This window comes from Sulfurimonas sp., from assembly GCF_028714975.1.
Lineage (GTDB): Bacteria > Campylobacterota > Campylobacteria > Campylobacterales > Sulfurimonadaceae > Sulfurimonas.
The window spans coordinates 57,672-115,342 of sequence record NZ_JAQTLH010000007.1; the positions used below are offsets into that span (position 1 = coordinate 57,672).

Below are 57,671 nucleotides of genomic sequence, written 5' to 3' on the forward strand. Positions count from 1 at the left end.
GGCATGAAGTTGTTTTTGATGTAGATGATGAGTGGGTAGAACAAAAAGCAAAAAAGTACCATAAAGATAGAGGCGAAATAGCAAAAGGATATGAAGAGTTCGCCATTGAGATGGCATCGTCATGCAAAAAATTTGAGTTTATGAGTTTTGATTACGGAGAGATGCAAGCCCGCCCCGATTTTTCACTAAGAGTTTATGCAAAACACGAAGTAATTCCATTTTTCGATGAAAACATAAAAAGAGAAGAACTATTTGCAAAGTCGGATATAACCTATGATGTAACATTTGCCCATGTCAAGGACGCATTTCTTGAAGCGGGGGTAGAGTTTATAGAGCTAAAAGCTCAAATGGTAGCTCTTGTAAATATGGGAATCTTGGAACTTTTAGAGATACTAAAAGAAAAAGCGGATGAGAAAATCTACAAACAAGAGTTGGAAAAGGTAAAAATCTTAATCATGCCGAATTTTTTAGGTGAACGGTTTAAGATGGTAAGGTTTAGAAAAGCTTAAGGTCTTGACATGCGTAAAACATGTCAAAAACTTTTTTACAGATTATGAATAATTTTCATAAGCTCTTCAGGTCTGTTTGAGGCTGTTATCGCAGTCTCTTTTGAGATAACTTTTTTACGCAGCAGAGCTAAAAGTTGATCGGTTTGAGTAGTCATATTCGTCTCATTTTGATTTAACTGCATTTGAGAGTAGATTTGGTGAACTTTGTCTTCTCTAATCAAGTTTTGTATAGCAGGATTTGCTATTAGCACTTCTTGAGTTGCGACTATGCCGCCGCCGATTCTGGGCATAAGAGATTGTGAGATAATAGAGATAAGCGAAGATGCAAGTTGTGCTCTAGCTTGAGCCTGTTCTCCGGAGTCAAATACATCGATAATACGGTTGATTGTTGCAGGTGCCGAATTTGTGTGAAGAGTAGCAAAAACAATATGACCGGTCTCCGCAGCCGTAAGTGCAGCTTCGATCGTCTCTTTATCCCTCATCTCCCCGATTAGTATGACATCGGGATCTTGTCTTAGCGCATACTTAAGTGCCGTTGCAAATGTTCTGGTATTGGCACCGACCTCTCTTTGTGAAAAGAGTGATTTTATGTTTGTGTGGACAAACTCAACAGGATCTTCGATTGTAATGATATGTTTATTTGCCGTCATGTTTATCTCATGAAGCATTGAAGCCAGAGTAGTAGATTTACCGCTACCTGTCGGTCCCGTTACAAGGATTAGACCTTTTTCTCTTTTAACGAGTTCTTTGAAAATAGGGTTGTTGTTAAACTTCTCTAATGGTGGTATGTCTATGGGAATCATACGAAATGCACAAGCAACACCGCCGATTGTACGGTAATAGTTTGCACGAAAACGACCGACATTTTCTAACTCAAAAGAGAAGTCAAGTTCGTCTTTTTCTTCAAATATTTTCTTTTGTTTATCTTCAATAAGCGCATAAGCCATCTCTTCTATCTCTTTAGCGGATAAAATAGGAAGATTGAGAGGTTTTAACGATTTATCAATCCTGATTTGCGGCTCACTTCCGGGAACAAGATGCAAATCCGAGGAGTTAAAGTGCAGAACACTTTTTAGCAGTTTTTTAATGTCGATGGGTTTATTTGTCTCTTCACTCATAATACTCTCCTGTTACTCGATTATTTTAGGCACGATAAAGAAATGATCACTAGACATAGGCGCATTTTTAAGAATGCTATCGTTTATTTCTGAATTGCAAAATGCGATATCTTCTCTTAAAAATGTCGCCTCATCGCTCATAGCAAATTTGTCATCGACATTATCCGTGTTTAATTCACTTAAATTATCTACAAAATTAACAATTTGTGAGAGCTGATTTACTATCTCCTCCCGTTTATCGTCTGAAATTTTTAAAAATGACAACTTTTCCAATTTAGTCAATAACGCGTCATCTACTTGCATATGATAATCCTATTATAATAATTTACAAGATTGTAACAAAAAAAATCTATCTATTTGATGAAACTTTAACAAACTATGCGATATTATTTTAAGGTTTTAATAATTATATGTAGAATGAAGGAATATTTTTGAGTTTAAAAGACAATATTACTATGGTAAAAGAGGAGTTAAACTCCGAAGAGAAGTTTTTTGAAAAAGCGGTGATAACCGAAAAATTTATTAAAAAATATAAAAAGGTTATGATAGCTTCAGTGGCTGTGGTTGCTTTTGTTATCGCCGCTAATTTGCTTTATGATGCTAATGAGAAAAGTAAAGTAGCAGCTGCGAACGCTGCGCTTTCTAAACTTCAAGCAGATGCAAACAATGCTACCGCTCTAAATGAATTAAAAGCGTTGAGCCCTAATTTGTATGATGTTTGGGTTTTCTCTCAAGCGGTAGCTAAAAAAGATTTAGAAGCTTTAAAGGGTTTGAAAAACTCAAAAGCATTGATTGTCGGCGATTTGGCTAAGTATGAAGCTGCCCAAAATTCAGCTTCTTTGGAAGAGTATGCTTCAAAGCAGGATGCTATATTTAGAGATTTGGCACTTGTTGAGAGTGCGGTAATGCTTTTTGGCGAAAATAAAATAGATGAAGCTAAAGAGAAGTTATCAAAAGTGTCGAAAGACTCTTCGCTAAATAAGATGGTTTTAGCTCTTATGCATTATGGTATAAAGTAATATTTTGAAAATTTTACTTATTATTTTAATATCGGTTACAGCACTTGTTTTTTCTGCATGTAGTTCCAAAGAGGTATTTAAACCATCTGGGGTTGCAGGTAAATGGGAATCTCACGGAAATAGCGAATTTACAATTAAAAATATCTCACCGGATGCGGCGCTAGTAGAAGAGAAAAAAGTATTTGCAGACGGAAGAGTTTTAGATATCAAGATTCAAGACGGCTATAAATTGTTAGGATATAGTGACGGTTGGGTTATGAGTTCAGATGTTGACGGGAATTTGACACTGCAATACTCTGCTGATACTAAAAATGTTAATAAGTTTAACTTAAAAAGAACGATAGCTACTGCGGCAATTAAAGATGATATATTGGCCGTTTTGTTTTCAAACAATGAGATGGCGCTCTACTCAATAGCAAATAAATCTCCGCTTTTAAAAGAGCAGGGAAATGCACCGATAGTCGTAAATTCTAAAATAGTAAAACCGCATTTTAAAGATGATTTAGTTATTTTTTCAACACTTGACGGGAAAATAGTCATTATAAATTCAAAAACAAAAAAGAAACTAAGAACCGTTATTGTTAGCGGTGAAGAGCATTTTAATAATGTTATATTCTTAAGTCTTATAGACAATAAAATCGTAGCGGCAACAGGACATAAGATACTCTCTTTAGCTCAAAAAGAGATTAGACAGGCCTACGATATAAGAAGTGTTACTACTGATGATAAAAATATATTTGTAGCTACAAAGCAGGGTGAGATAATTTCACTAACGCCTGATTTACAGCAAAATGCAAAATTAAAATTTCCATTTGCTCACTTTTTGGGGATGATAGTCAGCGGTGAAAACCTTTATGCTTTGGAAAAAGAGGGTTATATTATAGAGATTTCAAGAGATTTATCAAAACATAAAGTGTATAAGGTAAATGTAGAGGACGGTTTCGTATTCATTAATGATAAAATATTTTTCGTGGATGATGAATATATCTCGGTAGAGTAATGTCAAACGAGCTAGAAGCTTTTATAGAGTATATCAGCGTTATAAGAGCTCTTAGCAAAAAAAGCGTCGAGGCGTATAGAAGCGACCTTGATGCTCTTGAGAAAACTCTAAACAAACCTCTTATAAAACTAGATTCTGCCTCTCTTTTTGCCGCACTCGGCATATATAAAAATAAAAGAACACTAAATAGAAAACTCTCTTCAGTCAATGCTTTTTTTGATTTTTGCTATAAAAATCAATTTTCGCAGGAAAAATCAAAACTTAAATTTTCAAAAATCCCGAAACTTCTTCCGAAATTTTTATCATACAAAGAGATACAAAACGGGCTTAATCAAATAGATAAAAGTACATCCATAGGTCTTCGCGACTATGCATTGATACTCTTTTTATATGCATCGGGGACTAGAATAAGCGAATGTTTAGCTTTAAGACGAGAAGATATTGAGGGTGAATGGCTTCATATAAGACATGCCAAAGGTGAAAAAGAGCGTATCGTTCCCATAGCAAAAGTTGCAATTAAAGCAGTAGAGAGTTACTTAAATGAGATGAAAAAAAACAATACGTTTGTTTGGTGCAACTACAAAGGCGATAAGCTTAGCCGTATATCAGCCTATAAAATAACGCAAAAGTATTTAGGCGTCTCTCCCCATGTTCTTCGTCATTCTTACGCAACATCGCTTATAACCGGAGGAGCCGATTTGAGGGTTGTTCAAGAGCTGCTAGGTCATGCTTCGCTTCTAACTACTCAAATATATACGCATATACAAAAGCAGGATTTAAAAGAGACGGTTGAAGTTTGTCATCCCATGGCAAAAGAGCAGATATGAACAGAGTCAACAACAGCTTTTTTTCAAGACCGTTTTTGGAATCTCTTTTTTTTGTTCAAAATAAGTGGCATCAGCACGGAGTTTTGGTTCATACTCTTCGCGTTATATATCATATTTTAAAAGCAAAAGAGTTTAGGTTTTTTGCTGCGGGGCTTCTTCACGATATCGGTAAGCCTTTTTGTGCTTTTAAAAAAGATGAAGAGGATATCGAGTTTGAAGAGTATAGTTTTACGGATCATGAAGAGCGGAGTTATGAGATAATTAAAAATTGGTTTTTTATAAGCGAATATACAAAAAATATTGTTCGTTATCATTATCTGATACGAGATATCATAAAGAGCAAAGAAGAGGATTATGCCAGATATGAGAGAAAAAAAAAGATTTGGGACAGTCTAAGCGAAGATTTTAAAAAAGATTTGGAGAAATTTATACAATATGATGATTTGGGTAAAGGGAAAAAAAGAAGATAAATAGAGTACAAATCTAACACAAATGTAACAAAAAGAGTGTAAAATTTACCTTTATTTAAGGTTGCGGGTCATGATGAAAAAAATTATTCCTTTGTTTGTAGTTTTAGTAATAGTAATAGCGATAGTAACACTCTTTGTTTTTTTAGGAGCATCAAAAAAAACGATTGTAGTAAAAGAGGGAAATATAGAGCAGCTCCCTATTGAGATGCAAGTCGGTCTTTATCAAGACAGCGATTGTAAAATGGTTATTGACAACCTAACGGATGCTTCCCAAGTCATTATAAAGAGCGGAAAAAGCTGGTTTTTTCATGATCACGGCGGAATGACAAAGTGGCTTGAAGATAAGGAGTTTAGAGATAGTGCAAAAATTTGGGTTATGAGCAGAGATACAAAGAGATGGATAGACGCAAAAGAGGCTTTTTACTCGCTAAAGGATGAGACGCCTATGGGTTACGGCTTTGGGGCATATGAAAAAACAAGCGACGGATATGTTAATTTCGATACAATGCGTATTAGAATGTTAAGAGGCGAGACTTTGCGTAATCCTCTAATAAGAAAACAGCTTTTAGGAAATTAATTAAGCAAATAATGGAAACGGTAAATATTATAAGCATCATAACTATTGCATTTTTAGGCTCTTTCGGTCACTGTATCGGGATGTGCGGCGGAATTGTTTTAGCATATTCAACCATAAAAATTGAACCAAAGAGCTCTAAAGTTTCACAAACCGTTGCGCATCTGCTCTACTCGTTTGGCAGAGTGTCGACATATTCGATTTTAGGTGCTATTTTTGGGGCACTCGGCGGTGTCGTGACATTTAGCAATAAAGCAAACGGAATAATGCTTATCGTTGCGGGAGTCGCTATGGTTCTTGCCGGGCTCTCTCTTATGGGTAAAATAAAATTTTTGACTCTCATAGAGCACTCATTTTCATCTTCGCCTACATATAAAAATCTATTTAAAAAAGTTCTAAATTCAAAATCAAATTTTAGTTTTTTTATTCTCGGTATGCTTAACGGTCTTTTACCGTGCGGATTTGTCTACTTTTTTGCTATAACTGCCGCAAGTACGGCAAGCCCGCTTTACGGTGCTTTGGTAATGGCGATATTTGGTCTTAGTACAATTCCTGCAATGTTTGGTCTTGGTTTTTTAGCATCTCTTTCAAATGCAACAAGTTTTAGAAATATGATGGTAAGTCTCTCCTCTTTTGCGGTTATTCTTTATGGTTCTTATACGATTTATAACGGCTACGACTATATGGCTAGAGCCGAAAAAACATTAACAGAGTGCCATTCTAACTGATATTACACGCTAGAATGAGCGGAGCCCATTCTAGCGGCAGGGACAAATGTCCCTACAACCCCCTGAAGCTACACAAAGTAAACTTTGTGAGATACCATAAATAAAAACCTGCTATAATAAGTGTAAAAAAAAGGTATCAACTTTGAAAATCTCAATTATTGATAGCATAAAATCGCTTCCGCCGCTCTCTTCAACGATTATACAAATAAATAAAATTTATGCGGATGAAAATTCAACTATAAAAGATATGGCAAAAGTAATAGAACATGACCCTATGATTATTGCAAATATTTTAAAAATTGCCAATTCTCCTCTTTACGGGTTTGGACGAGAGATTAAAAATGTCGCTCAGGCAGTAGCTCTCTTTGGAATGAATATGACCCGCTCTATAGCAGTAGGAAACTCAATCAGAAAACTTTTAAATGTAGATATGCAGCCTTACGGTGTTACATCGGACGAGTTTGCACATATTTCATCGCTTCAAGCAACTTTGACGGTTAATTGGTATAAGAAAATCGATAGAAACAAAGCCGAAAAATTGTATTTAGCGGCATTTTTACAAGAGACGGGAAAGATACTTATAGCCAGTGAAGTTATTCAAAACAACGAAGCGATAAGTTTTGCCAGCGAAGTGGAAAATTCAAACAATTTGGCAATGGTAGAGAAAACCTATTGCGGTGCTACATGCGGAGAAGTTACGGCATTGGTTTTTAAGCATTGGGGATTTGATGATGAGTTTATAGATATGATTAAATATTCAGACAATCCATCTTTTGCTCCGGAATCTGCTAAAGAATATGCTACGGCTTTAAATATCGTAAAAACAATAGTGCCTATTAATAAACCTTTTTCGGAAATGTCTATAAATTTCGGGCTAAAAAGAGCGGCAGATGCCGGCTACAATACTCAGCTATTAGAAGATGCAATCTGCAATATAATGGATGCCTTAAAGGAATGAGTAAAACAGTTACTATAATCGACACATTCGGTTTTTTCTTTCGCAGTTTTTATGCTCTTCCGCAGCACCTTAAAAATAGCGAAGGCTTTCCGACAGGGCTATTGACAGGTTTTACAAATTTTATCTCCACCCTTCAAAAACAGCATGACAGCGACTATATAATTTTTGCTATAGATACCAAAGGGGATAGTTTTAGAAACGAGATAGACCCAAACTATAAAGCGCATAGAACTCCTCCCCCTGAGGAGCTGATTATGCAGCTGCCTATTGCTATCGAGTGGATAGACAAGATGGGTTATAAAACACTCGGTTATGTCGGATATGAGGCTGACGATATGATAGCAACGGTTGTGCATTTTGCTAAGGAGAAGGGCTACAATGTAAGAGTAGTCTCACACGATAAAGATCTTTTTCAGCTCATAGACGACGGCAAGGTTGTTTTAGTGGATGCCATTAAAAAACAGGTTATGGATGAAAATGCTTGTTATGAGAAGTACGGTATTTCGCCAAAGCAGTTTATAGATTATCAAGCTATTATCGGTGATTCGGCAGACAATATCCCCGGTGTCAAAGGTATAGGCAAAGTCGGGGCGCAGAAGCTTTTGGCAGAGTATGGGAGTTTAGACAATATCTATGCAAATATAGACAGTGTAAAGCCCGCAGGTGTGCAAAAAAAATTAATCGAGAGTAAAGATTCGGCATATATGTCAAAAAAACTTGTGACGCTTATGCACGATGTTTTAGATAGTTTTGATTTTGAAGATTATAAAATGGATGTCGAACACCCTTTTTTAAATATCTACGATGAGCTTGTAAAGTATGAGCAAAATGCTATTTTAAGAACTCTGCAGGCTAAAAATATGGTTACTCAAGAGACGCATCAAGAAGCGGTAAAAAAGGCAGAAGTAGAGATACAAAACAGCAAAAAGTTGGATTTTAAAACTACGCTTTTAACAGATGCAAAAGAGTTAAATAGGGTTTTGGGCACTCTAAAGAGAGATACGGTTATAGCTTTTGATACTGAAACGACAGGGCTTGATTATGAGAAGGACTCTCTTGTAGGTTTTAGTTTTTGTTTTAACGATGCGGAGGCTTACTATGTTCCTATCGCTCACTTTTATCTCGGTGTAGGGGAGCAGATAAATGAGAGTGAAGCAAAAAATGCCATTAGAAAAATATTTAATTCACTCGTAGTCGGACATAACATTAAATTTGATTTGCACTTTGTAACCAGATTTTTAGAAGATGACGGTTTGGATATTTTTGCCGACTCTATGATACTTGCCTGGCTTATAAATCCTGAGAGCGCTCTCTCGCTTGACAAACTCTCCGAGAAGCTTTTAAATCACACGATGCTTCATTACAAAGATACTGTAAAAAAGGGTGATACATTTGCAAGTGTCGAGTTAGAAGATGCGTGCAAGTATGCCGCCGAAGATGCTTACATAACGCGCAGGCTATATTTTCTTTTTTTAGAGATGTTAGAGCTTCAAGACGCTGCGCTTCTTATCAAAGAAGCCGCAGATGTGGAATTTCCTTTTATAAAAACACTTCTAAAGATGGAGAAAACGGGCATAGAAGTTGACGGCTCATTTTTAGAGCACTTTCTTGTCGAAGCAAAAGAGAATTTAAATGATTTAACAAAAAAAATATACGCTTTAGCCGGATGCGAATTTAACATCAACTCCACTCAGCAGCTAGGAGTCGTACTTTTTGAAAATCTCGGACTCTCAACCGGTAAAAAAACAAAAACCGGATACTCTACCGATGAGAAAGTTTTAAGTTCGCTAAGAGATGCGCATGAGATTATCCCATACCTTTTGGAGTACCGCGAAGTATATAAACTCTTTTCAACTTATATAGAGCCGCTTTTAAAACTAAGCCGTGAAAATAGACACGGTCGCGTACATACATCTTTTGTACAGACGGGAACGGCAACGGGACGGTTAAGTTCCAAAAACCCGAACTTGCAAAATATCCCTACAAGAACAAAACTCGGCACAAGAATAAGAGAGGCATTTGTTGCTGGCTGTGGTAAAAAACTAATAGGCATAGACTACTCTCAAATCGAGCTTAGACTTCTTGCGCACTTTACGCAGGACAGAGTATTGGTAGATGCATTTAAGCAAGATAAAGATATCCATATGCAGACGGCAATTGCTCTTTTTGGCGAGGAAGAGGCACAAGCGAAGAGAAATGTTGCAAAAACGGTAAATTTTGGACTGCTTTATGGAATGGGACAAAAAAAACTCTCGGAGACTCTAAGTATCAGCACAAAAGAGGCTAAAGAGATAATAGATAAATATTTTAACAGCTTTCCGACAGTCAGAGCCTATTTTCGCTCTATAGTGGATTTTTCAAAAGAGGCTGGATATGTTGAAACACTGCTTAAGCGCCGCAGATATTTTGATTATGAGAGCGCTTCGCCGATGTTTAAGGCTGCATATGAGAGAGAGTCGGTAAATAGCGTATTTCAAGGAAGTGCAAGTGACCTTATAAAGCTAAGTATGAATAAAATAGATAAAGTGATAGAGGACGAAAAATTAAATGCTAAAATGCTTCTACAGATTCACGATGAGTTGATATTTGAAGTGGATGAGGATGAAGCGGAAGCTTTAGGAGAGAGATTTAAGGAGATTATGCAGAGCATTATGAAGTTAAATGTTCCACTAAAAGCCAGTTTAAATATCGGAAATAATTGGAGCGAGTTGAAGTAACTCTGTTCAAAAAAGATTTTGTGCCTTATGGCTTTTATGCTAGAGAAAGTTTACTATCTTTAGTCGCTAGATATTTTTATTGGAATTTTTATATATGAATATGATTTTGTTATCCATTTTCTTTTTTATCTTTGCAGTTGTTACGATGAAGTATAAAGAGAAACATCCAAAGAGAATTTTTTTAGATGCAACTCTATTTTTTCTATATGGACTCTTTACCATAATCTATTTTGTAGCTAGCTACTTTACGGGTGCGGGGATAAATGAGACTATTATTGCTGCTTTAAATTTGGGGCTTGGAGAAGCCGGATTTGGCGAGTATCTATTGCTTATTTTGGGTGCATTTTTAGCTTTTGTCACTCTCTTTGTATCGGCTTTTTTTTATCACCGTCACTTAAGCAGTGTAGTTGCCGTAAAGCCGCAAAAAATAAAAGCTTTTTTGCATAACGGATTTTTGATTTTAGCTTTTTTAACACATCCTGCTTTGAATGATTTTAAAAATCTTTTTTTAACTATGACTATGGAACAGGCGAATGATTTTTATGAGTATTATAAAGTTCCAAATGATTCAAATGACAGCGCATATAAAAAAAATATAATCTTTTTATATGCAGAGAGTGTTGAGAGAACATACTTTGATACAAATATTTTTCCGGATCTTATGCCAAATCTTAGCAAACTTATGAGAGAGAAAAGCGGTACTGAATTTACAAATATTGTTCAAACTAGCGGAACAAACTACACTATAGCAGGCACCACTGCTACACAATGTGCAATTCCGCTATTTACAACTTCAGGCGGTAACTCCATGGAGGGGATAGATAAATTTTATCCAAAGGCTGTGTGTATCGGAGATGTTCTAAAAAAAGAGAACTATTATCTAAGTATGTTGCAGGGCAGCAGTGTTAAATTTTCGGGTATTGATAAATTTTACAAAACTCACGGTTTTGATAGTGTAGTCGGAAGAGATGAGCTGCTAAAAAAAGTTAAAAACAAAAGATATATAAACGGCTGGGGTTTGTATGATGATACGCTTCTTGACATAGCATATAAAGAGTTTGAAAATTTATCATCGTCTAAAGATAAGTTTGCTCTATTTATGCACACGTTAGATACACATCATCCAAACGGACATCTATCCAACTCTTGTTCAAAAGATTTATATATGGATGGTTCCAATGAAATCTTAAATACCGTAAAATGTGCGGATATCCTGATATCAAATTTTATAAAAAAAGTTAAAAACTCAAAATATGCAGAGAATACGATTATCGTAGTTACATCCGACCATTTGGCTATGAGGAACACGGCGTCAGATGAGCTTGGCAAATCACAAAACAGAAGAAACTTTTTTGTTGTCTTTGATCCAAGCAGCAGTGAGTATAAGTCGGTAGATAAAATAGGAACTCCTTTTGATGTTGCATCGACGGTTCTATCTTTTCTAAACATAAATACGGATTTGGGACTAGGCAGAAATCTAAGAGAAAAAGAGTCTATTTACAACTCATTTGATGATTTTGGCAAGAGGTTAAATCAGTGGAGAAATGATATATTGAGCTTTTGGAAATTTCCAAAAATGTCGGAGAGTTTTAAACCGAATTTTAAAAAAATGTTTGTGAGTGTCGGAGAAAACCACTATACGCTTCCTGTTTTATTTAAGATTTTAGAAAACAATGTAGAGCCTTATTTTCAATTTAATTATGCTTGGAAACTCTATGAGCAGTTAGAACATTTTAATAAAGACGACAGATTTTTATGGATTGACGAGTGTAAGCTTTTGAACTATATTTTTGATGGCAATGCATCGGATAAATATTGCGCAGTCGAGGGTGTAGTCGGCTCCAAATTTAGAATCCAAGGACTTGATTTACCAAGAGATTACAAGATAGAGAGTCTCGGTAACGGCTTGAGTAAAGATTATGATATCCAAAAGATAATTGAAAATATCAATATGGTAAAAAACAACGGAGTAAGATACACTGCTTCGATAAACGATACCATAGTATTTAAAAAAGAGGGTTATCCAAGCTTTTTAAAAAATTTGCAGGGAATCTCATATCCCGATAAAGTCGGAAGATGGACGGATGCGCAATTGCATCCTAGTGCGCTGCTGACATTTGTAGATCCGCTTCCTAAAAAATTCAAACTAGAGCTAGTTTGCGGAGCATACGGCGAAAATGTAGGAAATATCGTAAAAGTGAGTGTAGGAGATAGCGTAAGAGAGTTTACGCCCCAGCACAATGACCCTAGAAAATATCTGCTTTCATTTGAAAATACAAATAACGCCAACACGATAGAGATAGTACCGCCAAAACCGTTTGTCTTAAAAGAAAAGTTAGAGGGAAGCGATGAAAGAGAATTCGGACTCTCTTTAGTAAGTTTAAAAATAATCAATCTTGAGGATAAATAGTTTAATATAATGCAACTATTTTATAATATATTTAACGCTCTTGCATAAACCTTATGCAAGAGCAAAAGCGCTTATTGTCCTTGTCCGCCGCCAAACCTTTTATTGCCGCATTGTGTAGCGCTATTGCGCATTTGTGAACCGGTTGCGCATCTTGCGTTAGGTCTTTTTTTACGCTTAGCCGCTGCAAACTCTCTTTTTTCTTGAGGAGTTAATTTCTCCATTTTAGATTGCATCTCTTTTTGAAAAGCAGCTCGTTCTTCAACAGGGACTTTTCCTCTCATTGCCTGCATCTCTTTTATGCTCATATCGCTATAATCCGCTCCCATAACACTCAAACTCAAAAGAGCAAATAAAGTAACTTTTTTCATTTTTTATTCCTTTTGCTTAGATAGTAATAGTATGACATATTTTTTTATTGTTGCATAATCAAATTTAATAAGTTGTATAATTATGTTAAAAAGAAAGTGCTATATGCTAAGACAGTATAAAGAAGCCATAGAGAAGAGTAACATAATCTCCAAAACAGATATCAACGGGGTGATTACTTTCGTTAATGATGAGTTTTGCACGATTAGCGGATACAGAAATGATGAGCTTATCGGTAAAAAGCATAGTATTGTCAAGCATCCTGATGTAGGCAAAGAGAAGTTTAAACTTCTTTGGGAGACCATAACAAACAAAGAGATATATAAAGATACCGTTAAAAATTTAGCTAAAGACGGTTCGACTTTTTATGTAAACTCTACGATAATACCGATTCTTGATAAAAATGATAACATAGTTGAGTTTATCGCAATCAGATATGATGTGACAAAAGAGGTGCTTCTAAGAGAGGAGCTTTTAAAAAAAGAGTCGGAGTATGAAGAGCTTAACAGAAACCTTGAGAAGAGGGTGGCAGAGCAGACAAAAGAGTTAAAAGAGTTGAACCAAACCTTAGAGAAAAGGGTAAGAGACGAGATAGCAAAAAATGAGGAGAAGCAGCGGGTTATGTTTTGGCAATCCCGTCATGCAAGTCTGGGTCAAATGATTGCAAATATTGCGCATCAATGGAGACAACCTCTAACTGAGCTTACTTTGGCACTCTTTAACATAAAAAAAGCCGCTCAAAACGAAAAAGTTGATGATATCTCAAAATTTTATGACGAGAGTAAAAATATCATAAAAAATATGTCCCAAACTATTGATGATTTTACAAACTTTTTTTCTCCCGATAAAGAGAAGTACTATTTTAATGTCAGCGATAGTATACTTGAATCCATAGTGCTTTTAGAGAGCGTTATAAATGATGAGATGATAACACTTAAGACAAATTTTGAGGATATGAAAGTTCTTGGGATTACAAATGAGCTTACTCAAGTGATGATAAACCTTATAAACAACTCAAAAGATGCTTTTATACAAAATAGTATTCTTCTGCGGGAGATAAGTATAACCACTAAGCAAGAGGGTGGTTTTGCAGTTATAGAGGTGCAGGATAATGCCGGCGGAATCACAAAAGAGAATATCGAGAAAATCTTTGAGCCGTACTTTACTACAAAACATAAAAGCCGTGGAACTGGACTTGGACTCTTTATGTCGAAGATGATTTGTGAGCAGGGTTTAAATGGTACTCTTGATGTGAAAAGTAAAAAAAAGACGACAACATTTAGTATAAAAATTCCATTGGATAAAAATGAAAAATAGAGCCTTAAGAGAGCTTAAAATACTCCTTGTAGAAGATGAAGAGAATCTTGCCAGACTTTTAAAAGAGGCTATCGGAGATAATTTTCACAGTTTTACGGTTGCCAAAGACGGTATGGAAGGGATAGAGCTGTTTAAAAAAAACAAACCCGATATTGTCATAACGGATATAATGATGCCTCGCTTATCCGGTCTTGATATGGCAAAAGAGCTAAAAAAGACCAATCCTGATACGCCTATCATCATACTTAGCGCTTTTAGCGAAAAAGAGAAACTCTTTAGCGCCATTGATATAGGTATAAATAAATATTTTTTAAAACCCTTTGATACGGATGAACTTTTAGACTATATCAGGAGCATTACACCGAAGTTAGCCAATAAGTTTATAAAACTCAATGACGGTTTTGTGTTTAACAAAACTACAAATTCCTTATATAAAAGCGACAAATATGTCCCTCTTTCAAAAAATGAGACAAAATTTTTATCTCTTTTGCTAAATACCAAAGAGAGAATCATAGACGACAATCTCATAAAAGAGAGTTTGTGGAGCGAAGAAGTCAGTGATGAGAGAGTTAGAACTTTTATAAGACGTTTTCGTGCAAAAACATCGAAAAAATTGATAAAAAATGTAAAAGGAGTCGGTTACCAACTCGCTTTTAACGAAAATTAGTTCTATGGATTTTTGGCTTGTAGTGAGGGTCTTCTCCCTCTATCGTCCATAGTTTTTTAGATAGGTAGCTCACTGCATTAAAAAAGCTCTCATCTACATATTGCCAAAAGTCTAATGTCTGAAACTCTTTTTTAAGCAACTCTGCTTCATACTCAAAACTCTGCATCTTATCTAACTTCGGCAATGCTAAAGAGCTGTTTGTCTCAAGATTTGCCAAAACCCATAGAGATAAAAAATCCTCTGAGTAGTTGCATAAAATCTCTTTTGCATACTCCTCAAAATCTCTATATCCGCTTAGTTCAAAAAGCTCTATGATAAGCGATACGACTTTATGAAGATGAACAAAAGGAACCATTGAAAATAGTTGTCGCCCAACTGATGTTCCGTCGGAGTGCAAAGCTCCGAGAAAAATTCTAGCTCCTCCGTCCGTATCTCCGAAGTTGTTTGTTTTTAGCCCGATAAGACCGATATCCGTGTGTCTATGTCTTCCGCACCCTTTGGCACAGCCTGAAAAACCGACTTGTATGCGGTGCTCATTTATCTTATCTAAGGGCAGATAAGAAGTTTCATCTTTTATGCTCCAAACGGCGTAAGGGCATAGATTTCCGGCACATGTCACAATCGTATTGCTGATTGCAGGTGATTTGAGCGTAGTATATGCTTCTTTTAAACCGATTATGTAGATATTTTGGTCAATCCCGAAACGAATCTCGGCACCGTTTTTTGTAGCAAATGAAGCTATATTTTTGATTTCATCACTTTTTAATCTTGAAAAATCTGTTTGGTAACAAAAGCCGTAAGTTTCGTTTTTTAGTTTATGAAACTCACTAAACTTTGCTTTTTCTAGGACAATTTCTCCGCTGCTTTGGAAATCTTTCTTATACTCTTTTTGTATATGAGCTTTTAAGCCCTCCATCCCGATATCTTCTATCATATGGAAAATACGGGTTTTGGCACGGGAAAAACGAGAACCGTGAAGATAAAATGCTTCAACAAATGCTTTGAAAAAATCAAATACTTCATCCTCTTTTAAAAAGATATCGGCACTAACTGCCACTTCGGTATTTTTTCCGCCCATATAAACATTAAAACCGAATACACCATCTTTTTTAGAGAGTGCAAAATAGATGTCGTTTGCAAAAAACGAGGATATATTTGCACGATTTCCTGAAATACCTATGGATACACGACGAGGCAGCATACCTACATATCTAGGATTTTTGATGATATAGTTATGCATCTGCATTACGATAGGGTAGGTCTCAATTTGAGAATATTCGCCGCATCCGTCATAAACATCGGTTACGATATTTCTAACATTATCTCCAAAACTTTGCCATGTAGAGACGCCAAGAGCGTTTATTCGTTTATGGATATCTAAAACATCGTCGGCTTCAATGCCGTGTAGTTGTATGCCGGCTCTTGCCGTTAAAATAATAGTTAAGTTATACTCATCTACGATGTCGGCTATTTTTTGGAAATGCTGAACACTAATCCTACCGCCCGGTATGCGTAAGCGAATTGTAAATTCATCTTCCAAAAATTCAACATTGAAAATCCCAAAATCTTGAAGATAGTATCTATCGCCTTCGCCGAGATTTTCAAAATCAATATTCTCAAAATCTTTATAATAATCAATCGGTTTTAGTTGAGCTTTGTATCGCTCTCTTTTGTTTAATTTATTTTCCATAACTATATTTTAGCTAATAATTAAAATAATTTGTATTGACATATATCATCTATGGACAATTTCAATATCATTGAGTAAAAGTGATTTGTCGAATTTATTTTTTGAGGTTTCTAAATTTGCTATATTAGATCCCGTATCTCTAAATTCTTGTACATAATACGGTTTTTTATAGCCTCTGTTTATTAAATCCGTAATAATTTCGTTCATATCTTTTTCATTTAGCAAATCTGCGTGAAGCGTAGTTCTTACCTCAAAATCTATATTGCTATTTATAAGTAAATCAAGAGTTTTAGAAAATTCATTCCATTTGTTTGAGTGTGTAATCTGCGTAAATTTTGCTTTTGGGGCTTTGTAGTCAAGTGCTATATAATCTAAAAGATTTAAATCAAGGAGTTCTTTTATTTGTTTGAAGTTTGTGCCGTTTGTGTCAAGTTTGATTTTAAAACCGAGTTTTTTTATCTCTTGGCAAAATAGCGTAAGTTCGTGTGAAGTTGCTTCTCCGCCTGAAAGTACGACGGCTTCAAGTAGATTTACTCTGGTTTTTAGAAAATTGAGGATATCGTTATAGCTGTATTTGCCGTCTTTGGCAAAAACTATATTTTTGTTGTAGCAGTAGTCGCAACGCATATTGCACCCGCTAAACCACACTATGCACGCTAGGTGGTTAGGGTAGTCTAAGTGGGTGAATGATGTTAAATCATATATTACTTTAGCATTCAGTGAATTGTTTTCGCTGTCTATGCTCACCGGTTTTCCCTACATTAAAACTCTCAACAGGTCTATGATAACCCATAACTCTTGTGTAAACAATACACTTTTGTCTTTTCTCTTTTAGCATAGTTAAAGCTTCATTTTTACTCATGGTTTCCTCCTTTACTAAGATTTAATATCAATTTCGTTTAACAGCTCTTCATCACACTTAGGACAAAACTCGTGTTCGCCTGCGATGTATCCGTGTTTTGGACATACCGAGAAGAGCGGAGTCACCGTAATGTAAGGAAGTCTAAAGTTCGTAATTACATTTTTAACTAATTTTCTACATGCTTCGGTTGAACTTATCTTCTCTTGCATATATAGGTGAAGAACCGTTCCTCCAGTATATTTGCACTGCAGATCATCTTGAAGCGATAGAGCCTCAAACGGGTCGTTTGTTAAATCAACCGGTATTTGAGAAGAGTTTGTATAGTAGATGTTGTCACCCATACCCGCTTGAAGAATAGAATCACCGTAGCGTTTCTTGTCTTCTTTAGCAAATCTATAAGTTGTTCCCTCTGCAGGTGTAGCTTCTAGGTTGTATAAATTGCCCGTCTCTTCTTGGAACTCTACCATTCTATTTCTGATATAGTTTAAGATTTCAATCGCAAACTCTTCCCCTTTTTTATCACTAATATCATAACTATCGCTTGTAAAGTTACGAATCATCTCATTGATACCGTTTACGCCGATAGTCGAGAAGTGGTTTTTAAATCCCGGTAAATAGCGTTTTGTATATGGATAGAGTCCCCTCTCGTACATCTCTTGGATAAATACGCGTTTTTTCTCTAAAGTAGATTTAGCATGCGCCATTAGTTGATCAAGTCTTGCATAAAGAGCTTCTATGTTGCCTTTATATAAAAATCCGAGCCTTGCCATGTTGATAGTTACAACACCGATAGAACCTGTCATCTCAGCGGAACCGAATAGCCCGCCGCCTCGTTTTAACAGTTCTCTAAGATCTAGTTGAAGTCTGCAGCACATACTTCTAACATGCCCCGGTTTATAAGCCTCTTCATTTGGTACCAATTTACCGTCTGCATCTCGTTTAAACTGAGAGCCGATAAAGTTTTGAAAGTATGAAGAGCCGATTTTTGCCGTATTTTCAAATAAAATGTCGGTATTTTCTCCGTACCAATCAAAATCTTCTGTAATGTTTACGGTAGGGATAGGGAATGTAAACGGCTGACCCGTTAAATCACCCTCCGTCATAATCTCATAATAAGCTTTGTTTATTTGGTTCATCTCCGGTTGGAAGTGCTTATAAGTCATCTCTTCCAGCGAGTTTACGCCTCTGTGTTTAGCTTCTTCTAGCAACTCTTCATCATTGAGATTTTTGAAAATATGGTTCTGTTTAGATGTAGGAATCTGTTCAGCCAAGTCAGTCGGTACAGTCCAGTCAATTGTAATGTTCGTAAATGGAGATTGACCCCATCTTGCAGGTACATTGAGATTGTAAACAAAACTTCTAATCGCTTTTTTGATGTCGTAAAACGATAATTTGTCTTTAAATGCATAAGGAGCCAAATAGGTATCAAATGAACTGAATGCTTGAGCGCCTGCCCACTCGCTTTGGAGAATTCCTAAGAAGTTTGCCATCTGTCCTAATGCTTCACGGAAGTGTCTAGGTGCATCCGATTCTACTCTGCCTCTGACACCGTTAAAACCTTCATCTAGCAAAGCTCTAAGAGACCAACCTGCACAATAACCTGTAAGACAATCTAAATCGTGGATATGGTAGTCGCCGTTGCGGTGAGCGTAGCCCTCTTCTTTAGAGTAAACTTTGTCCAGCCAGTAATTTGCTATAACTTTACCTGCCGTGTTGTTCACAAGTCCTGCATTTGAGTAACCCGTGTTAGAGTTGGCTTTGATGCGCCAGTCGGTTCCGAGGATATACTCTTCTATGGTTTGGGTTGAATTAATGTATGTAGTATCTTCGTCAAGTCCGCCGTCTCTTTGCATTTTATGCGTGTGGCGATAGAGCATAAAGCTCTTTAGAATATCAAAGTATTTAGCGTTGTAGAGCTCTTTTTCAATCGTATCTTGAATATCCTCAACGGCAACAACTCTTTTGTTTTTTAATTTTTCAAGAACATTAAAAAATATTGAACTATCATAGGTGACATGTTGAGATTTAAATGCTTTTTTGATAGCATCTTCAATTTTAAAAGATAAGAACTCTTTATATGTTCCATCTCTCTTTAAAATATTTTCAACCATGTTAGTCCCCTTGTAAAAATTCAGTGCGTAGTGTATAGAAGAAGAAGTTAAAAAATGATAATAAAAAGTGTCACAGTTGCGTCACTAAATGCTCTGTTTATCGCTGTGGTGTATAATGGCGCAAATATAAAAAATATGAGGTTTTTATATGTACAAATATTTAATCACATCAAAAGAATTTTATACAAACGATAGTGAGTTGTTTTGCAAAATTTTAACAAATCAGCTAAAAAAACATCAACCCAAATATGCCCTTTATAGGGATAAATCAAACCAAAATTATCATAATCAAGCTGCTGTTTTCGTAGAAGTATGCGCTGAATTTGAACATATAAAAAGTTTTATACACCAAGATATAAATTTGGCAAAAGAGTTAAATGCAACGGGGGTTCACCTCACATCAAAGCAGTTTAAAGAGATAACAAAAGCAAAAGAGGCGGGTCTTGAAGTGATTGTAAGTACGCATACTCACGAAGAGGTGTTACTTGCGCAAAAAATGGGCGCCGATGCCGTCACATACAGTCCGATTTTTGCCTCACCGGATAAAGGCGAGCCAAGGGGAGTTGATGATTTAAAAGAGCTTTTGGAGATGTATGAGATAAATGTTTTTGCTCTTGGCGGAATCGTTACGCAAGAACATGTAGATATGATAAAGCAGACAAAAGCTTACGGCTTTGCTTCTATAAGATATTTTATTAACTGATGTTACGCACTAAAAGTGTGTAAAACTACATACTCTCCCGCATATGCGGGTAGCTTCAGGGGGTTGCAAGGGACACAAGTGTCCCTGCCACAAAGAGGGGCTCGCGTGCCCTCACTTTTGGGTATTGCTCCTATTTGTGCGTAACATCAGTAATCTGTCCTGCTAAATATCCGCTGGCAAACGACCATTGTAGATTGTATCCTCCGCATGGACCGTCAAGGTTCATAATCTCTCCGCAAAAGTATAAGCCCTCTATGATTTTGCTCTGCATGGTTTTTGGCTCTATCTCTTTTAAATCAACTCCGCCGCGGGTAATCATTGCCATTTTAAACCCATCGTGTCCGATGACCGTGAGCGGTGTCCAAGCAAGAAGTCCTATAAGTTTTGCTCTGTCTGCTCCTGAGATTTTTTTATAGGTTGTTTGCGGGTCGATTTGGGCTAAGAGACATAACTCATTTGATAATGCCAATGGGAGCAGGGTTGTTACGAGTTCAGACATATTGATATGCGGATTTTTTGCAAACTCATCTTTTAGATGTTTTGTGATCTGTTCCTCATTCATACCTTTAGTGAGATTGAGAAGCAGAGGAACTTCACCGTATTCGTCTAACAGCGGAGTTATCTCTCTGGCTGCGTCAAGCACGATAGGACCTCTGATGCCGCTTTTTGTAAAAATCAAATCTCCCTCTGCTCTAAGTTTGCTATGTTTTTTAATGTTAATGCGAAGTTCGACTTTTGCAATCGTATCGGCACGGCAATTTTCAACCCACTTCTCTTTGGTGTGAAGCGGCATCATGGCAGGGTGAAGCTCGGTTATTTTGTGCCCCAGCTCTTTTGCCATTTCATGTCCGTCTCCCTCGGCTCCAAGAGTAGGATATCCAAGCCCGCCTGTTGCCACTATGACATTATGGGCATAAAATATATTGTCGTTAGTCTGTACGCCTGTTACTCTGTTTTGTGTATGTAAAATTTTTTGAACTTTTTGTGATGTTAAAACTTCTATGCCTAACCTTTGCATCTCTTTTTCAAAGGCAGATATAATCGTTTGTGAAGAGTGCGAAGTCGGAAAGACTCTAAAGCCGTCTGGTGCGTGAGTTTGGACACCGATTTCTTTTAAAAACTCCATCAACGCTTTATGGTCAAATACTCTAAGCGCATCTTGCATAAAACGACCGTTACGACCGAATTTAGCCATAAAATCTTCATTTTTCAGGGTGTTCGTGAGGTTGCACCGTCCGCCGCCGGTAGCTTTGAGTTTTGCACCGATTTGTGGCAGTTTTTCTAAAAGCAGGACTTTTTTTCCGCCTTTAGCAGAGGTAACGGCTGCCATCATTCCGGCAGCTCCGGCACCGATAATTATGATATCGTAACTTTTTGTCAACTTGAGACCTGATTTTTTAAAAGTATACTAAAAAAATTTCATATTTGATGATATTTCGATATTATTGTCTATATTGAAATACAGGGATTGTTATGAAATTTGATAAAATTATTAAAAGCACATTTTGTTTGGTTGCGTTGTGCGGTTCGCTGTATGGGGCTTCACATGGAACTCATTGGGGTTATACGGGTCATGACGGTGCGGAGAATTGGGGTAATTTGGCACCTGAATACAGCACATGCAAAGACGGTAAAAACCAATCGCCGATTAATATCTCAAAAGGTGTAACGATTACTACCAGCAAACTTGAAGATATAAATTTTACTTATAAATCAAGCACATCGGATATTGTAAACAACGGTCATACCATACAAGTAAATGTAAAAGAGGGAAGCAGCATAAAGGTTGACGGAATAGAGTTTCATTTGAAGCAGCTTCACTTTCATACGCCTAGTGAAAATCAGATAGACGGGAAAAGCTTTCCGCTGGAAGCACATTTTGTGCATGTATCAAAAAAAGGCGAAATAGCTGTTGTGGCGCTTATGTTTGAGAATGGAAAAGAGAACCAGACGATAAAAGAGATTTGGAGCAGAATGCCTAAAACCGCGGATGAGAAAGAGTGCTACTGCTCATCTACCGATGTCTTAAATACGCTTTTACCGAAAAATAGAGCATATTACAGATTTACTGGTTCTTTGACCACTCCGCCTTGCAGCGAGGGTGTAAGATGGTTTGTGCTTAAACATTATGCGACTATATCGGAAGCTCAAACGAAAGAATTTTTAGAAGTTATGCATCACGAAAACAACAGACCGATTCAAGATATCAATGCTAGAAAAGTTTTATTAAACTCTCCTCTCTCTTTTTAACTTACGCACTGAAACGAACTAGTCCGTTTCAGTGGCAGGGACAGATGTTCCTTGCAACCCCCTAAAGCTACGAAAAACAAGTTTTCGAGATTTACAATGTATTTTTACTCTTTTTTTAGAATCGGCGTTTACAATTTGTTAAACATAATAGAGCCGAGTCTTACCATATTTGACCCGCACTCGATGGCAAGTTCAAAATCTCCGCTCATTCCCATAGAACAGATTGTCGCACCCTCTAGCTGTTTGTAGATATTGTATGTAGTCTCAAAACTCTTTCTAATAATAGTTTCATCGCCCGTGTGTGCGCCGATACTCATAACACCCTTTAGATGGATATTTGGGCACTCTTTTTGTATTTGTTTGTAAATATCAACTGCCGCTTCGGGCATAACGCCGTGTTTAGACTCCTCTTTTGCGGAGTTTATCTGAAGCAGAGCTTCAAGCATCATATCTCTTGCCTCTAGTTTTTTTTGCAACTCATGTGCCAACTCTAAAGAGTCTAACGCATGAAAAAGAGCAGGGTTTATGTCTAGTAAGTTGTTGATTTTGTTTTTTTGCAGATTTCCCACAAAATGCCACTCGAGGGGCAGCTCTTCAAGGGTGCTGCTTTTTGCCTTTAAATCTTGAACTTTGTTTTCCCCAAAAGCTCTTTGACCTATCTCGTAGAGCGCTTTTATTTCATCCGCAGTAGAATATTTGCTGATAGCAACTATTTTAACGATATGCTTTTCATCAAATCTGACTCTGGCAAATTCAACTCTTCTTATAACATCATCAATGTATAGTTTATACTCTTCTTTGTTCATTTTTTATCCTATAAGTCTGTTAATATCGTTATAAAGCCCAAGCCCCATAAGTGAAAAAAGTATCACCCAGCCTGCTATAGTTAATTTTACCATAATCTCTTCATTTACTTCTCTTTTGAAAATCAGCTCATATAGGTTAAACATGATATGTCCGCCGTCGAGCGCAGGGATAGGGAGCAGGTTTAAAACACCGAGATTTACGGAGATGAGAGCCGCAAAAAAGAACACGCTCATCCATCCTGCTTCACTTGCATCAGAGGTTAATTTAACGATAGATATAACTCCGCCGAGTTCGTTGGCGGGAACCTCTCCGACTATTAGCTTTTTAAGCCCCGTAAATATCATCGTAGAGGCAAAAATCGTCTGATTTGTTGCATAAGAGAGCGTTTCACTAATGCCTAGCTCAAGCTTGTGAGTTACTCCTGCACTCCCGATTCCAATCATCTTTTTTTCAATGACTTCATTAAACATATTTGTCGTTTGGGTGATTTTTGGAGATAGTACTATATGCTGAATAAATCCTGCTCTCTCAACCTCAATACTAAGCGAGCCGTCCGATGCTTCAATGATTTTTGCCATCTCTTCCCATGTTTTTATATCAATGGAGTTAATAGAACGGATAGTGTCGTTTGTCTCTAAACCTGCGGCAAATGCGGGAGAGTCTTTTACTACTTTACCGATAACTGGAGAGAGGACGCTCGGTCCGCCAAGAGCAATCGCAAAATAGAGAAAAAATGCTAAAACAAAGTTTGCAAGCGGACCTGCTATAAGGATAAATATCTTTTGCAGCGGTGTTTTTACATTGTAACTGTCGTTGTCATAGCTTTTTTTTGTCGGGTCGCTATCGTCTTGTCCTTTCATCTTGACATAGCCGCCAAGCGGAATGAGAGCGAGCCGCCACTCATTGCCCCATCTCTGAAATGAGGCTATTTTTCGCCCGAATCCTATACTAAAAACTTCTACTTTGACTCCCACTCTTCGAGCTGCCAGATAGTGCCCTAATTCATGAAAAAATATAAGTGCCGATAGGACAAAAAGAGAGACCATAAAACTCATTGATTATTGCCTTTTAAAATTGCGGCTCTAAAGCCGTAAAGATACTCAAAACCTGAGTAGAGTGTAAGAACAACCGCAAACCATAAAAGTGTGCTTCCAAGCGGCCAGTGCATAAGCAAAAATCCGATTGCAATCATCTGAACTACGGTTTTTACCTTTCCTGCCAATGAAGCTTTTATGTCTAAGCCCTCACTCACTGCAACGGTACGAATTCCGGTAATAAAGAGCTCGCGAATGATGATGATGTAGATAGCCCATGCACTTGCTTCGCCAATCATCATAAGTCCTAAAAATGCGGCAATTATGAGCATTTTGTCAGCCAATGGGTCGATAATGGAGCCAAGCATTGTCATCTGGTTCCACTCTCTTGCAATATAGCCGTCAAAAAAGTCCGTAACACTCGCTAAAACAAAGAGAAGCGAAGCTGCATAGTAGTTCCAAGTTATATGGTAACCTGAGTCGGTAAAAAAATCAGGATTTAAGATTATCCAAAACATAATCGGAGCTAAAAGAATACGCGAAAACGCTAAGATATTGGGAATATTTAACAAAAACAGCCTTGTTTTTTTCGCGTATTTTAACCTTTTGGCTCTTAATATAGGCTTGACATTATATTTGCTACTTAGATACTATAAAAATTAAAGTTTTTAAAGTCAAGAGATAAAATGGATTTACATAAAATAGAAGAGAAATTATCGTCATATACTTTATTTATCAAAGAGGTTGCGGTAATTGTGCATAACGGGACTTTTTTTGCTATTGTCTATCCTGATTTTAATGCCCTAAAAGAGGCAAAAATAATCAATATAGAAGAGGAAATCAGATGGTATGCCATCGAGCTTTACAATATGCAAGCCGAGGAGTCTTTGAAGATAAAAGGCTATAAAATCTTAACTGTGCCTTTGCCAAAAACAGTATTGGGCGATGTCGATTTAGAGGCATTAAAAGAGCTGATTTCATCAGATAAAGAGAGTGATTTTATAGGAGAAGTTGAACCTGATGATGAAGTGTACGGCACTTTAAAAGCATATATATCGACTCTGACAAAGAGTAAAATTTTTCCCTCTTCACATTTGGAGCTTGACCTTGGACTGGATTCGCTTAACTATGTCGAACTCTTTGTTTTTATAGAGCAGAGTTTCGGAGTCAAAATTGATGAAGCAACATTTTCAAATATAATGAGCGTAAAATCACTCTATGAGTATGTAAAAAACAGTAGAGTAAAAGTCACTCCTGCTATGCCGAATTGGGGAGAGATATTGCAAGAGTCTATTGATGAAAAACTGATCTATTCGCCGATTGTAATGTCTATCTATAAAACTGTTCTGTTTCCGCTTTTTAGGCTCTATTTTCGTCTTGAAGCGGTGGGAGTGGAAAATATTCCCACATATCCGTGCATAATCGCGCCGTCTCATCAAAGTATGCTTGACGGTTTTTTGATAGAGTCGATACTGCCGTATAAGATTTTAAAAAAGAGTTTCTTTTTGGCATATAAGCAGGTGTTTGGCACCACACTTTTAGCGCCTATATCAAAGCACGGTCAGACTATTTTGATAGATGCAAACTACAATCTCAAACATACTATGCAGCAGTGCGCATTGCCGCTAAGAGAAGGAAATAATCTCGTTATTTTTCCTGAGGGGGCAAGAACTCGTGATAGAAAACTGCTTGAGTTTCGACCTTTTTTTGCGATGCTCTCTAAAACTTTCAATATCCCGATTCTCCCTGTGGTGATTGACGGCAGTTTTGAAGCGCTCCAAGCCGGTAAAATAGTTCCAAGACCCAAAAAAATAAGAGTTACATTTCTAACCCCGATAGCACCTGAGGGACTTAGCAGCGATGAGATAACTCAAATGACAAAAAAAGAAATCCAATCTCACTTTAGAGCATTTTGAACATCTTTTGCCGTCTTCTTCTCATCCACAAAATAGAGCAAGATTGCTCCTAGTATAAATAAAATAGCAACAGAAGCAATTGAAGCACGGGAGTTTTGAGTAAAAAGCGCGACAGATGCTACCAACAACGGCCCTAAAATAGCCGCAAATTTACCCAAAAAGTTGTAAAAACCAAAAAACTCTGCAGCGTGCTCATTTGGAATCATCCTTGAGTAGTATGAACGGCTGAGTGCCTGAATACCCCCTTGAACAAGCGCAATCATAACCGCAAGTATATAAAACTCATATACTTTGTGCATTACCGCCGCCCAAAGAGTGATAAAAAGATATATGCCGATGGCTAGAAAAATCGCCTTCTTCGTATCCCATGACTGTGCTAGTTTTGCAAAAAGAAGCGTTGCGGGGAAACCTACAAACTGAACGATTAAGAGGGCAAAAATCAGATTTTTAGAGTCAAACCCAAGAGCCATCCCATAATCAACCGCCATTCGTATAATCGTATCAACCCCGTCAATGTAGAGCCAGTAAGCCGCTAAAAATAGAAGCACCCCTTTTAACTCTTTTGTCTTGCCAAAGGTATTTCTTAGCCTAAGATAACCATCTTTTATAAGCGATGATGTTACTCTGTTTTTTGTCTTCTTCTCTTTTACAAACAAAAAGAGCGGAAGTGAGAAAATCGCCCACCACAGAGCTACGCTGATAAAAGATAGTTTGATAGCCTCTGCCTCGCTCTCAAGCCCAAAGAGCGAAAATTTTTCTAACATAAATAGATTAAAACCAAAGAGTATGCCGCCTCCGAGATAGCCAAACGCAAAACCAAGCCCTGAGATATAATCAACATTTTTCCCGTTTGATATTGATGGAAGCAGAGCGTCGTAAAAGGTGTCTGCACCCATAAAGCCGATATTGCCGAGTATGTATATAAAAGCCGCCAATTGCCAATCTCCTTGAGAGACAAGGGAAAGAGACGCACTCATCAATATACCAAGATAGGCAAAGAGAAAGAGAAATTTTTTTTTGAGTGAACTGCTATCTGCCATAGCGCCTAGTAGCGGAGCGATGAGAACGATAATAAAACTTGAAATAGAGTTTGCAAAACCTAGATGTGCCGTGCTTAGTGTTACTTCAACATCCGTACTATAGTAAGATTTGAAAAAGATGGGAAAAAACCCCGCCATAACGGTGGTTGCATAAGCTGAATTTGCCCAATCATAAAGCGCCCATGAGTAAATAGTTCTTTTATCGGTTTGCATTGATACCTCTTTTTATACCATCGTATTAATTTTACCACAAAAGCGTACATCGGTTAAAATAAATGATAGAATAGTGCATGAAATTTTTGAAACTTTTAAACCAAATCGGCCTTATCGCAGCTCATAGAGGGGCTCGTTCAATCTCTCCCGAGAATACTCTTACGGCTTTAAAAAAGAGTATCGGGAAGTGCGATTTTATCGAGATAGATGTGCAGTTTAGCCGTGAGGGTGTTGCCGTAGTTATGCATGATGATACATTGGAGAGAACAACGAATGTTGCTAAAATCGACTCTTTCGTATCCAAAAAGCCGTATAAAGTTTGCGATTTTACGATTGATGAGCTTCTCGCACTCGATTACGGAAGTTGGTTTTACAAAGATGAAAATCATAAAGAGCCGCTGCTTACTCTTCGTGATGCGTTAGAGTTTATAAAAGAGAATGACATTTTTCTAAATATTGAGATTAAAGATATGCATGGCATTTTTAGTGATGAAGAGGTAGTCGATACAGTTGTTAAAGAGATAAAAAATAGTGATGCAAGCGAGTCTGTTTTGCTCTCGTCGTTTAGACACGAATATCTAAAAATCATTAAGGAAAAAGCACCGAATATTTTAACAGCAGCTTTGGTTGAGGGCAAACATCCACATAGACTGCTTGAGTATCTAAGAGAGCTTAAAGTAAACGGATATAATCTTAATAACGAGTTGGTTGAGAGGCAGACTGTAGAGATGTTAAGAGAAGCGGGATTTTTTGTAGGCGTATATACGGTTAATGATTCTGCGCGGGCAAAAGAGCTTTTTAGCATGGGCGTAAACTCTATCTTTAGCGATAGTTTGAATAAAAAATTAGAAGTGAATAGTTTATGAATTACGAAAAATTTGAAAAAGCTCTTGAAATTTTAAACATAGCTTCACGGCTTACGCAGGCAGGACTAAAAGAAAAGTATCTGAAACTATCAAAAATTTATCATCCAGATATGCCTAACGGCGATGCTCAGAAATTTAAAGAGATAAACGAGGCATATAAACTTGTAAGCGAATATATGCAAAATTTTAGATTTAAACTCGATAAAGATGAGTTTTATGAGCAAAGACCGTTTTTAAAAGAATCAAAAGATTGGTTTTATGATTTTTAAGGAGTAAAGTATGATTATCGGAATCCCAAAAGAGGTAAAGATTGATGAATTTCGTGTCGGCGTAACGCCTCAAAATGTTGCGTTGCTTATCAAAGATGGGCATGAAGTGCTTGTTCAAAACGGGGCGGGAGTCGGAAGCGGTTTTAGTGATGCAGACTACATAAGCGTAGGTGCAAGAGTAGCGCTTGATGCCAAAGATGTTTATGATAAAGCTGCTTTAATAATAAAAGTTAAAGAGCCGCAACCGTCGGAGTATGGTTTTTTAAACGAGAAGCACACGCTCTTTTGTTATCTGCATCTTGCACCGTTAAAAGAGCTAACTTCTGTTTTGGCAGAAAAAAAAGTTTGTGCAATTGCTTATGAGACGGTTTCGCTAAATAATGAACTTCCGCTCTTAAAACCTATGAGCGAGATAGCGGGTAAAATGGCACCGATAGTCGCAGCACACTATCTTAGCCGTTATCAGGGCGGTGAGGGTATTTTAATAAGCGGTGCAGACGGGGTCAAACCTGCAAAAGTTTTAATCATAGGCGCTGGTAATGCAGGTCTTAACGCTGCAAATATGGCAATCGGTATGGGTGCGGATGTAACAGTAATGAACCGTACAATGCCGAAATTAAAACAGCTGCAAAAGTTACCAAATGTAAAAACAGTGCTTTACTCTCCTCAAATAATTTTAGAAATAATAAACGAGTTTGATATTGTCATAAGTACGGTGTTGATTCACGGAGGAGCATCGGCACCGAAGTTGATAACTCTTGAGGTATTAAAAGTGATGAGAGAGGGAGCGGTTTTTGTTGATATCGCCATAGATCAAGGCGGAACGGCGGAGAGTTCAAAACCGACAACGCATACAAATCCTATTTTTATCCAAGAGGGCGTATTGCACTACTGCGTGGCAAATATGCCCGGAGCATATCCAAAAACTTCATCCGTTGCGCTTTCTAATGCTACAATCTCTTATGCTAAAAAATTGGCAAATGAAGGGACTCTCAATGCAATAAAAAATGACGCATCGTTAGCTCTTGGAGTAAATGTTTACAATGGAGTCGTGACAAACCAATCCGTTGCTCAGACTCACAATTTAGAGTTTATAAGTATAGAGTTGTGCTTGGAGGGCAAATAGCGATGAGTTCAAATAGCGCAATGGTAGATTACCTTGTAGATGTCGGTGCACTTTACTCAAGCGATATTATAAAAGCTTTTAGAAATGTAGACAGAGCCGATTTTGTGGCAAATCCAAATGCTTCAGATGTTTATGAAGATCATCCTCTTGGCATCGGGCATGGTCAAACAATCTCTCAACCCAGAACGGTAGCTATGATGATGGAGATGTTGTCACCGAAAAAGGGACAAAGGATTTTAGATATAGGAAGCGGTTCGGGATGGACTACGGCGCTTTTAGCTTATATTGCCGGAGAAAACGGCTCTGTTGTCGGAGTTGAGAGAGTCGGCGAGCTTGTAGGGTTTGGAAGCGGTAACCTTAAAAAATATAAGTTTAAAAATGCTAAGATTATTGAGGCAGGAGATGAACTAGGTATCAAAGGCGAAATATTTGATCGCATTTTGGTTTCAGCCGCGGCGGATGAGTTTCCTTACAAACTGGTAAAACAGTTAAATGTCGGCGGAAAAATCGTTATCCCTGTTGGAAATTCAGTTTATGAAATGACAAAAAAAGATAGTGGTGAACTAGATGGAGTTGAACATTATGGATTTTCATTTGTTCCGTTGATTTATTAATAACCTATTAAGTTCTGACACGAAAGTGTCAAGCTTTTCTAAAGAAACTTTGTTTTATGAAATAAAATTAAGGAGTAAAAGATGTCACAAACAGCATGGTTGAGTAAAAAACTCTCAAGCGGAAAGATTTTGTGTGAGGCGTGTGCGCATGCCTGCAAGCTTGAGGAGGGCGAGTACGGTATATGCGGTGTAAGAAAGGTTGAGGGCGGTGAGTTAAAACTGCTTGTATACGGGCTTGCTGCCGCGGTAAATATTGATCCGATAGAGAAAAAACCTATGTTTAATTTTCTGCCTGCAAGCAGAGCTTTTTCTTTTGGAACAGTCGGGTGTAACTTCTCTTGCAAGTTTTGTCAAAACTTCGATATATCGCAATATCCAAAAGAGCATGCCCATAGAATTGTCGGTCGTGAACTTTTGCCCCAAAAAATAGTCGAACTTGCCATTGAGAACGGATGCGAATCAATCGCATACACTTACAACGAGCCGATAGTTTTTTTTGAGTACACTTACGACACGGCAAAAATAGCGCATGAAAAAGGGCTGAAAAATATCTATGTCACAAGCGGTTATGAAACACGCAAAGCGATAGATTTGCTCGCACCATATATAGACGGAATGAATATAGATATCAAAGGTTTTACGGATGAGTTTTACAAAGAGATTTGCGGTGCCAGACTAAAACCCGTACTTGAAGCCGTGAAATATGCTCACGAGAGAGGGATTTGGGTAGAGATAACGACTCTCTTGATTCCGGGTAAAAATGATTCCGACGAAGAGATTAGAGGGATTGCAAAATTTATAGCCGCCGTTGATACATCTATGCCTTGGCACTTATCGGCTTTTCATCCGATGTACAAGATGCTTGATGTTCCCCGCACTCCCGAATCAACACTTCTTAGAGCTTATAAGATAGGAGTGGAAGAGGGGCTTAAATATGTTTATATCGGCAATGTCGACAATGAAGATTATGAATCTACATACTGTCCGAATTGTAAAAAAAGAGTGATTGACAGAAGCGGAAACATAGGTCAGTATGTGACAAACGAGCTAGATGAAAACGGCACATGTCCGTACTGCGGCTATAAACTTGAAGGGGTATGGCATTAGAAAAGTTTATTAATTTTTTTTTAAGTATTTAAGTAGTACGATATTTTCATATTAAACAAAGGAGTTTATTATGTTACTTGCTACGTATGATCCATTCAAAGAATTAAGAGAGTTGGAAAAGAAGGTGTTTAGTGGTTTTCCGGCTTTAAATCAAGAGGGTGCATTGTTAGGGTTTACGCCTGTCGTAAATACTAGAGAGGGTGAGTTTGCTTATCATATAGAGGCTGATTTGCCCGGTGTGAAAAAAGAGGATATCTCTGTTGAAACAAAAGATAATGTTTTAACAATATCCGGAGAGAGAAAGCATAAAAATGAAGTAAAAAAAGATGACTACTACAAACTTGAGAGCAGTTATGGGAAGTTTCTAAGAAGTTTCACTCTGCCAAAAGGTGTTGACGCCGAAAATATTAAAGCTTCATGTGAAAACGGAGTATTGGAAGTTACTATTCCAAAATTAACTAAAGATGAAGAGAAGAAAAAAATAAAGGTTAAATAGCGTTACGAAGATGTGGCGGCTCACACCACATCTTCGCTGACTTTCTACTGTTTTTAAAACATATTTACTATACCGTAATCAAGCATCTCTTCAAACTGTTTTGGTGTTAGAACCGCTTTTACTTTCTCTATACAATCCAAATGTATTTTAGTAAGTTCCGCTTTTAGTTTTGCAATCTCGTCAATTTTAGGATAAAGATCTTTCGCTTTGGCGCTTTCATGCTTAAAAGAGATTTTTTCAACGACTTCAAGTTCGAGTTTTTTAACTACAAGAGCTTTTTCTACCGCACTTGCCATTAACTCTTTTTTGATTTTTAGTATCGCTTCTATCTGTTCGTTAGATAATCCAAGATTTGAACTTGACGGGTCATAAAGTGTCATCCCCACAAGATAAGGAAGGTTTTTGGGTATTAAAAAATAGTCTTTTGGAAAATTTTCTTTTGTCGTAAATGCACCGGCAGGACCTGCAATTTTTTCCATTTTTACGACATCCTCTACGGGAGGAGGCAGGTTTGGTTTTGCGATTGCAGAAGTGCTTAGCAGAAGAGTGGAAGCTGTAATAGTAAAGAGAGCGGTCATTAGTTTCATTTTAGTTTCCTTTAATTTGGTATAAGTAAATATTATACATATGTATATTCAACGGGAAGTTAATCTCTCAAGCTCTATGGCTTTTTTTACACATGAATCTAATGATGTCGTTTCAGAAACAATAGGAGTTATATAAGGCGGAAAATATTTCTCCGTTGTATGTCCTATTGAAATTGCTTTGTAGCTCTCATCCCAGATAGCATTTTTTAAAAAACACTCTATCGTTGAGGGCGAAGAGAAGATTATCGTAGAATTTTTCGGAAGTTTAATCTTTCTTTTACTGTTTATACATACCGTATCGTATACTATGGCTTCATGGCAAACAATATCGTTTGAATTTAATACATTCACCAAATCCGAAACAACTTTTGAGCCTCTTATATATAAAACTTTTTTATTTTTTAAAAGAGGAATCAACTCATAAGCAAACTCGTTTCCGTGTTTCTCTTTGCCGACAAATTTTATCTTTCCTTTTAAATTGCTTGCTACTTTAGCAGTCTGCGGAGCTATAACATAGAGAGGTTTTGTTTTCCAAGACTTATTGTAAGAGTTGAGCGAAGTTACTGCATTTTTAGATGTAAAAATCAAAGCATCATATGAAGAAAAATCCAAATCAACTTTTATAGGCTCTATCTTGATAACCGGTATATTTTTAGCCCACTTGACTTTTTTATCGTTTAGTATATAGATATTTAAGTTGCTGTTTTTTATATTTTGCATAAAAGAGTCAATATGTCTTTTTATTTTTGATAAAAGAGAATCTCGGCTGTTTAAAACTAAAGATTTATTTTCATCTACAAAAAAATTGATATTTTGCTTACTAAGCAGGTAGGTTATTTTTATGAGCTCTTCAAATATGTGCTCATTTGAGTAGTTTCTGTCAAGTATAAACGAGTTGCTGCCTTTATCGTATTCATAATAGATAAGGTTTAAGGGTTCAATAAGTTTCTCTATTTTTTTCATGGAGAAGATATTAGCATTATCTTAGTAAATATTTTTCAAAAAAATTTAAAAAATATTTATTCTACATTATTGAAATGTTGTTCCGCCGTCAATAACGATAGTTTGACCTGTCAGCCAAGATGACTCATTGCCGCATAAAAATAGACATGCACCGGTCAAATCAGTAGCTTCACCCATACGAGAGAGCGGAGAGCGTTTTACTACTTCGCTTTTTACCTCTTCATAGTTTGGAAATGCTCTTAGTGCGTCCGTGTCAATCGGTCCGCCGCTTACTGCATTTACTCTTATGTTTTTCTCGCCAAGCTCAGCGGCAGCGTAACGAACCATAGCTTCAACTGCAGCTTTGTTTGTTCCGTGTCCCGCATAGTTTGGAGTGTAAACAAGATTGCCCGTTGAGCTCATGCTTATAATGCTTCCGCCGCCTGTTTTCTCCATTCTCTTAGCCGACTCTTGCGCACCTACGACAAATGCATCAACGGTTGCAGTATAGATGTTGTTTAGACCTTTTGGTTTAAGTCTCATAAATGGACCAAATCCGCCTACAACGGCACGACCTGAGATAATTGCGTTTGATATAAAAAAGTCCAGTCTATCAAAATCTTTATCAAACTCAACAAATACATCTTTGTATGTTTCGGGCTCCAATATATTTAATCCGTAAGCGCGAGCTTTTACACCGTATTTTGCTTCCACATCTGCAATAATTTCGTTTGCCGTATCCGCATTTGTTGCGTAAGTAAACGCAATATTACACCCTTTTTGTGCAAAAGCATAAACGATAGCTCTGCCGATTCCGCGAGTTCCGCCGCTTACAAATAGAGTTTTACCGGTCATTTATAATCCTTAATTTCGTAATTTTTCATAATAGTTTCAAGTTTTTTCATATTTTCTACACTTGGAGGAACAAGTGGAAGCCTGTATTCCAGCGTATCGATTAACCCTGCTATATACATTGCAGCTTTTATCATGATAGGATTTGACTCTAAAAATAGAGCTTTGTTGATTGGAAAGAGCATATCGTTTAGTGCCTTTGCACCTGCAAAATCACCGCTTAGCGCTTTGTCTACAAGAGCGCTTTTAAGATCGGGAAGAAGGTTTGATGTAACGGATGTAATGCCTGCACCGCCGTTTGCAAGTATAGGGTAGTCGATTGCATCATCACCGCTGAACACCTTAAGTTCAGGTCTGCGGGAGAGCAGCTCGATAGTTCTCTCAAGACTTCCCGTTGCCTCTTTGATGCCGTAGATGTTTTTTACATCGTCAAATAGTCTGATAACGGTATCGGCACTAATGTCTACGACCGTGCGTCCAGGAACATTGTAAAGCATAAACGGCATTTGGGGAACCGATTCGGCTATTGCTTTGTAGTGTTGGTAAAGTCCCTCTTGAGACGGTTTTACATAGTATGGAGCAACCGAAAATATTGCGTCGACTCCGCATTTTTGTGCAGTTTTTGCAGCTTCTATCGCCTCTGCGGTTGAGTTGCTTCCCGCACCTGCTAAAACTTTAGTATTTGTGCCGCGACACACTTCTACTGCTATCTCTATACATCTTCTATCTTCATCATAAGTAAGCATAGCGCTCTCTCCCGTCGTTCCGACAGGACATACGGCATTAATGCCGCCTTTAATTTGTCTTCTGATTAGTTTAGCATAACTCTCTTCATCCAATTTTCCGTTTTTAAACGGGGTAATGAGTGCGGTTGTCGAACCGGTTACGATATTCATCTATATAGCCTTGTTAAATTAATATGCGATTATAGCAAAAAAGTATTAAAAGGGAGGAGTTTGGCATTGTGTTTGGTAGAAATATCGTGGCACTCACCCCTTTTAAAAGAAGATAGGAGTGAGCTATATAGTGTTTTATTGAGATTAGCGACCGCGACCTCCACCGGGTCCCATTCCACCACCGGGTCCAACGCCCATGCCTCTAGCCGGCGGCTCATCCGGTAGCGTAATGCCCTTTGCCTTTGCCCGTTCTTTCATAAGTTCGTGATGTTCCTTGCGGATTTTCTCTCGCTCTTCGAGAGTTTTAGCAGCACGCATTTTATCAAGGTGTTCTATACGCTCTTGTTGCGTCATAATCTGACTGCCGTATATCTGCTCTTGCTCTTGTGTGGTTTTTTGAGATTGATTTTGATCTGCTGCCGACAATAATCCTGTGGAGAAAAATAAGACAGTAGATAAGACAGACACTGCTAAGGGATATTTTTTCATCGTAAACTCCTCATCTAATATTGATTATTCAAGTTGCGATAGTCGTTATGGCAACTCGCTTTTTAAATACGGCTAACCATTTGTTAGTGCAAGATTTTACATCTATTAACCTTAAATAAATTAAAGAAAAAAAAGGTAAAGTTATTTACCTTTTTTTAAGATGAGTGTTGTTGATTTGTCAAAGTTGAAGTATTTTTTTGCAACTTCTTGAACTTTTTCTTGCGTGATTTTTTCTATACTCTCTTCATGAGTTAAAAGCGGTGTTAAATCTCCGCGAACTAGGTAACTTCCAAAAAGTTCTGCAACGGAAGTCGAACTCTCCAGTGAGTAGATAAAGTCCGATTTAGTGTTGATTTTAACTTTCTCAATCTCCTCTTTCGTAACTTTTTCATTTTTGATAATTTCGATCTGTTTTATAAGCTCTGCTTCGACATCCTCTGCTTTTACACCGGGGTTACATGATGCCAAAAATATAAAAAGGCTCGGGTCGATATTTTCCATATTGTAAGCATAAACATTGTTTACGAGATGTTTTTTGTCCATTAACTCTTTGTAGAGTCTTGAACTTTTTCCTGAAAACAGAATCTGCGATATGGCACTAAGAGTTACTTGGTCTTCATGTTTAAAATTTGGAATATGAAAAGTAATAGCAATCATTTCTACTTCGCTATCTTTATTGATTGTCACTCTTTTTGCGCCGTTTTGTTCAGGTTCTACAAACTTAAATTCAGGAATTTTAGTCCTGTTTTTGATATGAGAAAACTCTTTTGCGGCTTTTTTGAAAACATCTTTAGGGTCAACATCGCCTGTTACCATCAAAATAGCGTTGTTTGGCTGATAGTATGTTTTATGAAATTTTTTTATATCTTCTATCGTCCAAGTTTGGATGTCGTTCATAAACCCTATCGGTGTCCAGTGGTAAGGGTGATACACATAAGCATTGTTAAACATCGCAAAGTATAGATATCCAAGCGGAGAGTTTTCCGTTCTCCATCTTCTCTCTTCGGCTACGACATCTCTTTCTGGTTGAAACTCTTTATCTTTTAGATTTAGATTTTGCATAAGTTCGGCATAGAGTTCTAGTGATTTGCCAAGATTTTGCGTGCTTGATTTGATGTAGTAGTGCGTGTAGTCAAAACTGGTTGAAGCGTTATTTACTCCGCCGATACTTTTTACCTCTTTGTCAAATTCGCCTGCATTTAAGTTTTTTGTAGATTTGAAGTTCATATGCTCCAACATGTGAGCGATTCCGGTTTTACCCATAACTTCATTTCTGCTTCCGACTTTGTAAAATATATCCGTACTTATGACATTTGTACTGTTTTTAAGAGGAATTACGACAATTTGCAGCCCATTTTCTAGAGTTTTTGTTTCATACTTCGGTAGTGACGATGCCATTAAAGTTCCTAAAATTAGTGTAAGAGCTAAGAAAATTTTCACTTTCTGTCGCTTCCTATTGCCTCTGTGATATTTGCATATCCGTCGGCTTTTATAAGTTCTGTAAGTTCTGTATTTATATCTTTTATCATGTCAAATCCATGAAATATAAGCCCGCTGTAAATCTCTACAAGCGAAGCTCCGGCTTTTATGCGTCTGTAAGCCTCTTTAGCAGAGTCTATACCGCCGACTGAGATAAGTGTAGTTTTTCCGTAAAGCTCTTTTGCGATTGCTTCAAATATCTCAAAACTCTTCTCTTTTAAAACGGCTCCGCTAAGTCCGCCGATGCTTTGCGGGTTTTTTACAAGTGAGTAATCAATCGTGGTGTTTGTAGCAATAATGCCGTCTGCTCCCTTTTCAACAGCCAAAGTCGTTAGCGCTACTGCATCTTCTTTGCTCATATCGGGTGCGATTTTAAGTAAAATAGGCTTGTTTGTTATCTCTTTAGCTTCGCTAAAAAGTCTTGTGATAAACTCTTCGTTTTGCAAATCTCTAAGTCCAGGAGTGTTTGGAGATGAGATGTTGATTACCAAATAATCACCCAAATCATGCAACGCTTTTATAAGAGTCGTGTAGTCGTTTATCGCTTCGGCATCAGAGGTGGTTTTATTTTTGCCGATGTTTATACCGATAGGGGTAGTAAAAGGAAATCTCTCTTTCAATCTTTTTTGAACGCTTAAAAGTCCGTCATTATTAAAACCCATAGCATTTTGGATACTCTCTTCTTCCACATGTCTAAACATTCTAGGTTTTGGATTTCCTGCTTGCGGTCTTGGAGTGACGGTTCCTATCTCAGTAAAACCAAATCCCAAAATTTGTATGCCGCGAATCATAGTTGCATTTTTATCAAACCCTGCACCAAGACCTATCGGGTTTAAAAAGGTACGACCGAAAAGCTCTTGCTTTAAAATATCGTTTGTTACAAAGTGCGATTTTAAAAACGGATTGAAAAGTATCGGGCAGATATTAGGCACTCTAAGTGCCGTTTCGGCAACTTGATGAGCAACTTCAGGGTCTAGTTTATACAGCCAAGGTTTTAGGGTTTGATAATTTATCATTATAGTTGTCTCTTTAGCTTAAAATTTTGTGATTATACTAAAAAAAAGGTAAAGGGCAGTTGATAGTAAAAATCAATTTGCTTGTAAAAATTGATAAAAAAGTATAGAATTAAGGAGATAAAAAATATTAGGAGATACAAATGAGCAGAGTTTTAGTGCCGCTGGCAAACGGATTTGAAGAGATTGAAGCTATTAATATTATTGATGTTTTAAGAAGAGGAGATATTGAAGTTTTGGTTGCTTCTTTGGATGAAAACAGTGCCGTAAAAGGTGCGCACGGCGTTAGCGTTTTATGCGATATGCAGATAAACGACATAGTAGTAGATAAGCTTGATATGATAGTTCTGCCGGGCGGCTGGGGTGGAACATTAGCGCTTCGTGATGATGAAACGGTGCAAAATATACTAAAAGAGATGGATAAAAAAGGCAAAAACATAGGGGCAATTTGTGCAGCACCTCTTGTACTTCACAGTGCGGGCGTGTTAAAGCATAACTACACATGTTACCCGACGATTGAAGAGCAGATAAGAGAGGATGGATTTGATGAAACAAAAATGGTTGTAGAAGACGGCAATATTATAACATCCCGCGGTCCCGCAACCGCCATCTGTTTTGCACTTCAAATAGTTAAAAAACTAAAAGGCAAAGAGAAATACCTTAGCGTAAAAGCCAGTCTTTTAGCGGATTTTTGCGAGTAAGATGCTAAATATGCAGAGATCTCTGTATATTTTTTAATTTTCTCTTTCAAAAACCAAATTTTTCAGACTTCTCTCTTCGTCCGTGCTTGCAAACTCTTTTAAATTTTCAAGCCGTTTTACAAATTTAAACTCCGGTGCGAACTCGTTCATTAGGTTGATTATAAAATTTGAGTCTAGTTCGGTTGAGTTAAGAGAAGCTAAAACTATGCACTCATCAGAAGCGATTTCAGGTAGTTTTTTTATGATTTTTTCATAATCTTTTACGGCTTCAAAGCTACCTCTTTGGGAGGTTGGAGGGTCTATAATGATCAGGTCGTAAGGTCCGTTTTGCTTTATGCGTGAGAATGATTTAAGTATGTTGTACGGTAAAAAACTTATACCTCTTGGCTCAATGGCGTTTAGATGATGGTTCGCTTTTCCGGTTGAGAGTGCACTTTTGCTCATATCGATATTTGAGACGCTTAGAGCACCGCCGAGTTTTGCCGCAACGCTAAATGCGCATGTGTAGGAGAAGAGGTTTAAAACGGTTTTGTTTTTTGAGTTTTCTCTTACAAACGCTCTGCCGTTTTTCATATCGGGAAAATAGAGACTGTTTTGGTTTGAGAGTAGATTTAGCTTAAATTTCATACCGTTTTCTATTGCAAATAGATTTTCTCCAAGTTCCCCGACTATGATTTCGCTTGGAGAGCCTTTTATGTATCTTCTTTGAATAACTACCGTTTTATGTCTTGAGTTAGCCGCAAACTCTTTTAACATCTCTATCAGTTGGCTCTCCGACTCCTCTTGCATATATAGAGCCACGCTTAAAATCTCATCTATGGAGTCTACCGTTAAATGTTTCCAGCCGTCATAAAGTCCGCCGCGACCGTGAAAAAGTCTTTTAAATTCGTCTGTTAAATCTTTTGAGTTCTCTAAAAGCAGAGCTCTTAATTGTTCGATTGTCATTGTATGCCTAATAATTTTTGTATAATTTTAACTATTTATGGGGTAAAAGGCAAAGTTTGAATAAAAAAGTTGTAATTATAGGCGGCGGATACGGCGGATTGCGTGCCGTAGAATTTTTGGCAAAGTATGCAGATATAGAGATAACGCTTATAGATAAAAATCCCTATCACTATCTTCAAACGGAGGCATACGGCTATATAGCGGGCAGATTTGATATGAGTGATGTAGTAATTGACTTAGAAGATTGGTGCAGAGGTTTTGGAAACAATGTTCATTTTGTGTACGACAAAGCTAAAAATGTCGATTTTGAAGCAAAGTTTGTACAGACTTCTAAAGAGTCAATCGCTTATGACTACTTGGTGATTGCAACGGGTGCCAAAACAAACTTTTTTTCATTTATCGAGGGTTTGAGAGAGCATAGTTTTGGTGTTAAAAACTTGCATAGAGCGCATAATTTTAGAGTAGAGTTTCAAAACCTGATATATAAAAAACTGCAAAACGAAGACAATAACGAAGATATAAATCTTGCTATCGGCGGGGCAGGGCTAAGCGGTGTCGAAGTAGCAGCAGAGATGGCAAACATAATTCATACTTATAGTAAAACAATAGGGCAAAGAGCAAAAAATATAAAGATTTATCTCATTGACGCGAGTAAAACCATACTTCCGGGAATGAGCGGATTTTTGATAAATAATACTCAAAAAAGGCTGCAATCACTTGGCGTAAATATTCTTGCGGATACTTTTATAGACAAAATGGATAATGAGTATATCTACTTTAAAAACTCTCAAAAGTTAAAATACCATTTTATGATTTTTACGGGCGGGATAAAAGCGTCAGATTTGAATGTTAATTTGAATATTGAGAAAAATAGAATCTCTCAGTTCATACCAAACAAAGAGTTAAATATAGGCGGTATGAAGAATGTTTTTGCCATAGGTGATTGCGTAGAGATGAGGGATATAAAAGGAAACATTCTCCCGCCGACCGCTCAGAGTGCAGAGAGAAGCGCTGAGTATGTAGCAAAGGCGATTCGTAAAAGGATAGATAAAAAAGAGACAGAACCGTTTGATGCATCGGTTCTTGGCGTGTTTATAGCACTCGGCGGAAGATACTGTACCGGAGAACTTTTTGGGGTTATAAAAGTAAAAGGTTATGCGGCTTATCTGTTAAAAAAAGCTATAACGCATATGTACTATCTCGGGCTTCATCTCCGCATAAATACAGGATATAAAAATAGGGGAAAAAAACTTTAGAGTTTATCCTCCTAAATTTTATGTCTCTATATAATCCAAATCCTCATGAAATGTTTCGCGGGTAAAATAAAGAGCGATTAGTGCAATCGAAAATGTCACAACTCCGACCGTAGCTGCCGAACCCAAAACTCCCATGCTCTCTTTTAGAAACATAAAGCTTGAGGTGATGGGAACTACCGAACCGCGAACAAAATTTGGAATCGTTGTTGCCACCGTTGCACGGATATTTGTTCCAAACTGCTCTGCCGCCATAGTAATAAAGAGCGCCCAATAACCGCAAAATACCCCCAGAAAAAATACCGTACTGTAAAAAGATGCGGCATTTGCTCCGGATAAGCTGAAGTAGTAAATGACGCTTGCCAATGAAAAGAGCATAAAAATCGCGTAGGCTCGTTTGCGGCTTTTCATCTGCTGAGAGAGATAACCGCTTGCTAAATCACCGATAGATAGTCCAATATAACAGTACATTAGTGATTGTCCCGCACTTACTTCTCCGTCAATAGAGAGCGCTTTTGCAAATTCGGGTGAAAACATTACCAAAACCCCTACAACATACCATAACGGCATACCGATAACGATTGCTTTTATATATTTGTTAAAAAGCTTTTTGTGGGTGAATAGACCGAAAAAATGTCCTCTTTTGACATCATCGCTTAAATGATGTTCAAACATTGCCGATTCTCTGACTCGAAATCTTAAAATCAACAGTGAAAAACCGAGTAAACCACCGATAATGTAGGCATTACGCCATGCAAAGTGTTCCGCTATGATATTTGCCGCGACAACTCCAAGCACCCCAAATGCCGCAATGCTCATTACTCCGTATCCGCGCAGCTCTTTTGGGAGAATTTCGGCAACCAGTGTTACACCGGCTCCCAGCTCACCTGCTAAACCGATACCTGCTATAAAACGAAGAAGTGCGTACTGTTCGACATTGCTTACGAACGCATTGAGAAAATTTGCAATCGAATAGAGGATAATCGAGGCAAAGAGTACGGATAAACGCCCTTTTTTATCTCCTAAAATCCCCCATAATATTCCTCCGATTAACATCCCTCCCATTTGAGCGTTGAGGATGATTGATCCCCATGAAGTTATTTCTTCTTTATTTAGTCCGAGTTCGCTCAAACTCTCGACTCGCACTACTCCAAATAGAATCAGATCGTAAATATCTACAAAATATCCCATTGCAATGACTATAATAGGAAGTGTCAATACTTGACGCCATACTGACATCGTCATTACTCTGCCTTTGAGCGTTTTATACTGTAAAACGCGTAAATTAACATTCCAATCACCGACCATCCGATAAATCGTAGCCATGTCTCAAACGGCAATCCTGCCATCATAAAAATAATCAAGATGAAATTAAGCGGCATAAGGATTTTAAACGCAGGAACTTTAAATACAGGCTGAATTATATTTTGGCGACGCAATACGATAATTGCTACCGCTACCATCAAATAGGCAAATAGTGTCCCGATGTTTACAAGCTCCGCAAGCGTTTTGAGAGGAACAAGCCCTGCCATAATACTTAAGAGTACACCGCCTATAATAGTTGCTTTGTAAGGAGTGTTAAATTTCGGATGAACTTCACTTATGCTTTTTGGTAAAAGCCCATCACGCGCAAGGGCAAAGAGAATTCTAGTAAATCCAAGTCCCATAACCAACATTACGGTTGTGATTGTTATAACCGCTCCCAAGGCAATGATATTAGCAGCAAACGGTTCGTTTACTTTATAAAGCGCAAATGCCAGCGCATCTGGAACATTGAGTTCTTGGTAGGGAACAATCGCTGTAAGAGTAAAGCTCACAAGGATAAAAAAGACGACACTTAGTGCTAATGAAAGGATTAGCCCTAGCGGAATATTACGAGTAGGATTTTTTGTCTCTTCTGCTACCGTGCTAATTGCATCAAAGCCCAGATAAGCAAAAATAATCAGTGCGGCACCGTGCCAAACCCCTTCCCAACCAAAAGGGAAGAAGTTCGATAAGTTGTTAAAATCAACATGCGGCAAACCGACAACGACAAAGGTAATCAAAACAGCAAGCTTGATTAACACAATAGCCGTATTGACTCGGGCACTCTCTTTAATCCCAATCGCAAGGAGAGCAAAAATCGCTAGAATAATTCCAAAAGCGCTGATATCGATATATGTTCCTGCGCTAGGATTATACGCACCGCTAAGAGCCAATGGAATCTCAACTCCCATACTGTTTTCTAAAAAACGGCGTAAATATCCCGACCATCCCGTGGCTACCGCGGCAGTAGCTACACCATACTCTAGTAACAGATTCCACCCGACAAACCATGCAAACACTTCTCCCAAAGAGGCAAATGTAAAACTATATGCACTTCCGGCTACAGGATAAGCAGAACTCAGCTCTGCATAAATCAGGGCAGTAATGCCGATCATAACGGCACCGAGTAAAAATGATAAAACGATAGCAGGTCCTGCCATAGTTGCCGCTGCTTGACCGGTGATGACAAATATTCCTGCGCCTATAACCGCACCGACACCGATAAATGTCACATCCATTAACCCTAAGCTACGTTGAAACTCTCCATTAACGCCGGTCATATCTTTTTTTTGAAAAATATCTCTCATTGCCTCTCCTTTACTATCTGTTAAATTTCCGAAAAAAGATTATATCTTCTCCCAGAGCGTGCCTTGTGCGGTATCCATTATGTTTATGCCGTAAGTTAAAATCTCATCGCGGATTGCATCGGAAGTTGCGAAATCTTTTGCCTTTTTCGCCTCGCTTCTTTGAAGTATGAGCGAGTTGATTTTTGCTTTTGTCTCTTCATCTACGCCTTGCTGAAAATATTCATAAGGATTTTTAACGCCAAATCCCAATACTTTTTCTATATAAGCCAGATTTGAGAGAGTCTCTTTTTTAAACTCTTTGGCTTTTGCGTCACTATCAAGTTTTTCGTTTGCAACTGAAATCATCTCATCTATGAGCGCTAAAGAAGCCGAAATATTTAAGTCATCGCTTAGAGTTTTTAAAAGTTCGTCTCCAAAAGCCGTTTTTTGATTTTCATGCGTTAAACCAAAGAGTCGTTTTTTTAGTCTGTAGATTTTATCCAGTCTCTTTTTGGAGTTCAGTAAATCCTCTTCATTGAAGTTGAAGTTGGCTCGATAGTGAGTGCCAAGAAGATAAAATCTTAAAACTTCTCCGTCGTAAACCTTAAGAGCATCGCGCAGAAAAAAGCTGTTTCCCAAGCTCTTGCTCATCTTCTCGCCATCAATATTTACAAAACCGTTGTGTATCCAGTAGTTAGCCAAAGTATGGTTTGTAGCACATCTTGTTTGTGCTGCTTCGTTTTCATGGTGCGGAAAGAGCAAATCAGCTCCGCCGCCGTGAATATCTACTGCAAATCTCGCCTCTTTTTTTGCCAAGTGTTTCTCTATCATTGCAGAACACTCTATATGCCATCCTGGGCGACCTTTGCCAAATGGCGAATCAAACGAGACGCTCTCGTCGTGAACGCTTTTCCAAAGTGCAAAATCGGCACTGTTTTTTTTCTCTGACGAACTCTCGACTCTTTGAAGTTTTTCGTTTTCGTCTTGAACTCTATGTGATAGTTTCAGATAGTCGCTATCGCTTGAAGTATCGAAGTAAATATCTCCGCTATCTGTTTTGTAAGCGTGGCTGCTATCAAGAAGCTTTTGTATAAGTTCAAACATAGCTTCAAGTGATTCTGTCGCTTTTGGCTCAATGTTTGGACGAGCAACCCCGAGTTTAGCCATCTCAAAGTGGTAAGCATCAGTATAAAAATCCGTTATCTCTTTTATGCTTTTGTTTGCTTCTGCGGCTTTTTTGATGATTTTATCGTCTATGTCCGTGATGTTTCGTGCATAAGTTACTTCGTATCCGTTAGCACTCAAAACTCTTGCGAGCAGGTCAAAAACCAAAGCGCTTTTTGCGTGACCCAAATGCGCATCGTCGTAAACCGTAGGACCGCAGACATAGAGGCTAACTTTTCCCTCTTCTTGCGAGACAAACTCTCTTTTTGCTTTTTGTACCGAATCATAAATATGCACTGATAAAATCCTTAAAAATTAGTAATAAAATTGTAAATAAAATAGAGCCGACAACAAGATAGATACTTTTTTTAGAGCGAAGTATATCAAAAAAGTTTTTTACGCCAAATGCTCTTATAGTTAGAAAAAATCCGACAAATCCGCCTAGCGTTCCGGCAAGAGCGAGTCCCGTTGCACCCATAGGTATAATTAAAATTAGTGAGAAGATTATGTTTGAACCAAGAGATGCGGTGGCTATTTTTGCGGCTCTTAGCTGTTGCTCTTTTGCGTAGAGCCAAAGCAGAAAAAGTTTTTGCAGACCAAACGGCAGAAGTCCTATCATATACATCTGTAAAACTACCGTTGTTTTTTGGGTATCTGACTCGGTAAACGCGCCTCTTTCAAAAAGCCCCCAAACTATCTCATGCGCTAAAACATATCCGCCGATTGTGCTTATGGTGAGTAAAAATGCCAAAAACCAAAAAGCTTTTTTAAGATAAGCCATAGCTTTTTCTTCATCTTGGTTTTTAATATATCTTGCGATACTAGGAAAAAGAGCAATTGAAGTTGCAATGGCAAAGATTGCCAGAGGGAGTTGAAATATACGGTTTGAGTAGTAAAGATAACTAATGGAGCCTGCGCTCAAAAATGAGGCAAGCCAAGTATCTAAAAATGCACTAACTTGTGAAGTAGAGTTTCCCCACATAGCGGGAAAAAACTGTTTTTTAAATTTATCTGTTTCGTTTGCTATCTTTTTTGATTTTATTTTTAAGTATCTAAAACCGCCGTAAACAAGCTTTAAAAGCCCTAATTTTTGTATTGCGATGATGTGGACGCCAAGCTGCATAGCTCCGCCTGCTACAACGCCAAAACTAAGGTAGTAGACTATTTCACATTGAGTTTTATCTTGTGAGAGATATAGTGCCAGTATAAGTGAAACATTTAGCAAGGCAGTGGAAAATGCCGTTGTTGCAAAGTGTCGTTTGTATTGCAAAATTGAGCCGAGAAATGTTACTGCAAATATAAACGGCAGATACCAAAAGTTTATGGCAACAAAGGGAGAAGCTAGTTCGACGATTTCATCACTAAAACCAAATGCCATAACCTGTGTGGCAATGTCCGGTAAAATAGTCACAAGCAGGGACAAAATGACAATTATTGATATAAAAATTATAAAAATATGGGCTAAAAAAACGGCTCTATGTTTTGATTTTGCGTAAGCGGGAATGAAAACTTGAGTAAAAGCACCCTCGGCAAAGATACGGCGAAAGAGATTCGGAAGTTTAAATGCTATAAAAAAAATGTCGCTATAAATGTTCGCACCGAGTGCGGAAGCAGTCATTAAATCTCTTAAAAAACCTAAAACTCTTGAGAATAAAATTCCAAAACTGTTGGTGAATATTGCTTTAAACATAGGCTTCTTTTTGCGGATATGTATTGTCTTTACGAAATTTTAACAAATATTTGATTAAAATGTAGGGCTGAATTTTTTAAAATTTAATACAGGATGCAAAACAATGGGGTTATTTGATTCAAATAGCAAAAAAGAACAAGTACCGAAAAAAATTCGTCCTACAGTCGTCAAGACACAAAATGTTGCTAAAGAGATAGCCGATATAGCAAGAAAAAATAATGTAAACCCAAATACCTTAGATTTTGATATATTAGAAATTTTGACATACACAAGAATAAACAGAGATAAAAGTGAAACTGATTGGGAAGAGGTAAGTGCAGCTGAAGTACATCAACTAGATGACGCGTCGGCAATACTGAATCAAAATTTTCAAATAAAACAGGTATATGAAGTTGAAATATATACGAAAGAAAATAAAGATGTATTTAAAAATTTTCATGCAGCCATCGGAGCAAATGCTACAAAATGTAAAGTATATTTGAGTATAAAAGCAGGTTCGGAGGCTGTCGGAAACCCGAGATTTGAGGAAGATTTTTTAAACTATATAAATAAAAGCAAGATTAGAGCCGGAATCTTGGTAAATATCTTTGATGAAATGGTTAAAGAAGTTGTTTCAAAGGTTTCTGCACTCGCAAAAGTTGACGGAAATATAAAATATGATAACAATCAAACAATACTTATAGCAGACGCATATGAACCGACTCCCACTATAAACGATGAGTTTATAATTCACTACAATAAAAATAGTAGTTCAACAAGCGGTAGTGATCGTGTCGATTACTCTAAGAGAGGTTTTATAAATAGTGTTTTAGAGGGTGATATCTTAATGGAATATATAAAACCCAAAAAGGGTAAACCCGGTAGAAATTGTCGCGGCGAATTCTTAGAACCGTTAGAGCCGCAAATAAAAAATATACCGAATTTTAGCGTTGATGATACGATAGAGATTGTTGATAACAAAGACAATATCGCATATCGTGCAAAAACGAACGGTTATATAAGCTTGGAAGCAAATGTTTATAAAATAAAATCAGAGATGGATGTCGGAGAGGTAACTTTTAAAAGTACGGGTTCTATCTCAACCGGATTAAATTCGGATGTTTCTTTGAGTGTGAAAGAGAATGATTATCAAAAAGATGCAATCGGAACAGGCATGGAGGTTGAAGTCAGCGAAATAGAAATAAAAGGAAGTGTTGGACCAAATGCTAAAATAAGCGCCAAAAAAGCCACGGTAGAAGGGCAAACTCATAAAACTTCTCAAATAAGAGCAAATGATTTGACCATAAATGTACATAAAGGTTTAGCAATTGGGGATAACATCAAGATAACAAGACTTGAGCTTGGAGTTGTTGAGGGAAAAAAAGTAGAAATTGCTCAAGCGCTAGGCGGAAATATAAGAGCTAAAGATATAGAGATAGGATTATGTGCTTCACATGTAAAAGCTACGGCTTCAAGATTGATTGAAATTAAAAAGCTTCAAGGAAGTGAAAATATTTTTACGATTGATCCGCTAGTACAAAAAGATAAAAAAGAGGGGCTTAATGAAAATCAAAATGAGATCAATGAGCTTCGAGTTAGTGTTACAGAGATAAAAAAAGAGATAGATAGATATAAAAAATTAGTTCAAGATAATCAGACTGCTTTTAATGAAGTAAAACAGAGATTGATACATTATAAAAAAAACGGTATACAGATGCCTTCATCTTTTGTTGCTAAATACAAGCAATTTTACAAAACACAAGAGCATTTAGAAAACATAACAAATGAGTATAATGTCAAAAATGATAAACTTCTTCTTTTAACAACTAAGACAGCATCTTTTCAAGATAATATCGTGGATGCAAGAATTATAAATAGAGATAAATGGATTGGGCATAATGAAATTATTTTTAAGTTAATTAAGCCGCCGATTCAGCTTGTATACAAGCCAAGAGAAGGGTCGCCTGACAAAATGTTTGCTGTTGTAGAGGTAGAAGAGGGAGTATTTGAAATTCAGGCGGTGCGTGATTGATAGTAGGTTTAAGAGGAATGATTTTATACAAAGAGCCGTCTTTTGTGCATGTGGATGTAAGCGGCGTAGTTTACGAAGTTTTTATATCTCTTCAGAGTTTTTCTGCTCTAGGAAGCGATGAGGTTAAACTTTTTACATCCCATGTAATAAGAGAAGATGCTCAGCTGCTTTACGGTTTTTTACAGATGAGCGAAAAAAAACTCTTTGAGAGGCTTATAAAGATAAACGGCGTAGGTCCAAAAGTAGCAATGGCAATATGCTCGACATATACGCCTGCTCAATTTGGAGTCGTAATAAATAACAAAGATATAAACGGCGTAAAAAAAGTTCCGGGAATCGGTCCTAAAAATGCAGGAAGAATTTTAGTTGAGTTAAGCGGTTTTGACGTCGAGCTTGTTTCATCGCAAAATGAACCGTTAAATCAAGCTTTTAACCAAGCTAGCGAAGCGTTAGAATCATTAGGATTTAAAAAAGAGAAGATATTAAAAGTATTAAGCGAATGTAACTCTAACGACACCTCTTCGCTCGTAAAAGAAGCTCTTAGGCTTTTAAAAACAATTTAAGTAAGGAAATTATATTGAAATTAACTATTTTATTCGGCGGAGCTAGTTTTGAACACGAAATTAGCATAGTGAGTGCTATTACTCTTAAACAGAAGTTATCCGGTTTTGAGCCTAGTTTTATTTTTTGTGATCAAGATCATACATTTTATCTAATAGAGCCTTCAAAAATGAAAGCAGTAACCTTTTCAAAAGGCGAGCATAAAAAAATGCCTAAGCTCTCTCTCACACATGGAGCTTTCGTGCAAAAAGGGCTGTTTAGTTCCGTAGAACACGGCGGAGTATTTTTAAATCTTATCCACGGAGCAGACGGAGAAGACGGTACTATTGCCGCGCTTTTGGATTTTTTCTCTATCAAATATATAGGTCCTAGAATCGACGCCAGCGTGTTTTCATATGACAAAAGATACACAAAATGGCTTTGTGATGCAAGAGGCATAAAAAGTCTAAAATATGAAGAGTTAAGCTTAAAAGAGCATAACAATATAAAAACTCCATATCCTGTTATCGTAAAACCTTCAAGACTCGGAAGTTCTATCGGAGTCAGCATTGTAAAAGAAGAGGGCGAACTTGATTATGCACTCGATAGTGCGTTTGAATTTGACAGCAGCGTTATAGTAGAACCGTTTATTCAAGGTGTCAAAGAGTATAATTTGGCAGGTTTTAGCGCAGATGGAAAATTCTACTTCTCTATCGTAGAAGAGCCTCACAAAGAGGAGTTTTTAGATTTTGAAAAAAAATATATGGACTTTTCAAGAAGCGAGCAGGTTTTAAAAGCAGAAGTGAGTAAAGAGCTAGAAACTAAACTAAGAGCAAATTTTGAAAAAGTTTATAAAGATTTATTTGAAGGCGCACTTATAAGATGTGATTTCTTTGTAATTGATGGCGAAGTTTATCTTAATGAGATAAATCCTATTCCGGGATCTATGGCTAACTACCTTTTTGAAGATTTCAAAGGCTCCATAGAGTTACTCTCAAATTCACTTCCCCATGCAAAAAGAGCAAGAGTAAATTATGACTATATCCATTCAATATCTAAAGCAAAAGGTAAATAATGGCTATAAAGTCGATCCAATACAATCAACATACTTTAGATATAAGCTACGAGATTTTAAATCCGCAAGCTAAAGTTGATTTGATAATTTTGCATGGATGGGGTAGCAATAAAAATTTGATGAAACAATTTTTTTCGCCTTATATGGATAGTTTTCGTCATATTTACATAGATTTACCGGGGTTTGGAAGCTCAACTTGCAATCTGGCACTTACCACGAAAGACTACGCAAGAGTAGTAGAACTTCTTATGATTCATCTCAATGCCTCTAAAGATATAATACTAGGGCACTCCTTTGGCGGAAAGATTGCACTTCTGCTTGAGCCTGAGGTGCTTGTTTTGGTTGCAAGTGCAGGGATTTATGTTCCTAAGCCCTTTAAAGTAAGAGCTAAAATAGCACTTTTTAAATTTTTAAAAATATTTGGGTTGGCTAAATTTAGAGAGTTTTTTGTAGCAAATGATGCAAAAAAATTGAGCGAACCGATGTATCAAACTTTTAAAAATGTCGTAGATGAGGATTTTTCTAAAGAATTTTCTCATTACAAAGGAAAAGCTCTTTTATGTTGGGGAAAAGAGGATACGGCAACGCCTCTAAGCAGTGCGCAAAAGATAAATAAGCTTATCAAAGATTCTAAACTTATAGTCTATGAGGGCGACCACTACTTTTTTATGAAAAATGCCGAAGATATATCGGATAATATAGAAAAAACATTTTTAAAAACATTGGAGCATAAGTAATGCCAAATTATGAAATAGTTATAGCATTTATCACGAATCTACTTTTTGTGGCTGTTTTGGGTTGGTATCTTATCACAAATCTTCAATGGTATGATTATAAAATCTCTCGTGTGATTCTTAAACATCATAAACCGCACTGGCATCTTGTCTACTTTTTGATTCCGTTTGTTGCCTACTACACGACAGGTAAATTTTTTAGCATATTTTTCTTTTTTGCGGTTTTGCCTGCGATGTTTTTTTGGTATAAAAATCTCGATAAGAAGCTGGTTTTGACATGGAGAGTAAAGAGATTTTTGATTCTTCTAATTTCTTTGGTATTTTTTCAAGATGTTCTTTGCACCCTAAAGTCGGCGTGTGAAACATACGGCGTTTTTATGCCTTTGGCACTTGCTTATGCAGGAAGTTTGGCAATTGAGAAGTTTTTGTTTCTTTCGTTTAAAAAAGAGGCGAAAAATAAGCTTAGAAGTATGGACAAACTGCAAATTATAGCAATTACGGGGAGTTACGGTAAAACAAGCATTAAAAACTTTGTTGCAGAGATATTAAGTAAAAAGTATAGAGTCTATGCGACTCCCAGAAGCGTAAATACCATCGGCGGAATTATTAGAGATGTAAACGAATCTTTGCCGAGCGATACCCAGATTTATGTTTGTGAAGCGGGAGCTAGAGAGAGCGGAGATATTTATGAGATAACAACATTCTTGGAACCTCAAACGGTTGTAGTGGGAAAAGTAGGACTTGCACATATTGAGTACTTTAAGAGTCTGCAAAATATTATCGCAACAAAACTAGAAATTATGCAATCCCCTAGACTGGAGCGCGCTTTTATCCATACATCCGTTACAAATGAGCCGCATCCAAAAGTCACATTTTTCGGCGATGAGATAGAAAATGTCGATGCACGGTTAGACGGAACCGATTTTGAGTTAAACATAGAGGGAAATACTCTCTCACTGCGTACGAATGTTTTAGGCTCTTTTCAAACTATGAATATCTCCGTTGCCGCTCAAATAGCAAAAAAATTTGGCCTAAGCGATGAAGAGATACAAAGTGCGGTGAGCAAACTAACTCCAGTTGAGCATAGACTTCAAATGATAAAAGCCGGCGGAAAACTCATCCTTGATGACGGTTATAACGGAAATATAGACGGTATGCTTGAAGCCGTACGACTCTGTTCTTTGCATAACGGCAGAAAAGTTATAGTAACGCCGGGGTTGGTTGAGAGCAGTTATGAGCTGAATTTAAAACTAATTGATGCGATAAATAGCGTTTTTGATACTGTTATCGTTACCGGTGCGCTAAATGCAGAGCTGTTTGATAAAAATCTAAAAGTGAAAAATAAAATTATGTTAGGCGATAAATCAAAAATGCAAGAGGCACTTGTAGAGCATACAAGAGCAGGAGATATCATACTATTTGCAAACGACGCTCCGAATTTTATATAAAAGGCGCATAAAGAGAGGAAAAGTCGATGAAAGATATTTTATATGCCCCGTGGCGAGATGAGTATATAGCAGGCAAAGAGGTTGAGGGTTGCGTCTTTTGTCATATTAGCGCCAATGAGCAAGAAGATGAAGAGCTTCATGTTTTATATAGAGACGAACACTGTTTTATAGTAATGAACCGCTATCCGTACACTCCGGGACATTTTATGATTATTCCTCATCTTCATACCGATAAACTAGAAGATTTGCCGAGTCAAACTTGGCTTCATATAAGTGCACTGGCTCAAAATGGCGTAAGGCTTTTAAAAGAGGGTTTTGGCGCTCACGGAGTAAATATCGGGATGAATTTAGGAAAAGCTGGCGGGGCAGGGATAGCCGAGCATATTCATATGCATCTAGTTCCACGATGGGAGAGAGATACAAATTTTATTACTGCGATTGCGCAAAATAGAGTTTATTCGACTGACTTTGAAAGAATTTATAAAAAAATTAAAAATTTGATTCCGAAGTATATGTAAGTTTATTTTCTTGATTTTCGATGTTGTGTGGATGGGGTAAAGGGATTCGAACCCCTGAATGACTGGACCAAAACCAGTTGCCTTACCGCTTGGCTATACCCCAATAGGTGTAAAAAAGTGCAGTAAATATTTTGTTATATCTGTTTTGTAAAACGGGTGGAATTATAGATATAATCGCCTTATATTAGCCTTAATTGGAGAACTATTTAAATAGGCTTGTAATGACGGTCATCTTCAAAATTTTTTTCTTAAAATATAAAAAAAAGATGTATTATTGCGTTTAATTTATAATAAAAGAGGATTTTCATGGGAAGCTTAACGATCAATAAACAGAAGTTAAAACGATTTACAATAGCTACTAAACCTATTATGGAAGAGTATCTTGCAAAAATTGATGTAGATTTAAGCGACTATACTTTTGCAGCAAATTATATATGGCTTGCTAACAGCAGCGGATTTTATGCAATTATAAATAAATGTTTTTGCCTCTTTATTATGACCGGCGGTGAACTTACTATGCTGCTGCCTCCAATCGGAAAGAAAAAACACATAACGGATGCAATAGTAAAATGTTTTGAAGTTATGAATGAGAACAATAGCTCCCCTTACTACTCACGAATCGACTATGTGCAAGGCTCCATGCTTGAAGAGTTTTTACAAAATACCGATGAAGCCGAGAGTATGTTTGAGATGCTTGAATCATATGTCGTTGAAAAAAAATTGGTTGATTATGTTTATGAAGTAAATGCTCTGATTGAACTTCGCGGAAATAGCTACCATACAAAAAGAACAGAGATAAATAAATTTGTAAAGTCATATCCTGATTATGTAGTTGAACAGCTAGACAGTGTAAAGCACAAAGATGAGATTATACATCTTTTTGACAAGTGGGTATCCGACAGGGTTAAGTATATGCCAAAAGAGGAAGCCGAAGTGTTTTTAGAGGGTATTCATCAAGAAAGACATGCTATAAAACAGATGTTAAAACATTATGGAGAACTCTCTCTTAAAGGTCTTGTTATATATATAAACGGTGAGCTTAAAGGTTTTACCGTAGGAGAGCGTATCAGCCAAGATACGGCAACGGTTATTATAGAAAAAACAGATTTTGAAATTTTTGGATGTGCTCAGTTTATTTTTAGAGAGTTTTCAAAAATGCTTAAAGAGCATTACGGCGTAACATATATAAATGTCGGTGATGATATGGGATTTGAGAATCTTCGCAAAGTAAAAATGTCTTATCGTCCGTTTAAGCTTGTACCTAAATATACGATTTATCAAAAATGATAATTCGCAAAGCAGAGCAAAAAGATGCTGCTTCGCTCTATGCATTAGAACAAAAGCTTTTTTCGGCAGAGAATTTTCCTTTATCAAGAGGCTCTTTTGCATATCATATACGAAACAACATGCTTTATGTAGCAGAAATTGACAACAATATCGCAGGCTATGTTTTGGTGTTGATTAAACGCGCTAATGCTAAACTATACTCTATCGGAGTCGGTGAGCCTTACCGCGGCAGAAAAATTGCGAAAAAGCTTTTGGAGTTAGTATCTAGGGAGTTAGTATTTTTAGGTTTTAAGCGTTTGCTTCTTGAAGTACGCATAGATAATAGCGCGGCGATATCTTTGTATAAAAAACTAGGTTTTAATATTGTTAAAAACCTTAAAGCTTTTTATCTTGACGGATGTGATGCCTATCTTATGGAATTGGATATTGCTCAATTTAAAGTAAATCTTTAGATCCAGCCTTTCTTTTTAAAAATCAAGATAGGCGTAACTGAAGATAGCACCATCAAGGCAATTGAAAAGAGGTAACCATACTCCCAGTGAAGTTCAGGCAGTATATCAAAGTTCATACCGTAAATGCTTGCAATAAGAGTCGGCGGTAAAAATATCACATTTACAATGGTAAATATTTTTATAACTTTATTTTGTTCAATATTTAAAACACCGATAAATATATTTTGTAAATAATCCAATCTTTCAAAATTAAAATTTGTATACTCAATCAAAGATTTTATATCTTTAATCATAATAGGTATTATATTTTTATCATCACTGTATTTATTGGACTTTAAAAGCGTAGTTAAAATTCTCTGTTTATCTGTTAAGTTCTCTCTGATTTTCATATTTAAATCTTCAAATGAAGAGATTCTTTCCAATATCTCCTCATCATCATTAGCATAATCGGTAAAGACATGCTTTCTGATTTTTGCTATCTCTTTTGATAGATTTTCAATAATATCGGCATCCGCATCGATTCTAATATCAATAATTTCGCAAAATACAGAGTATCCGTTTTTAAACTCTTTCGGTGAATTTAATAATTTTCTTATGAAAGTATTGAAACTTTCTAAATTTTTATATCTGATTGAAATAAGAAGATCATCTTGCAATATAAAAGAAACAGTTTCATTAAAAGCAGCTGCACTATCGGCATTAATAAGGAAGTAACTATTAATCTCGATTCTATTATCTTCTTCCCAATATCTAGAACTTAGCTCAATCTCTTCGCTCTCTTGTTTTGTCGGGAATTTTATATTAAATATTGATTCAACTGTTTTTATCTCTTCAATTGAGGGAGAAATCATATCAATCCAAATAATATTAGTCGTATCATTCTCTTTTTCTAAGATAGAAAAATTTTCAATGACTTCTAATTTTATACCTTTTTTTATAAAAGCATTTACCATAAGTATCCCTCCTCAATTAAAATATCAGACAAAAAAACTTTTTTTATTTTTGCTATAATAATTTTTGTGATTATAGCTAAATAAAAATTTTAAGTAGAACAAAGATATAGGGATAATAAAGAAATTTATATAAGTTGGAAAAATATTTTGCAAAGAAACCTTAAATGAAACACCATTTTCGTGCACTGGATCTCTTTCGACTCTCTCTGCCGGATCAACAATTACATGAGAGTTTGCCGCACGCCAAAGATATCCGTAGATTTTCAACACTTACATCCGATGAACTATATCACTATTTTAAAAGTCGTGAAAACGGTTTAACGGATAGTGAAGTACATTCTCGTATTAAACGTTATGGTTTAAATATTATTGCCGATAAACAAAAAAAGCATCTGATACTAATTTTTTTATCAAAATTCAAAGACCCCTTAACATTGATGCTTCTTGTACTGGCGGCGATTAATGTTTTTTATATCGAAGATTTCCGTTCAGCTTCCGTCATAGGCGGTATGACTTTAATTAGTGTTATCTTGTCATTTACACAGGAGATTCGCTCCGGAAAAGCTGCCGAGAAGCTTAATGCTATTGTTTCATCAAGCGTTACGGTCAGGCGTTTTAAACAGAGTGATGATTTGTTCGAAATTCCTCTTTCAATGCTTGTCCCCGGTGATATTATCCATTTGGGAGCCGGTGATATTGTTCCTGCCGATATAAGAATTCTTGTTTCTAAAGATTTGTTTGTTAATCAATCAACACTGACAGGGGAAGCCTTGCCTGTAGAGAAGTTCCCAGAAAGTCATGAACAGGCAACCGACACACTTTTTGATCTTGCCAATATATGTTACATGGGAAGTAATATTGAGAGTGGTACTGCAATCGGCATTGTCCTCCAAACCGGTAAAGAGACGTATGTCGGGTCAATAGCAAGTAGCTTGCAGCGTACACCCGATCCGACTACATTTGATATAGGAATTCAGAAATTTACATGGATGATGATGACCTTTATGCTTATCATGGCCCCGCTTGTAATCGTGGTAAATGGGTTGCTAAAACATAATTGGGCAGAAGCTTTTTTGTTTGGATTATCCGTGGCTGTAGGTCTTGCACCTGAGATGCTGCCTATGATAGTTACAGTTAATCTTGCAAAAGGGGCATTGAACCTTTCACGAAAAAAAGTAATAGTCAAAAACCTCCATGCGATTCAAAACTTTGGTGCAATGGATGTTTTATGTACAGATAAAACAGGCACACTGACACAAGATACAATTATTTTAGAACGCCATATCGATATTGCAGGCAATGACAATGCTCATGTTATTGAACTGGCTTATTTAAATAGCCATTACCAAACAGGATTAAAAAATCTTCTTGATACGGCCGTATTGAAATATGCTCAATATGAACACCTTCCTATGAGCCTTTATACCTCCAAAATTGATGAAATACCCTTTGATTTTATCCGTAAACGGATGTCGGTGATCGTTGAAAAAAATGATGTGTCAAAAGCACATTTGATGATTACAAAAGGGGCTGTCGAAGAGATATTACCGTTGTGTACGGCTGCAGATCATGATGGAAGCATCGTTGGGCTTGATGAGAGTATGAAAAAGCTTGCTTTTCAAACCGTACAACGATTAAATGAAGACGGATTTAGGGTCATAGCAGTCGCTTCCAAGGAGGTTTCTCCGGTTCAAACAATCTATTCATCATCAGATGAATCTGCTTTGATTTTAAACGGCTTTATCGCCTTTCTTGATCCTCCAAAAGAGAGTGCAAAAGGAGCTCTTGAAGCGCTGGCTCTCTACGGTGTAACGGTCAAAGTTTTGACGGGAGACAACGATATAGTAACTCGAAAAATATGTCACGATGTTGGCTTAGCGGTAAGTGGTATTTATAAAGGATCACAGATTGATGCCATGAGTGATGATGCACTTAAACTTGCAGTGGAAGAAGCCAATCTGTTTGTCAAGCTTTCACCGGATAATAAAGCACGTATAGTCCATGCATTAAACCAAAATGGACATACAACCGGATTTTTAGGAGACGGTATCAATGATGCTCCTGCCTTACGGATGGCAGATGTCGGTCTCTCTGTCGATACGGCTACGGACATCGCTAAAGAGAGTGCGGATATGATACTTTTGGAAAAAAGTCTTTTGGTTTTACAAGAGGGGGTAGTAAGCGGCAGGGAGGTGTTTGGCAATATTGTAAAATACATTAAGATGGGAGCAAGTTCAAATTTTGGAAATATGTTTAGTGTCTTGGGG

The 57,671-nt window shown here is 37.1% G+C and carries 57 protein-coding genes and 1 tRNA gene (2 of these 58 cut by a window edge); 32 read left to right on the top strand and 26 right to left on the bottom strand.

Translation table 11 applies throughout. The annotated features are described in order from the left end of the window. Positions 1 to 509: the 3' portion of an SAM-dependent methyltransferase gene (locus tag PHQ93_RS07490; protein ID WP_299942859.1), read on the top strand. 481 nt of this gene lie to the left of the window's left edge; the window shows 509 of its 990 coding nt (coding positions 482-990); the start codon falls outside the window, past its left edge; it ends in the stop codon at positions 507 to 509. Between the two features lie 35 nt (positions 510 to 544). Here PHQ93_RS07490 and PHQ93_RS07495 read toward each other — a convergent pair whose 3' ends face one another. Both PHQ93_RS07495 and gatC read right to left on the bottom strand, forming a co-directional pair. Then, positions 545 to 1,627, bottom strand: a complete 1,083-nt coding sequence (locus PHQ93_RS07495) for a type IV pilus twitching motility protein PilT (protein ID WP_299942734.1) — start codon at positions 1,625 to 1,627, stop codon at positions 545 to 547. A gap of 12 nt (positions 1,628 to 1,639) precedes the next feature. Beyond that, on the bottom strand, positions 1,640 to 1,930 hold the full coding sequence (gene gatC / locus PHQ93_RS07500) for an Asp-tRNA(Asn)/Glu-tRNA(Gln) amidotransferase subunit GatC (RefSeq protein ID WP_299942736.1): 291 nt from the start codon (positions 1,928 to 1,930) through the stop codon (positions 1,640 to 1,642). Between the two features lie 128 nt (positions 1,931 to 2,058). Between gatC and PHQ93_RS07505 the strand changes: the two genes are divergently transcribed. The 9 genes from PHQ93_RS07505 to opgB all read left to right on the top strand — a co-directional run bounded on the left by PHQ93_RS07505 (position 2,059) and on the right by opgB (position 12,330). Further along, on the top strand, positions 2,059 to 2,646 hold the full coding sequence (locus PHQ93_RS07505) for a hypothetical protein (protein ID WP_299942738.1): 588 nt from the start codon (positions 2,059 to 2,061) through the stop codon (positions 2,644 to 2,646). 4 nt (positions 2,647 to 2,650) lie between these two features. After that, entirely contained in the window at positions 2,651 to 3,646 is a 996-nt protein-coding gene (locus tag PHQ93_RS07510) for a hypothetical protein (RefSeq protein WP_299942740.1), read from the top strand. After that, positions 3,646 to 4,473: a tyrosine-type recombinase/integrase gene (locus PHQ93_RS07515; protein WP_299942742.1), complete on the top strand. Its 828-nt coding sequence runs from the start codon at positions 3,646 to 3,648 to the stop codon at positions 4,471 to 4,473. Before PHQ93_RS07510 ends, PHQ93_RS07515 begins: the two co-directional genes overlap by 1 nt. Beyond that, on the top strand, positions 4,470 to 4,943 hold the full coding sequence (locus PHQ93_RS07520; RefSeq protein WP_299942743.1) for an HD domain-containing protein: 474 nt from the start codon (positions 4,470 to 4,472) through the stop codon (positions 4,941 to 4,943). The genes PHQ93_RS07515 and PHQ93_RS07520 overlap by 4 nt, the downstream gene beginning before the upstream one ends. Positions 4,944 to 5,013: 70 nt before the next feature. Continuing rightward, positions 5,014 to 5,520, top strand: coding sequence for a hypothetical protein (locus PHQ93_RS07525; RefSeq protein ID WP_367278382.1), 507 nt, complete (start codon positions 5,014 to 5,016; stop codon positions 5,518 to 5,520). Positions 5,521 to 5,531: 11 nt separating this feature from the next. Further along, entirely contained in the window at positions 5,532 to 6,245 is a 714-nt protein-coding gene (locus tag PHQ93_RS07530; protein ID WP_299942745.1) for a sulfite exporter TauE/SafE family protein, read from the top strand. 142 nt (positions 6,246 to 6,387) lie between these two features. Then, a complete protein-coding gene (locus tag PHQ93_RS07535; RefSeq protein WP_299942747.1) occupies positions 6,388 to 7,203 on the top strand; it encodes an HDOD domain-containing protein in 816 nt (271 codons plus the stop codon). Next, entirely contained in the window at positions 7,200 to 9,920 is a 2,721-nt protein-coding gene (gene polA / locus PHQ93_RS07540; protein ID WP_299942749.1) for a DNA polymerase I, read from the top strand. The genes PHQ93_RS07535 and polA overlap by 4 nt, the downstream gene beginning before the upstream one ends. Before the next feature lie 94 nt (positions 9,921 to 10,014). Beyond that, on the top strand, positions 10,015 to 12,330 hold the full coding sequence (gene opgB, locus PHQ93_RS07545; RefSeq protein ID WP_299942751.1) for a phosphatidylglycerol--membrane-oligosaccharide glycerophosphotransferase: 2,316 nt from the start codon (positions 10,015 to 10,017) through the stop codon (positions 12,328 to 12,330). A gap of 71 nt (positions 12,331 to 12,401) precedes the next feature. Here the strand turns inward: opgB and PHQ93_RS07550 are convergent, their stop codons facing one another. Next, entirely contained in the window at positions 12,402 to 12,698 is a 297-nt protein-coding gene (locus tag PHQ93_RS07550; protein ID WP_299942753.1) for a DUF1104 domain-containing protein, read from the bottom strand. Positions 12,699 to 12,801: 103 nt separating this feature from the next. Here PHQ93_RS07550 and PHQ93_RS07555 point away from each other — a divergent pair, with 103 nt between their 5' ends. Both PHQ93_RS07555 and PHQ93_RS07560 read left to right on the top strand, forming a co-directional pair. After that, positions 12,802 to 14,013 (top strand): PAS domain-containing sensor histidine kinase, encoded by a 1,212-nt coding sequence (locus PHQ93_RS07555; RefSeq protein WP_299942755.1) that lies wholly within the window; start codon positions 12,802 to 12,804, stop codon positions 14,011 to 14,013. Beyond that, positions 14,003 to 14,680, top strand: a complete 678-nt coding sequence (locus tag PHQ93_RS07560; RefSeq protein WP_299942757.1) for a response regulator transcription factor — start codon at positions 14,003 to 14,005, stop codon at positions 14,678 to 14,680. The genes PHQ93_RS07555 and PHQ93_RS07560 overlap by 11 nt, the downstream gene beginning before the upstream one ends. On the opposite strand, the gene PHQ93_RS07565 is transcribed toward PHQ93_RS07560, so the two are convergent. Genes PHQ93_RS07565 through PHQ93_RS07580 form a run of 4 tightly spaced genes read right to left on the bottom strand, consistent with a single transcriptional unit; the run spans position 14,667 to position 19,343 of the window. Continuing rightward, positions 14,667 to 16,370 carry a nitrite/sulfite reductase gene (locus PHQ93_RS07565; protein ID WP_299942759.1) on the bottom strand — a complete coding sequence of 568 codons (1,704 nt, stop codon included), beginning with the start codon at positions 16,368 to 16,370 and terminating at the stop codon, positions 14,667 to 14,669. The genes PHQ93_RS07560 and PHQ93_RS07565 overlap by 14 nt on opposite strands. Before the next feature lie 45 nt (positions 16,371 to 16,415). Then, positions 16,416 to 17,117: an anaerobic ribonucleoside-triphosphate reductase activating protein gene (locus PHQ93_RS07570; RefSeq protein WP_299942761.1), complete on the bottom strand. Its 702-nt coding sequence runs from the start codon at positions 17,115 to 17,117 to the stop codon at positions 16,416 to 16,418. Continuing rightward, positions 17,080 to 17,232: an anaerobic ribonucleoside-triphosphate reductase gene (gene nrdD, locus PHQ93_RS07575; RefSeq protein ID WP_299914789.1), complete on the bottom strand. Its 153-nt coding sequence runs from the start codon at positions 17,230 to 17,232 to the stop codon at positions 17,080 to 17,082. The genes PHQ93_RS07570 and nrdD overlap by 38 nt, the downstream gene beginning before the upstream one ends. A 14-nt stretch (positions 17,233 to 17,246) precedes the next feature. After that, entirely contained in the window at positions 17,247 to 19,343 is a 2,097-nt protein-coding gene (locus PHQ93_RS07580) for a ribonucleoside triphosphate reductase (protein WP_299942763.1), read from the bottom strand. 148 nt (positions 19,344 to 19,491) lie between these two features. Between PHQ93_RS07580 and PHQ93_RS07585 the strand changes: the two genes are divergently transcribed. Further along, positions 19,492 to 20,046: a thiamine phosphate synthase gene (locus tag PHQ93_RS07585; RefSeq protein ID WP_299942764.1), complete on the top strand. Its 555-nt coding sequence runs from the start codon at positions 19,492 to 19,494 to the stop codon at positions 20,044 to 20,046. A gap of 130 nt (positions 20,047 to 20,176) precedes the next feature. On the opposite strand, the gene PHQ93_RS07590 is transcribed toward PHQ93_RS07585, so the two are convergent. Further along, on the bottom strand, positions 20,177 to 21,427 hold the full coding sequence (locus PHQ93_RS07590; RefSeq protein ID WP_299942766.1) for an NAD(P)/FAD-dependent oxidoreductase: 1,251 nt from the start codon (positions 21,425 to 21,427) through the stop codon (positions 20,177 to 20,179). 92 nt (positions 21,428 to 21,519) lie between these two features. On the opposite strand from PHQ93_RS07590, the gene PHQ93_RS07595 reads away from it, so the two are divergent. Then, on the top strand, positions 21,520 to 22,296 hold the full coding sequence (locus PHQ93_RS07595; protein WP_299942767.1) for a carbonic anhydrase: 777 nt from the start codon (positions 21,520 to 21,522) through the stop codon (positions 22,294 to 22,296). Between the two features lie 128 nt (positions 22,297 to 22,424). On the opposite strand, the gene PHQ93_RS07600 is transcribed toward PHQ93_RS07595, so the two are convergent. From PHQ93_RS07600 to pgsA, 3 genes are read right to left on the bottom strand one after another with little or no spacing between them, the layout of a single operon-like run. Continuing rightward, positions 22,425 to 23,102, bottom strand: a complete 678-nt coding sequence (locus tag PHQ93_RS07600; RefSeq protein ID WP_299942769.1) for a YggS family pyridoxal phosphate-dependent enzyme — start codon at positions 23,100 to 23,102, stop codon at positions 22,425 to 22,427. 3 nt (positions 23,103 to 23,105) lie between these two features. Beyond that, positions 23,106 to 24,158: an RIP metalloprotease RseP gene (gene rseP, locus PHQ93_RS07605; RefSeq protein WP_299942771.1), complete on the bottom strand. Its 1,053-nt coding sequence runs from the start codon at positions 24,156 to 24,158 to the stop codon at positions 23,106 to 23,108. Further along, entirely contained in the window at positions 24,155 to 24,709 is a 555-nt protein-coding gene (gene pgsA, locus PHQ93_RS07610) for a CDP-diacylglycerol--glycerol-3-phosphate 3-phosphatidyltransferase (protein ID WP_299942773.1), read from the bottom strand. The genes rseP and pgsA overlap by 4 nt, the downstream gene beginning before the upstream one ends. Before the next feature lie 114 nt (positions 24,710 to 24,823). On the opposite strand from pgsA, the gene PHQ93_RS07615 reads away from it, so the two are divergent. Beyond that, positions 24,824 to 26,053, top strand: coding sequence for a 1-acyl-sn-glycerol-3-phosphate acyltransferase (locus PHQ93_RS07615; RefSeq protein ID WP_299942775.1), 1,230 nt, complete (start codon positions 24,824 to 24,826; stop codon positions 26,051 to 26,053). Here the strand turns inward: PHQ93_RS07615 and PHQ93_RS07620 are convergent. Beyond that, entirely contained in the window at positions 26,035 to 27,306 is a 1,272-nt protein-coding gene (locus PHQ93_RS07620) for an MFS transporter (RefSeq protein ID WP_299942777.1), read from the bottom strand. The genes PHQ93_RS07615 and PHQ93_RS07620 overlap by 19 nt on opposite strands. Before the next feature lie 77 nt (positions 27,307 to 27,383). On the opposite strand from PHQ93_RS07620, the gene PHQ93_RS07625 reads away from it, so the two are divergent. The 6 genes from PHQ93_RS07625 (at position 27,384) to PHQ93_RS07650 (ending at position 31,784) form a co-directional block, all read left to right on the top strand. After that, positions 27,384 to 28,172, top strand: coding sequence for a glycerophosphodiester phosphodiesterase family protein (locus PHQ93_RS07625; RefSeq protein WP_299942779.1), 789 nt, complete (start codon positions 27,384 to 27,386; stop codon positions 28,170 to 28,172). Continuing rightward, positions 28,169 to 28,441, top strand: coding sequence for a DnaJ domain-containing protein (locus PHQ93_RS07630; RefSeq protein ID WP_299942781.1), 273 nt, complete (start codon positions 28,169 to 28,171; stop codon positions 28,439 to 28,441). Before PHQ93_RS07625 ends, PHQ93_RS07630 begins: the two co-directional genes overlap by 4 nt. Before the next feature lie 10 nt (positions 28,442 to 28,451). Further along, positions 28,452 to 29,567 (top strand): alanine dehydrogenase, encoded by a 1,116-nt coding sequence (gene ald / locus PHQ93_RS07635; protein ID WP_299942783.1) that lies wholly within the window; start codon positions 28,452 to 28,454, stop codon positions 29,565 to 29,567. Positions 29,568 to 29,569: 2 nt separating this feature from the next. Then, positions 29,570 to 30,181, top strand: coding sequence for a methyltransferase domain-containing protein (locus PHQ93_RS07640; RefSeq protein WP_299942785.1), 612 nt, complete (start codon positions 29,570 to 29,572; stop codon positions 30,179 to 30,181). A gap of 81 nt (positions 30,182 to 30,262) precedes the next feature. Continuing rightward, positions 30,263 to 31,288 carry an AmmeMemoRadiSam system radical SAM enzyme gene (amrS, locus tag PHQ93_RS07645; protein WP_299942787.1) on the top strand — a complete coding sequence of 342 codons (1,026 nt, stop codon included), beginning with the start codon at positions 30,263 to 30,265 and terminating at the stop codon, positions 31,286 to 31,288. Between the two features lie 70 nt (positions 31,289 to 31,358). After that, positions 31,359 to 31,784 (top strand): Hsp20/alpha crystallin family protein, encoded by a 426-nt coding sequence (locus PHQ93_RS07650; RefSeq protein ID WP_299942789.1) that lies wholly within the window; start codon positions 31,359 to 31,361, stop codon positions 31,782 to 31,784. A 53-nt stretch (positions 31,785 to 31,837) separates the two neighbouring features. Here the strand turns inward: PHQ93_RS07650 and PHQ93_RS07655 are convergent, their stop codons facing one another. The 7 genes from PHQ93_RS07655 to PHQ93_RS07685 all read right to left on the bottom strand — a co-directional run bounded on the left by PHQ93_RS07655 (position 31,838) and on the right by PHQ93_RS07685 (position 38,045). Next, on the bottom strand, positions 31,838 to 32,371 hold the full coding sequence (locus PHQ93_RS07655) for a hypothetical protein (protein WP_299942791.1): 534 nt from the start codon (positions 32,369 to 32,371) through the stop codon (positions 31,838 to 31,840). A 48-nt stretch (positions 32,372 to 32,419) separates the two neighbouring features. After that, entirely contained in the window at positions 32,420 to 33,334 is a 915-nt protein-coding gene (locus tag PHQ93_RS07660; RefSeq protein ID WP_299942794.1) for a uroporphyrinogen-III synthase, read from the bottom strand. A 66-nt stretch (positions 33,335 to 33,400) separates the two neighbouring features. After that, positions 33,401 to 34,168, bottom strand: coding sequence for an enoyl-ACP reductase (locus PHQ93_RS07665; protein WP_299942796.1), 768 nt, complete (start codon positions 34,166 to 34,168; stop codon positions 33,401 to 33,403). Continuing rightward, positions 34,165 to 35,061 carry a 4-hydroxy-tetrahydrodipicolinate synthase gene (gene dapA, locus PHQ93_RS07670; protein WP_299942798.1) on the bottom strand — a complete coding sequence of 299 codons (897 nt, stop codon included), beginning with the start codon at positions 35,059 to 35,061 and terminating at the stop codon, positions 34,165 to 34,167. Before dapA ends, PHQ93_RS07665 begins: the two co-directional genes overlap by 4 nt. A gap of 144 nt (positions 35,062 to 35,205) precedes the next feature. Further along, positions 35,206 to 35,487, bottom strand: coding sequence for a hypothetical protein (locus tag PHQ93_RS07675; RefSeq protein ID WP_299942800.1), 282 nt, complete (start codon positions 35,485 to 35,487; stop codon positions 35,206 to 35,208). Positions 35,488 to 35,691: 204 nt separating this feature from the next. Then, on the bottom strand, positions 35,692 to 36,948 hold the full coding sequence (locus PHQ93_RS07680) for a pitrilysin family protein (RefSeq protein WP_299942802.1): 1,257 nt from the start codon (positions 36,946 to 36,948) through the stop codon (positions 35,692 to 35,694). A gap of 38 nt (positions 36,949 to 36,986) precedes the next feature. Then, positions 36,987 to 38,045, bottom strand: a complete 1,059-nt coding sequence (locus PHQ93_RS07685; RefSeq protein ID WP_299942804.1) for a quinone-dependent dihydroorotate dehydrogenase — start codon at positions 38,043 to 38,045, stop codon at positions 36,987 to 36,989. 140 nt (positions 38,046 to 38,185) lie between these two features. On the opposite strand from PHQ93_RS07685, the gene PHQ93_RS07690 reads away from it, so the two are divergent. Next, positions 38,186 to 38,743: a DJ-1 family glyoxalase III gene (locus PHQ93_RS07690; RefSeq protein WP_299942806.1), complete on the top strand. Its 558-nt coding sequence runs from the start codon at positions 38,186 to 38,188 to the stop codon at positions 38,741 to 38,743. A 33-nt stretch (positions 38,744 to 38,776) separates the two neighbouring features. On the opposite strand, the gene PHQ93_RS07695 is transcribed toward PHQ93_RS07690, so the two are convergent. Beyond that, on the bottom strand, positions 38,777 to 39,688 hold the full coding sequence (locus PHQ93_RS07695; protein WP_299942809.1) for a class I SAM-dependent methyltransferase: 912 nt from the start codon (positions 39,686 to 39,688) through the stop codon (positions 38,777 to 38,779). Positions 39,689 to 39,744: 56 nt separating this feature from the next. Here PHQ93_RS07695 and PHQ93_RS07700 point away from each other — a divergent pair, with 56 nt between their 5' ends. Beyond that, positions 39,745 to 40,944, top strand: coding sequence for an NAD(P)/FAD-dependent oxidoreductase (locus tag PHQ93_RS07700; protein WP_299942811.1), 1,200 nt, complete (start codon positions 39,745 to 39,747; stop codon positions 40,942 to 40,944). 18 nt (positions 40,945 to 40,962) lie between these two features. On the opposite strand, the gene PHQ93_RS07705 is transcribed toward PHQ93_RS07700, so the two are convergent. From PHQ93_RS07705 to murJ, 4 genes are read right to left on the bottom strand one after another with little or no spacing between them, the layout of a single operon-like run. After that, the gene (locus PHQ93_RS07705; protein WP_299942813.1) at positions 40,963 to 42,186 is read right to left on the bottom strand and encodes an MFS transporter; all 1,224 of its coding nucleotides are present in this window, start codon (positions 42,184 to 42,186) and stop codon (positions 40,963 to 40,965) included. Further along, positions 42,186 to 43,553 (bottom strand): amino acid permease, encoded by a 1,368-nt coding sequence (locus PHQ93_RS07710; protein WP_299942815.1) that lies wholly within the window; start codon positions 43,551 to 43,553, stop codon positions 42,186 to 42,188. Before PHQ93_RS07710 ends, PHQ93_RS07705 begins: the two co-directional genes overlap by 1 nt. 39 nt (positions 43,554 to 43,592) lie before the next feature. Continuing rightward, positions 43,593 to 44,993, bottom strand: a complete 1,401-nt coding sequence (cysS, locus tag PHQ93_RS07715) for a cysteine--tRNA ligase (protein WP_299942817.1) — start codon at positions 44,991 to 44,993, stop codon at positions 43,593 to 43,595. Then, positions 44,980 to 46,386 carry a murein biosynthesis integral membrane protein MurJ gene (murJ, locus tag PHQ93_RS07720; protein ID WP_299942819.1) on the bottom strand — a complete coding sequence of 469 codons (1,407 nt, stop codon included), beginning with the start codon at positions 46,384 to 46,386 and terminating at the stop codon, positions 44,980 to 44,982. The genes cysS and murJ overlap by 14 nt, the downstream gene beginning before the upstream one ends. Before the next feature lie 103 nt (positions 46,387 to 46,489). Here murJ and PHQ93_RS07725 point away from each other — a divergent pair, with 103 nt between their 5' ends. From PHQ93_RS07725 to PHQ93_RS07750, 6 genes are read left to right on the top strand one after another with little or no spacing between them, the layout of a single operon-like run. Next, the gene (locus PHQ93_RS07725) at positions 46,490 to 48,397 is read left to right on the top strand and encodes a flagellar assembly protein A (RefSeq protein WP_299942821.1); all 1,908 of its coding nucleotides are present in this window, start codon (positions 46,490 to 46,492) and stop codon (positions 48,395 to 48,397) included. Continuing rightward, positions 48,394 to 48,960 (top strand): Holliday junction branch migration protein RuvA, encoded by a 567-nt coding sequence (ruvA, locus tag PHQ93_RS07730; RefSeq protein WP_299942824.1) that lies wholly within the window; start codon positions 48,394 to 48,396, stop codon positions 48,958 to 48,960. The genes PHQ93_RS07725 and ruvA overlap by 4 nt, the downstream gene beginning before the upstream one ends. A 14-nt stretch (positions 48,961 to 48,974) precedes the next feature. Then, complete coding sequence (locus tag PHQ93_RS07735; RefSeq protein ID WP_299942826.1) at positions 48,975 to 50,012, top strand: D-alanine--D-alanine ligase; 1,038 nt, start codon at positions 48,975 to 48,977, stop codon at positions 50,010 to 50,012. Continuing rightward, positions 50,012 to 50,749, top strand: a complete 738-nt coding sequence (locus tag PHQ93_RS07740; protein WP_299942828.1) for an alpha/beta hydrolase — start codon at positions 50,012 to 50,014, stop codon at positions 50,747 to 50,749. Before PHQ93_RS07735 ends, PHQ93_RS07740 begins: the two co-directional genes overlap by 1 nt. Further along, on the top strand, positions 50,749 to 52,194 hold the full coding sequence (locus tag PHQ93_RS07745) for a UDP-N-acetylmuramoyl-tripeptide--D-alanyl-D-alanine ligase (protein WP_299942830.1): 1,446 nt from the start codon (positions 50,749 to 50,751) through the stop codon (positions 52,192 to 52,194). Before PHQ93_RS07740 ends, PHQ93_RS07745 begins: the two co-directional genes overlap by 1 nt. A 26-nt stretch (positions 52,195 to 52,220) precedes the next feature. Beyond that, positions 52,221 to 52,712, top strand: a complete 492-nt coding sequence (locus PHQ93_RS07750; protein WP_299942832.1) for an HIT domain-containing protein — start codon at positions 52,221 to 52,223, stop codon at positions 52,710 to 52,712. A gap of 28 nt (positions 52,713 to 52,740) precedes the next feature. Here PHQ93_RS07750 and PHQ93_RS07755 read toward each other — a convergent pair. Next, positions 52,741 to 52,815: transfer RNA gene (locus PHQ93_RS07755), tRNA-Gln, on the bottom strand. Between the two features lie 203 nt (positions 52,816 to 53,018). Here PHQ93_RS07755 and PHQ93_RS07760 point away from each other — a divergent pair. Both PHQ93_RS07760 and rimI read left to right on the top strand, forming a co-directional pair. Next, positions 53,019 to 53,999, top strand: a complete 981-nt coding sequence (locus PHQ93_RS07760) for a phosphatidylglycerol lysyltransferase domain-containing protein (protein WP_299942834.1) — start codon at positions 53,019 to 53,021, stop codon at positions 53,997 to 53,999. Next, positions 53,996 to 54,451, top strand: coding sequence for a ribosomal protein S18-alanine N-acetyltransferase (gene rimI, locus PHQ93_RS07765; protein WP_299942836.1), 456 nt, complete (start codon positions 53,996 to 53,998; stop codon positions 54,449 to 54,451). Before PHQ93_RS07760 ends, rimI begins: the two co-directional genes overlap by 4 nt. Here the strand turns inward: rimI and corA are convergent. Continuing rightward, complete coding sequence (gene corA / locus PHQ93_RS07770) at positions 54,448 to 55,404, bottom strand: magnesium/cobalt transporter CorA (RefSeq protein WP_299942838.1); 957 nt, start codon at positions 55,402 to 55,404, stop codon at positions 54,448 to 54,450. The genes rimI and corA overlap by 4 nt on opposite strands. 164 nt (positions 55,405 to 55,568) lie before the next feature. Between corA and mgtA the strand changes: the two genes are divergently transcribed. Beyond that, a protein-coding gene (gene mgtA / locus PHQ93_RS07775) for a magnesium-translocating P-type ATPase (protein WP_299942840.1) crosses the window boundary here: on the top strand, positions 55,569 to 57,671 show its 5' portion. The gene runs 543 nt beyond the window's last position; 2,103 of the gene's 2,646 nt are visible here — the first part of the coding sequence; its start codon is at positions 55,569 to 55,571; the stop codon falls past the right edge of the window.

Coding starts and splice junctions, on each gene's coding strand:
- PHQ93_RS07495 (WP_299942734.1), bottom strand. CDS start 1,627: ATGAGTGAAGAGACAAATAAACCCATCGACATTAAAAAACTGCTAAAA.
- gatC (WP_299942736.1), bottom strand. CDS start 1,930: ATGCAAGTAGATGACGCGTTATTGACTAAATTGGAAAAGTTGTCATTT.
- PHQ93_RS07515 (WP_299942742.1), top strand. CDS start 3,646: ATGTCAAACGAGCTAGAAGCTTTTATAGAGTATATCAGCGTTATAAGA.
- PHQ93_RS07520 (WP_299942743.1), top strand. CDS start 4,470: ATGAACAGAGTCAACAACAGCTTTTTTTCAAGACCGTTTTTGGAATCT.
- PHQ93_RS07525 (WP_367278382.1), top strand. CDS start 5,014: ATGATGAAAAAAATTATTCCTTTGTTTGTAGTTTTAGTAATAGTAATA.
- PHQ93_RS07530 (WP_299942745.1), top strand. CDS start 5,532: ATGGAAACGGTAAATATTATAAGCATCATAACTATTGCATTTTTAGGC.
- polA (WP_299942749.1), top strand. CDS start 7,200: ATGAGTAAAACAGTTACTATAATCGACACATTCGGTTTTTTCTTTCGC.
- opgB (WP_299942751.1), top strand. CDS start 10,015: ATGAATATGATTTTGTTATCCATTTTCTTTTTTATCTTTGCAGTTGTT.
- PHQ93_RS07550 (WP_299942753.1), bottom strand. CDS start 12,698: ATGAAAAAAGTTACTTTATTTGCTCTTTTGAGTTTGAGTGTTATGGGA.
- PHQ93_RS07555 (WP_299942755.1), top strand. CDS start 12,802: ATGCTAAGACAGTATAAAGAAGCCATAGAGAAGAGTAACATAATCTCC.
- PHQ93_RS07560 (WP_299942757.1), top strand. CDS start 14,003: ATGAAAAATAGAGCCTTAAGAGAGCTTAAAATACTCCTTGTAGAAGAT.
- PHQ93_RS07565 (WP_299942759.1), bottom strand. CDS start 16,370: ATGGAAAATAAATTAAACAAAAGAGAGCGATACAAAGCTCAACTAAAA.
- nrdD (WP_299914789.1), bottom strand. CDS start 17,232: ATGAGTAAAAATGAAGCTTTAACTATGCTAAAAGAGAAAAGACAAAAG.
- PHQ93_RS07580 (WP_299942763.1), bottom strand. CDS start 19,343: ATGGTTGAAAATATTTTAAAGAGAGATGGAACATATAAAGAGTTCTTA.
- PHQ93_RS07585 (WP_299942764.1), top strand. CDS start 19,492: ATGTACAAATATTTAATCACATCAAAAGAATTTTATACAAACGATAGT.
- PHQ93_RS07595 (WP_299942767.1), top strand. CDS start 21,520: ATGAAATTTGATAAAATTATTAAAAGCACATTTTGTTTGGTTGCGTTG.
- PHQ93_RS07600 (WP_299942769.1), bottom strand. CDS start 23,102: ATGAACAAAGAAGAGTATAAACTATACATTGATGATGTTATAAGAAGA.
- rseP (WP_299942771.1), bottom strand. CDS start 24,158: ATGAGTTTTATGGTCTCTCTTTTTGTCCTATCGGCACTTATATTTTTT.
- PHQ93_RS07615 (WP_299942775.1), top strand. CDS start 24,824: ATGGATTTACATAAAATAGAAGAGAAATTATCGTCATATACTTTATTT.
- PHQ93_RS07620 (WP_299942777.1), bottom strand. CDS start 27,306: ATGCAAACCGATAAAAGAACTATTTACTCATGGGCGCTTTATGATTGG.
- PHQ93_RS07625 (WP_299942779.1), top strand. CDS start 27,384: ATGAAATTTTTGAAACTTTTAAACCAAATCGGCCTTATCGCAGCTCAT.
- PHQ93_RS07630 (WP_299942781.1), top strand. CDS start 28,169: ATGAATTACGAAAAATTTGAAAAAGCTCTTGAAATTTTAAACATAGCT.
- ald (WP_299942783.1), top strand. CDS start 28,452: ATGATTATCGGAATCCCAAAAGAGGTAAAGATTGATGAATTTCGTGTC.
- PHQ93_RS07640 (WP_299942785.1), top strand. CDS start 29,570: ATGAGTTCAAATAGCGCAATGGTAGATTACCTTGTAGATGTCGGTGCA.
- amrS (WP_299942787.1), top strand. CDS start 30,263: ATGTCACAAACAGCATGGTTGAGTAAAAAACTCTCAAGCGGAAAGATT.
- PHQ93_RS07650 (WP_299942789.1), top strand. CDS start 31,359: ATGTTACTTGCTACGTATGATCCATTCAAAGAATTAAGAGAGTTGGAA.
- PHQ93_RS07655 (WP_299942791.1), bottom strand. CDS start 32,371: ATGAAACTAATGACCGCTCTCTTTACTATTACAGCTTCCACTCTTCTG.
- PHQ93_RS07660 (WP_299942794.1), bottom strand. CDS start 33,334: ATGAAAAAAATAGAGAAACTTATTGAACCCTTAAACCTTATCTATTAT.
- PHQ93_RS07665 (WP_299942796.1), bottom strand. CDS start 34,168: ATGACCGGTAAAACTCTATTTGTAAGCGGCGGAACTCGCGGAATCGGC.
- dapA (WP_299942798.1), bottom strand. CDS start 35,061: ATGAATATCGTAACCGGTTCGACAACCGCACTCATTACCCCGTTTAAA.
- PHQ93_RS07680 (WP_299942802.1), bottom strand. CDS start 36,948: ATGGCATCGTCACTACCGAAGTATGAAACAAAAACTCTAGAAAATGGG.
- PHQ93_RS07685 (WP_299942804.1), bottom strand. CDS start 38,045: ATGATAAATTATCAAACCCTAAAACCTTGGCTGTATAAACTAGACCCT.
- PHQ93_RS07690 (WP_299942806.1), top strand. CDS start 38,186: ATGAGCAGAGTTTTAGTGCCGCTGGCAAACGGATTTGAAGAGATTGAA.
- PHQ93_RS07695 (WP_299942809.1), bottom strand. CDS start 39,688: ATGACAATCGAACAATTAAGAGCTCTGCTTTTAGAGAACTCAAAAGAT.
- PHQ93_RS07705 (WP_299942813.1), bottom strand. CDS start 42,186: ATGACGATGTCAGTATGGCGTCAAGTATTGACACTTCCTATTATAGTC.
- PHQ93_RS07710 (WP_299942815.1), bottom strand. CDS start 43,553: ATGAGAGATATTTTTCAAAAAAAAGATATGACCGGCGTTAATGGAGAG.
- murJ (WP_299942819.1), bottom strand. CDS start 46,386: ATGTTTAAAGCAATATTCACCAACAGTTTTGGAATTTTATTCTCAAGA.
- PHQ93_RS07725 (WP_299942821.1), top strand. CDS start 46,490: ATGGGGTTATTTGATTCAAATAGCAAAAAAGAACAAGTACCGAAAAAA.
- PHQ93_RS07740 (WP_299942828.1), top strand. CDS start 50,012: ATGGCTATAAAGTCGATCCAATACAATCAACATACTTTAGATATAAGC.
- PHQ93_RS07745 (WP_299942830.1), top strand. CDS start 50,749: ATGCCAAATTATGAAATAGTTATAGCATTTATCACGAATCTACTTTTT.
- PHQ93_RS07750 (WP_299942832.1), top strand. CDS start 52,221: ATGAAAGATATTTTATATGCCCCGTGGCGAGATGAGTATATAGCAGGC.
- PHQ93_RS07760 (WP_299942834.1), top strand. CDS start 53,019: ATGGGAAGCTTAACGATCAATAAACAGAAGTTAAAACGATTTACAATA.
- rimI (WP_299942836.1), top strand. CDS start 53,996: ATGATAATTCGCAAAGCAGAGCAAAAAGATGCTGCTTCGCTCTATGCA.
- corA (WP_299942838.1), bottom strand. CDS start 55,404: ATGGTAAATGCTTTTATAAAAAAAGGTATAAAATTAGAAGTCATTGAA.